This window comes from Clostridium sp. UBA1652 (assembly GCF_002320975.1).
Lineage (GTDB): Bacteria > Bacillota > Clostridia > Clostridiales > Clostridiaceae > Clostridium_T > Clostridium_T intestinale.
This window is the reverse complement of the sequence record NZ_DCLI01000020.1, coordinates 1-57,671: the sequence shown is the minus strand read 5'-3', so window position 1 is coordinate 57,671 and position 57,671 is coordinate 1. Positions and strand designations below refer to the sequence as shown.

57 protein-coding genes and 1 other annotated feature (1 of these 58 running past the window's edge) are annotated in these 57,671 nt (G+C 30.4%); of the genes, 47 read left to right on the top strand and 10 right to left on the bottom strand.

Features of this window, described 5'->3' with window-relative positions:
• Nucleotides 1-903, top strand: partial view of a [FeFe] hydrogenase, group A gene (locus B3N22_RS02780; protein WP_286904687.1) — the 3' end only. 1,032 nt of this gene lie to the left of the window's left edge; only the last 903 of its 1,935 coding nucleotides appear in the window; the start codon falls outside the window, past its left edge; the stop codon is at nucleotides 901-903.
• A 62-nt stretch (nucleotides 904-965) separates the two neighbouring features.
• Here the strand turns inward: B3N22_RS02780 and B3N22_RS02775 are convergent, their stop codons facing one another.
• A complete protein-coding gene (locus tag B3N22_RS02775) occupies nucleotides 966-1,805 on the bottom strand; it encodes a metallophosphoesterase (protein ID WP_286904685.1) in 840 nt (279 codons plus the stop codon).
• Between the two features lie 190 nt (nucleotides 1,806-1,995).
• Here B3N22_RS02775 and B3N22_RS02770 point away from each other — a divergent pair, with 190 nt between their 5' ends.
• From B3N22_RS02770 to B3N22_RS02745, 6 genes are all read left to right on the top strand, one after another.
• Nucleotides 1,996-2,814, top strand: coding sequence for a helix-turn-helix domain-containing protein (locus tag B3N22_RS02770; RefSeq protein WP_286904684.1), 819 nt, complete (start codon nucleotides 1,996-1,998; stop codon nucleotides 2,812-2,814).
• A gap of 91 nt (nucleotides 2,815-2,905) precedes the next feature.
• Nucleotides 2,906-3,856: an iron-hydroxamate ABC transporter substrate-binding protein gene (locus tag B3N22_RS02765; protein WP_073019640.1), complete on the top strand. Its 951-nt coding sequence runs from the start codon at nucleotides 2,906-2,908 to the stop codon at nucleotides 3,854-3,856.
• Nucleotides 3,857-3,875: 19 nt separating this feature from the next.
• On the top strand, nucleotides 3,876-4,877 hold the full coding sequence (locus tag B3N22_RS02760) for a FecCD family ABC transporter permease (protein WP_286904682.1): 1,002 nt from the start codon (nucleotides 3,876-3,878) through the stop codon (nucleotides 4,875-4,877).
• On the top strand, nucleotides 4,874-5,896 hold the full coding sequence (locus tag B3N22_RS02755) for a FecCD family ABC transporter permease (RefSeq protein ID WP_286904679.1): 1,023 nt from the start codon (nucleotides 4,874-4,876) through the stop codon (nucleotides 5,894-5,896). Before B3N22_RS02760 ends, B3N22_RS02755 begins: the two co-directional genes overlap by 4 nt.
• Before the next feature lie 13 nt (nucleotides 5,897-5,909).
• Nucleotides 5,910-6,707, top strand: coding sequence for an ABC transporter ATP-binding protein (locus B3N22_RS02750; protein WP_286904677.1), 798 nt, complete (start codon nucleotides 5,910-5,912; stop codon nucleotides 6,705-6,707).
• A gap of 2 nt (nucleotides 6,708-6,709) precedes the next feature.
• The gene (locus tag B3N22_RS02745) at nucleotides 6,710-7,444 is read left to right on the top strand and encodes an alpha/beta hydrolase (protein ID WP_286904675.1); all 735 of its coding nucleotides are present in this window, start codon (nucleotides 6,710-6,712) and stop codon (nucleotides 7,442-7,444) included.
• Nucleotides 7,445-7,540: 96 nt separating this feature from the next.
• Here B3N22_RS02745 and B3N22_RS02740 read toward each other — a convergent pair whose 3' ends face one another.
• The gene (locus B3N22_RS02740; RefSeq protein WP_286904673.1) at nucleotides 7,541-8,512 is read right to left on the bottom strand and encodes a serine hydrolase; all 972 of its coding nucleotides are present in this window, start codon (nucleotides 8,510-8,512) and stop codon (nucleotides 7,541-7,543) included.
• A gap of 192 nt (nucleotides 8,513-8,704) precedes the next feature.
• Here B3N22_RS02740 and B3N22_RS02735 point away from each other — a divergent pair, with 192 nt between their 5' ends.
• From B3N22_RS02735 to B3N22_RS02720, 4 genes are all read left to right on the top strand, one after another.
• On the top strand, nucleotides 8,705-9,841 hold the full coding sequence (locus B3N22_RS02735; RefSeq protein WP_286904671.1) for an NAD(P)-dependent malic enzyme: 1,137 nt from the start codon (nucleotides 8,705-8,707) through the stop codon (nucleotides 9,839-9,841).
• Between the two features lie 9 nt (nucleotides 9,842-9,850).
• A complete protein-coding gene (locus tag B3N22_RS02730; RefSeq protein ID WP_286904669.1) occupies nucleotides 9,851-10,591 on the top strand; it encodes a MurR/RpiR family transcriptional regulator in 741 nt (246 codons plus the stop codon).
• A gap of 196 nt (nucleotides 10,592-10,787) precedes the next feature.
• Complete coding sequence (locus tag B3N22_RS02725; protein WP_286904668.1) at nucleotides 10,788-12,344, top strand: PTS transporter subunit EIIC; 1,557 nt, start codon at nucleotides 10,788-10,790, stop codon at nucleotides 12,342-12,344.
• Between the two features lie 22 nt (nucleotides 12,345-12,366).
• A complete protein-coding gene (locus tag B3N22_RS02720) occupies nucleotides 12,367-13,689 on the top strand; it encodes a family 4 glycosyl hydrolase (RefSeq protein WP_286904666.1) in 1,323 nt (440 codons plus the stop codon).
• Between the two features lie 66 nt (nucleotides 13,690-13,755).
• On the opposite strand, the gene B3N22_RS02715 is transcribed toward B3N22_RS02720, so the two are convergent.
• Nucleotides 13,756-15,525 (bottom strand): tetratricopeptide repeat protein, encoded by a 1,770-nt coding sequence (locus B3N22_RS02715; protein ID WP_238907094.1) that lies wholly within the window; start codon nucleotides 15,523-15,525, stop codon nucleotides 13,756-13,758.
• A 161-nt stretch (nucleotides 15,526-15,686) separates the two neighbouring features.
• Between B3N22_RS02715 and B3N22_RS02710 the strand changes: the two genes are divergently transcribed.
• The 11 genes from B3N22_RS02710 (at nucleotide 15,687) to B3N22_RS02660 (ending at nucleotide 24,602) form a co-directional block, all read left to right on the top strand.
• The gene (locus tag B3N22_RS02710; protein ID WP_073019622.1) at nucleotides 15,687-16,067 is read left to right on the top strand and encodes a DUF6979 family protein; all 381 of its coding nucleotides are present in this window, start codon (nucleotides 15,687-15,689) and stop codon (nucleotides 16,065-16,067) included.
• A gap of 90 nt (nucleotides 16,068-16,157) precedes the next feature.
• On the top strand, nucleotides 16,158-16,559 hold the full coding sequence (locus tag B3N22_RS02705; protein WP_073019621.1) for an RrF2 family transcriptional regulator: 402 nt from the start codon (nucleotides 16,158-16,160) through the stop codon (nucleotides 16,557-16,559).
• A gap of 374 nt (nucleotides 16,560-16,933) precedes the next feature.
• Nucleotides 16,934-17,980, top strand: a complete 1,047-nt coding sequence (locus tag B3N22_RS02700; protein ID WP_414632214.1) for a sulfate ABC transporter substrate-binding protein — start codon at nucleotides 16,934-16,936, stop codon at nucleotides 17,978-17,980.
• A gap of 69 nt (nucleotides 17,981-18,049) precedes the next feature.
• Nucleotides 18,050-18,901, top strand: coding sequence for a sulfate ABC transporter permease subunit CysT (gene cysT / locus B3N22_RS02695; RefSeq protein ID WP_073019620.1), 852 nt, complete (start codon nucleotides 18,050-18,052; stop codon nucleotides 18,899-18,901).
• A gap of 9 nt (nucleotides 18,902-18,910) precedes the next feature.
• The gene (cysW, locus tag B3N22_RS02690) at nucleotides 18,911-19,816 is read left to right on the top strand and encodes a sulfate ABC transporter permease subunit CysW (protein WP_073019619.1); all 906 of its coding nucleotides are present in this window, start codon (nucleotides 18,911-18,913) and stop codon (nucleotides 19,814-19,816) included.
• Nucleotides 19,806-20,879 (top strand): sulfate/molybdate ABC transporter ATP-binding protein, encoded by a 1,074-nt coding sequence (locus B3N22_RS02685; protein WP_238907006.1) that lies wholly within the window; start codon nucleotides 19,806-19,808, stop codon nucleotides 20,877-20,879. The genes cysW and B3N22_RS02685 overlap by 11 nt, the downstream gene beginning before the upstream one ends.
• Nucleotides 20,880-21,186: 307 nt before the next feature.
• A complete protein-coding gene (locus B3N22_RS02680) occupies nucleotides 21,187-21,462 on the top strand; it encodes a CD3324 family protein (protein ID WP_286904662.1) in 276 nt (91 codons plus the stop codon).
• 23 nt (nucleotides 21,463-21,485) lie between these two features.
• Nucleotides 21,486-21,869: a lactoylglutathione lyase gene (gene gloA, locus B3N22_RS02675; protein WP_073019617.1), complete on the top strand. Its 384-nt coding sequence runs from the start codon at nucleotides 21,486-21,488 to the stop codon at nucleotides 21,867-21,869.
• A gap of 24 nt (nucleotides 21,870-21,893) precedes the next feature.
• Complete coding sequence (locus tag B3N22_RS02670; RefSeq protein ID WP_286904658.1) at nucleotides 21,894-22,511, top strand: MBL fold metallo-hydrolase; 618 nt, start codon at nucleotides 21,894-21,896, stop codon at nucleotides 22,509-22,511.
• Between the two features lie 173 nt (nucleotides 22,512-22,684).
• Nucleotides 22,685-23,575 (top strand): diguanylate cyclase, encoded by an 891-nt coding sequence (locus B3N22_RS02665; protein WP_286904656.1) that lies wholly within the window; start codon nucleotides 22,685-22,687, stop codon nucleotides 23,573-23,575.
• Nucleotides 23,576-23,663: 88 nt separating this feature from the next.
• The gene (locus tag B3N22_RS02660; protein WP_286904655.1) at nucleotides 23,664-24,602 is read left to right on the top strand and encodes a serine O-acetyltransferase; all 939 of its coding nucleotides are present in this window, start codon (nucleotides 23,664-23,666) and stop codon (nucleotides 24,600-24,602) included.
• A 51-nt stretch (nucleotides 24,603-24,653) separates the two neighbouring features.
• On the opposite strand, the gene B3N22_RS02655 is transcribed toward B3N22_RS02660, so the two are convergent.
• Complete coding sequence (locus tag B3N22_RS02655; RefSeq protein WP_175550897.1) at nucleotides 24,654-24,827, bottom strand: hypothetical protein; 174 nt, start codon at nucleotides 24,825-24,827, stop codon at nucleotides 24,654-24,656.
• 106 nt (nucleotides 24,828-24,933) lie between these two features.
• Nucleotides 24,934-25,180 (top strand) — a binding site (T-box leader).
• Nucleotides 25,181-25,289: 109 nt separating this feature from the next.
• Here B3N22_RS02655 and B3N22_RS02650 point away from each other — a divergent pair.
• The 6 genes from B3N22_RS02650 to B3N22_RS02625 all read left to right on the top strand — a co-directional run bounded on the left by B3N22_RS02650 (nucleotide 25,290) and on the right by B3N22_RS02625 (nucleotide 33,947).
• Nucleotides 25,290-26,669 (top strand): TrpB-like pyridoxal phosphate-dependent enzyme, encoded by a 1,380-nt coding sequence (locus tag B3N22_RS02650; protein ID WP_286904654.1) that lies wholly within the window; start codon nucleotides 25,290-25,292, stop codon nucleotides 26,667-26,669.
• Nucleotides 26,670-26,945: 276 nt separating this feature from the next.
• Nucleotides 26,946-29,786: a cation-translocating P-type ATPase gene (locus tag B3N22_RS02645; protein ID WP_286904652.1), complete on the top strand. Its 2,841-nt coding sequence runs from the start codon at nucleotides 26,946-26,948 to the stop codon at nucleotides 29,784-29,786.
• A complete protein-coding gene (locus tag B3N22_RS02640) occupies nucleotides 29,783-30,454 on the top strand; it encodes a potassium channel family protein (protein WP_073019605.1) in 672 nt (223 codons plus the stop codon). The genes B3N22_RS02645 and B3N22_RS02640 overlap by 4 nt, the downstream gene beginning before the upstream one ends.
• Nucleotides 30,451-31,116, top strand: a complete 666-nt coding sequence (locus B3N22_RS02635) for a potassium channel family protein (RefSeq protein WP_238907000.1) — start codon at nucleotides 30,451-30,453, stop codon at nucleotides 31,114-31,116. The genes B3N22_RS02640 and B3N22_RS02635 overlap by 4 nt, the downstream gene beginning before the upstream one ends.
• 253 nt (nucleotides 31,117-31,369) lie before the next feature.
• On the top strand, nucleotides 31,370-32,569 hold the full coding sequence (locus tag B3N22_RS02630; protein WP_238906999.1) for an FprA family A-type flavoprotein: 1,200 nt from the start codon (nucleotides 31,370-31,372) through the stop codon (nucleotides 32,567-32,569).
• Nucleotides 32,570-32,879: 310 nt separating this feature from the next.
• The gene (locus B3N22_RS02625) at nucleotides 32,880-33,947 is read left to right on the top strand and encodes an IS1/IS1595 family N-terminal zinc-binding domain-containing protein (protein ID WP_286904648.1); all 1,068 of its coding nucleotides are present in this window, start codon (nucleotides 32,880-32,882) and stop codon (nucleotides 33,945-33,947) included.
• Nucleotides 33,948-34,151: 204 nt separating this feature from the next.
• On the opposite strand, the gene B3N22_RS02620 is transcribed toward B3N22_RS02625, so the two are convergent.
• Genes B3N22_RS02620 through B3N22_RS02610 form a run of 3 tightly spaced genes read right to left on the bottom strand, consistent with a single transcriptional unit; the run spans nucleotide 34,152 to nucleotide 35,991 of the window.
• Nucleotides 34,152-34,562 (bottom strand): hypothetical protein, encoded by a 411-nt coding sequence (locus B3N22_RS02620; protein WP_286904646.1) that lies wholly within the window; start codon nucleotides 34,560-34,562, stop codon nucleotides 34,152-34,154.
• 17 nt (nucleotides 34,563-34,579) lie between these two features.
• Nucleotides 34,580-35,176, bottom strand: coding sequence for a DnaJ domain-containing protein (locus tag B3N22_RS02615; protein WP_286904644.1), 597 nt, complete (start codon nucleotides 35,174-35,176; stop codon nucleotides 34,580-34,582).
• The gene (locus B3N22_RS02610; protein WP_286904643.1) at nucleotides 35,173-35,991 is read right to left on the bottom strand and encodes a DUF5685 family protein; all 819 of its coding nucleotides are present in this window, start codon (nucleotides 35,989-35,991) and stop codon (nucleotides 35,173-35,175) included. Before B3N22_RS02610 ends, B3N22_RS02615 begins: the two co-directional genes overlap by 4 nt.
• A gap of 319 nt (nucleotides 35,992-36,310) precedes the next feature.
• Here B3N22_RS02610 and B3N22_RS02605 point away from each other — a divergent pair, with 319 nt between their 5' ends.
• The 3 genes from B3N22_RS02605 (at nucleotide 36,311) to B3N22_RS02595 (ending at nucleotide 39,386) form a co-directional block, all read left to right on the top strand.
• Nucleotides 36,311-36,766: a MarR family winged helix-turn-helix transcriptional regulator gene (locus B3N22_RS02605; RefSeq protein ID WP_286904640.1), complete on the top strand. Its 456-nt coding sequence runs from the start codon at nucleotides 36,311-36,313 to the stop codon at nucleotides 36,764-36,766.
• A 102-nt stretch (nucleotides 36,767-36,868) separates the two neighbouring features.
• Nucleotides 36,869-37,897 (top strand): epoxyqueuosine reductase, encoded by a 1,029-nt coding sequence (locus B3N22_RS02600; RefSeq protein ID WP_286904638.1) that lies wholly within the window; start codon nucleotides 36,869-36,871, stop codon nucleotides 37,895-37,897.
• Between the two features lie 70 nt (nucleotides 37,898-37,967).
• Nucleotides 37,968-39,386, top strand: coding sequence for an MFS transporter (locus B3N22_RS02595; RefSeq protein WP_286904635.1), 1,419 nt, complete (start codon nucleotides 37,968-37,970; stop codon nucleotides 39,384-39,386).
• Nucleotides 39,387-39,449: 63 nt separating this feature from the next.
• Here B3N22_RS02595 and B3N22_RS02590 read toward each other — a convergent pair whose 3' ends face one another.
• Nucleotides 39,450-41,219, bottom strand: a complete 1,770-nt coding sequence (locus B3N22_RS02590) for an oleate hydratase (RefSeq protein WP_286904633.1) — start codon at nucleotides 41,217-41,219, stop codon at nucleotides 39,450-39,452.
• Between the two features lie 120 nt (nucleotides 41,220-41,339).
• Nucleotides 41,340-41,906: a TetR-like C-terminal domain-containing protein gene (locus B3N22_RS02585; protein WP_286904631.1), complete on the bottom strand. Its 567-nt coding sequence runs from the start codon at nucleotides 41,904-41,906 to the stop codon at nucleotides 41,340-41,342.
• A 305-nt stretch (nucleotides 41,907-42,211) separates the two neighbouring features.
• On the opposite strand from B3N22_RS02585, the gene B3N22_RS02580 reads away from it, so the two are divergent.
• The 14 genes from B3N22_RS02580 (at nucleotide 42,212) to B3N22_RS02515 (ending at nucleotide 53,631) form a co-directional block, all read left to right on the top strand.
• Nucleotides 42,212-44,431, top strand: coding sequence for a sensor domain-containing diguanylate cyclase (locus B3N22_RS02580; RefSeq protein ID WP_286904629.1), 2,220 nt, complete (start codon nucleotides 42,212-42,214; stop codon nucleotides 44,429-44,431).
• A 292-nt stretch (nucleotides 44,432-44,723) separates the two neighbouring features.
• Nucleotides 44,724-46,826, top strand: coding sequence for a bifunctional diguanylate cyclase/phosphodiesterase (locus tag B3N22_RS02575; protein ID WP_286904627.1), 2,103 nt, complete (start codon nucleotides 44,724-44,726; stop codon nucleotides 46,824-46,826).
• A 20-nt stretch (nucleotides 46,827-46,846) separates the two neighbouring features.
• Complete coding sequence (locus tag B3N22_RS02570) at nucleotides 46,847-47,746, top strand: GGDEF domain-containing protein (protein WP_286904625.1); 900 nt, start codon at nucleotides 46,847-46,849, stop codon at nucleotides 47,744-47,746.
• A 159-nt stretch (nucleotides 47,747-47,905) separates the two neighbouring features.
• Entirely contained in the window at nucleotides 47,906-48,646 is a 741-nt protein-coding gene (locus B3N22_RS02565; protein ID WP_286904623.1) for a DUF3784 domain-containing protein, read from the top strand.
• 52 nt (nucleotides 48,647-48,698) lie between these two features.
• Nucleotides 48,699-48,818: an alpha/beta fold hydrolase gene (locus tag B3N22_RS23680; RefSeq protein ID WP_414632213.1), complete on the top strand. Its 120-nt coding sequence runs from the start codon at nucleotides 48,699-48,701 to the stop codon at nucleotides 48,816-48,818.
• A gap of 259 nt (nucleotides 48,819-49,077) precedes the next feature.
• Nucleotides 49,078-49,401: a PadR family transcriptional regulator gene (locus tag B3N22_RS02555; RefSeq protein ID WP_238907009.1), complete on the top strand. Its 324-nt coding sequence runs from the start codon at nucleotides 49,078-49,080 to the stop codon at nucleotides 49,399-49,401.
• Entirely contained in the window at nucleotides 49,401-49,748 is a 348-nt protein-coding gene (locus tag B3N22_RS02550; RefSeq protein ID WP_238906986.1) for a DUF1048 domain-containing protein, read from the top strand. The genes B3N22_RS02555 and B3N22_RS02550 overlap by 1 nt, the downstream gene beginning before the upstream one ends.
• Before the next feature lie 55 nt (nucleotides 49,749-49,803).
• Nucleotides 49,804-50,154 (top strand): DUF1048 domain-containing protein, encoded by a 351-nt coding sequence (locus B3N22_RS02545; protein ID WP_286904619.1) that lies wholly within the window; start codon nucleotides 49,804-49,806, stop codon nucleotides 50,152-50,154.
• Between the two features lie 15 nt (nucleotides 50,155-50,169).
• On the top strand, nucleotides 50,170-50,349 hold the full coding sequence (locus B3N22_RS02540) for a cysteine-rich KTR domain-containing protein (RefSeq protein ID WP_286904617.1): 180 nt from the start codon (nucleotides 50,170-50,172) through the stop codon (nucleotides 50,347-50,349).
• 73 nt (nucleotides 50,350-50,422) lie between these two features.
• Entirely contained in the window at nucleotides 50,423-51,184 is a 762-nt protein-coding gene (locus B3N22_RS02535; protein WP_286904615.1) for an ABC transporter ATP-binding protein, read from the top strand.
• The gene (locus B3N22_RS02530; protein WP_286904613.1) at nucleotides 51,185-51,949 is read left to right on the top strand and encodes an ABC transporter permease; all 765 of its coding nucleotides are present in this window, start codon (nucleotides 51,185-51,187) and stop codon (nucleotides 51,947-51,949) included.
• A gap of 145 nt (nucleotides 51,950-52,094) precedes the next feature.
• Nucleotides 52,095-52,316, top strand: a complete 222-nt coding sequence (locus B3N22_RS02525) for a hypothetical protein (RefSeq protein WP_286904611.1) — start codon at nucleotides 52,095-52,097, stop codon at nucleotides 52,314-52,316.
• 59 nt (nucleotides 52,317-52,375) lie between these two features.
• The gene (locus B3N22_RS02520) at nucleotides 52,376-52,702 is read left to right on the top strand and encodes a hypothetical protein (RefSeq protein ID WP_286904609.1); all 327 of its coding nucleotides are present in this window, start codon (nucleotides 52,376-52,378) and stop codon (nucleotides 52,700-52,702) included.
• Between the two features lie 587 nt (nucleotides 52,703-53,289).
• Nucleotides 53,290-53,631, top strand: coding sequence for a hypothetical protein (locus B3N22_RS02515; protein WP_286904608.1), 342 nt, complete (start codon nucleotides 53,290-53,292; stop codon nucleotides 53,629-53,631).
• A 121-nt stretch (nucleotides 53,632-53,752) separates the two neighbouring features.
• Here B3N22_RS02515 and B3N22_RS02510 read toward each other — a convergent pair whose 3' ends face one another.
• On the bottom strand, nucleotides 53,753-54,529 hold the full coding sequence (locus B3N22_RS02510) for a sensor histidine kinase (RefSeq protein ID WP_286904606.1): 777 nt from the start codon (nucleotides 54,527-54,529) through the stop codon (nucleotides 53,753-53,755).
• A 160-nt stretch (nucleotides 54,530-54,689) separates the two neighbouring features.
• Here B3N22_RS02510 and B3N22_RS02505 point away from each other — a divergent pair, with 160 nt between their 5' ends.
• Both B3N22_RS02505 and B3N22_RS02500 read left to right on the top strand, forming a co-directional pair.
• Entirely contained in the window at nucleotides 54,690-55,844 is a 1,155-nt protein-coding gene (locus B3N22_RS02505) for a hypothetical protein (protein WP_286904604.1), read from the top strand.
• A 12-nt stretch (nucleotides 55,845-55,856) separates the two neighbouring features.
• Complete coding sequence (locus B3N22_RS02500) at nucleotides 55,857-57,635, top strand: helicase HerA domain-containing protein (protein WP_286904602.1); 1,779 nt, start codon at nucleotides 55,857-55,859, stop codon at nucleotides 57,633-57,635.
• Nucleotides 57,636-57,671 lie beyond the last annotated feature (36 nt).

Below are 57,671 nucleotides of genomic sequence, written 5' to 3'. Positions count from 1 at the left end.
GAGTTCCAAGAAAGATTAGAAGGACATTTAGCTGGGGATACTAATGTCAAACTTCCTATACTTACTTCATGTTGCCCTTCATGGATTAAATTTATAGAGGAAAACTATGCAGATATGCTTGAAGTACCATCATCGGCTAAGTCTCCAATGCAGATGTTTGCTACAATTGCAAAAGAGGTTTGGGCAAAAGAAAAGGGTCTTTCAAGAGAAGAAGTAACATCGGTTGCAATTATGCCATGTATTGCAAAAAAATATGAAGCATCAAGAGCAGAATTTTCTGTAGATGGTAATTATGACGTTGATTATGTTATAACTACTAGAGAGCTTATAAGAATATTTGAGAACTCAGGAATAAACTTAAAGGAACTTGAGGATGAAGAAATAGACTCAGTTATGGGAGAATATACAGGTGGTGGAATAATCTTCGGTAGAACAGGTGGAGTTATTGAGTCAACTGTAAGAACTGCTGTTGAGAATATAACTGGAAATAAACTTGAGAATGTAGAGTTTGAAAAGCTTAGAGGCTGGGATGGATTTAGAATATGTGAGTTAGATGTTGAGGGTATAAAACTAAGAATTGGTGTTGCCCATGGACTTAGAGAAGCCGCTAAGATGTTAGATAAAATAAGATCAGGTGAAGAATTCTTCCATGCCATAGAGATAATGGCTTGCATAGGTGGATGTGTAGGCGGAGGCGGTCAGCCTAAGATAAAGAAAAATAGACAACAAGGATTAGAGTTAAGAGCTGAAGGATTAAATAATATAGATAGACAAAAAACTCTAAGAGTATCAAAAGAGAATCCAGAAGTAAAAGCACTTTATGAAAAATATCTAGATCACCCATTAAGTGCAAAAGCTCATGAATTACTTCACACTACTTATTTCCCAAAAATAAAAAGATAAAATGACTAATCATTAAAATTTAAGCTATTATTTCAAGTGTTAATTTGAAATAATAGCTTCTTTTATTTTTCTAAAGTTACTACCACTAATTCAGGAGAATTATTAATTCTAAAGGGGAAAATACTATTTCCAAGCCCTCTACTCACAATCATAGAAGTATTATCCTCTTTATAAATACCACTTGTATATTTAGGAAAAAATCCTTGGTTTGGAGCAAGTAATCCACCTACAAAAGGAATTCTAAACTGTCCACCATGAGCATGACCGGAGAAAACTAAATCCACTTTTGCATCTTTATAATCTACTAATTTTTCTGGACGATGAGATAATAGCATCTTAAAATCTGAATCCATATCCTTTGATAAGTCAACTAATAATTTTTTAAATAATTCATCTTGATTTGATGTTTGAATAAATGCGGGATCATCAAGCCCAATCAGACCAATAGAAGAACTATCTTTTTGAATAAAAACATTTTTGTTATTTGATATTTTAACTCCAGATGAAGTAAGTCTATCACATAACTCATTGTAAGACTCAATACGGCTCTCATGGTTACCTGGAATAAAATATATTGGAGCTATGTCTGTTATGCCATCAATGTATTTCATTGAAATATCTATGTTAGTATTATAGGAATCTATTAAATCACCTGTAATAAATATTATATCAGGATCAATTTCTTTTGTTTTTTCTATTAAAGTTTTTTGATTTTTACCAAACTCTGCGTTGTGTAAATCAGAGATTTGAAGTATTTTATATCCATCAAAGGATGAAGGGACTTTACTGTTTTTGTAAGTAATATTAGATATAACAATTTTTTTATTGTAAACAATAACTAGAAGTACTATTAAAACTAAAATTATTATAGAAAAGAGTAATTTATTTTGTGCAAATTTCACCGATTACCTCCTAAGTATTATTAAATTTGAACTTCATAATAGAAGTAAGTATTAAGAAATAATACTTTTATAGATATATTTTATACTAAAGCTGTTGATTTTAGAAACTATAAAATTTATATTTTATAGGTGAATTGAAAATGAGAACTATTTTCTCTATAATATATTAGAGGTAATGGAGGTAGATTTAATGGATTTTAAAAAACTAGTTGAAAGATTTACTGAGGTGTCTTTTTCTATAACCGATGTTCATTGGTTTGTAAGGGAACCAGGAAGTTGCGCTAGAGGCATATATACAGATTGGTGTTCTTTTGTATTTCCAATAACAGGCAAGGCTAATTTTGCTATAGGAGGAGTGGAATATGAATTAAAAGCAGGAAAAGTGATGCATTGTGGATCAAATGAAGTTTTAGATAAATGTGTTCTTGGGAATTTGCCCTGGGGGTATTATGAGATATATTATAAACTTAATAATCCAACTCAAGAAGATTCGAAAACAATAGATAAAACTTATATTCTTGATATAGGGGATATTTCACAAATAAAAGAGCTATTACATGAGATGCTAAAAACTTATAGAACTCCGGGAATAATACCAGAATTTAAGGTGAAAAAACTTTTTTATTCTATTATATATGAAGTTCTAGTAAGTAACAGGGATGTCCTTAATTCAGAAAATCAATGGGTAGTAGAGGATGCTGTTGATTATATACATAATAACTATATGTATAGTATTACTTTAGAGGATCTGTCTAACAGATATAAGTTAAAGGAAGATAAATTTTCATATATTTTTAATAAATATACAGGTATTAGACCGATTAATTATTTGATTGAACACAGAATGAAAATTGCAGAAAAATTATTAGCTACAAACAAATATAGTGTTAATGCTGTTTCTGAGAAAGTTGGATATTCAGATCCATATTATTTTAGCCGATTATTTAAAAAACATAAGAATATTTCTCCAAGTGAATTAAAGAAGAGGTTTAAGAATAATCCATTATAATTTTAATATTTATCTATTTTTTATATTCTGGCCTGCTGATATAATTTACACAGAATGATAATTATTATCAATTGCAGAGGGGAGAAATAAAATGAAAAAGAAATTACTAGCATTAACTTTAGCAACATTAACAGTTTTGGGGGTGACAGGTTGTAGTAACAAGGGAGCAGCTCAAGAAACTCCCAAAGAATCTGAAAATAAAGAGATAAAGTTAACATATAAAGACAAGGAATATACAGTTCCAGGATCTGATGCGAAATTAGTTATAACAGGAAGTTTAGAATCTCTTGAAGATGCACTTTTGCTTGGGGTTAAGCCTATGGGGGCAATGACTGTAGGAGGAAGTTTCCCAGATATGTTTAAAACAATCACTGGAGATTCCAAAGCTATAGGAGAGAAAACTCAACCTAATGTTGAAACTATATTATCATTAAAACCTGATTTAATATTAGGTTCAAGTAAGTTCCCAGAAGAAACATTAGAAAAACTTAATAAAATTGCTCCAACTGTACCAGTATCACATATAGCTACTGATTGGGAAGCAAATCTTATTTTAATGGGACAACTAAGTGGAAAAGAAGATAAAGCGAAGGAAATTATAGCTAACTATAAAAAAGATGCAAGCGAATCAAAGGAAAAGTTGGCTAATAGTTTAAAAGGAAAAAAGGTATTAGCAGCTAGAATAAGAGCGGGCAACATAGCTATTTATCCAGCAAACATATTCTTTAATACAGTACTTTATAGTGATTTAGGATTAGAAGTACCAGAACCAGTTGCAGCAGCAAAAGCTCAAGAAAATATTTCTTTAGAAAAGCTTTCAGAACTTAACCCAGATTATATTTTCCTTCAATTTTCTGAAGATGAAAATGCAGACAAACCTAAAGCTTTAGAAGAATTAGAAAGTAATCCTATTTGGAAAAATCTTAACGCTGTAAAAAATGGTAAGGTATTTGTAAATGTAGTTGATCCTTTAGCACAAGGAGGAACTGCTTGGAGTAAAACTGAGTTCCTAAAGGCAGCAGTTTCAAAGTTATCTAAATAAACAGGAGTGAGAGCACATTATGGCAAAAAATAGGCCGATTCCAATTATAATTTTGTTATTATCACCACTAGTAATAATATTGGCTATAGTATTATCAGTTATTTATGGAGCAAAAGATATTAATATAAATGTAATAAGAGATGCTTTTTTAAACTTTGATGGGGAGAATGTAAATCATCAAATCATAATGTACTCTCGAATACCTAGGGTTATAGGTGCACTACTAATTGGAGCTTTTTTAGCTATATCAGGTGCAATAATGCAGGGGATGACAAGGAATTATCTTGCATCCCCTTCTATTATGGGAGTATCAGATGGGTCAGTTTTTGCAATTACAATATGTATGATATTTTTTCCAGATACATCATCTCTTAATATGATTTTTTACTCTTTTGTAGGATCTGCAATAGGAGCAGGTTTAGTATTTGGACTAGCATCTTTAACACCAAATGGAATGTCTCCTGTTAGGCTAGCTATAATAGGAACAATAACAGGAAGTTTTTTAAGTAGTATTTCTGCTGCTTTATCTACATACTTTCAGGTATCACAAAACATAAGCTTTTGGTATAATGCTAAGCTTCATCAAATAACCCCAGATAAAATAAAAATAATAATTCCCTTTGCTATTATAGGAATAATAACCTCATTAATTATTTCAAAATCAATAACTATTTTATCTTTAGGAGAAGAAATATCTATAAGTCTTGGACAAAATACAAAACTGATCAAAATAGTAGCAATGGGGACAGTAGTTATATTAACTGGAATATCTGTAGCATTAGCTGGTAAGATTGCTTTTGTGGGGCTTATTATTCCTCATATCGTAAGATTTTTTGTTGGCAGTGATTATAGATGGATAGTACCTTGTTCAGGTGTAATGGGAGCTATATTATTAGCTTTTTCAGACATAATAAGTAGATTTGTAAATTATCCTTTTGAAACGCCAATAGGCGTTGTTACATCATTTATAGGAGTGCCTTTCTTTTTATACTTGGCTAGGACAAAAGGAGGCAAAAAATGAACAAGGATTCGTTAAGAAGATATAGTACAGTTTTAATAGTAAGTATTATTTTAATTTTATTAGCAGTATATGTAAGTCTTACTAATGGAACGTATGATCTTTCTGTGAGAGATATATTAGAAACTTTATTTAGGATAAATCCAACTCCAGATAAAGATTTAGTAATATTTGAATTTAGGTTACCAAGAATAATAGTTGCGGCTCTAGTGGGATTTGGGCTAGGTATTGCAGGAACTGTAATTCAAGGAATTACTAAAAATGGACTTGCTGATCCTGGAATATTAGGTATTAACTCAGGAGCCAGTTTAACAATAGTATTATTTATATTCTTATTTAATGGAAAACTTAAGGGAGCGGGATTGATTTCTATATTATCTATGCCCTTATTTGGACTTATAGGTGGATTAGGCTCTGCACTATTAATTTATCTTTTTGCATGGAAAAATGGAAGGTTAGATACTCAAAGATTAATTTTAGTAGGGATAGCAATAAGTTCAGGGTTGGGAGCATTATCGTTGTTTATATCTTTAAAAATGGATGCAGCAGATTTTGAAATGGCCGCAGTGTGGATTAACGGAAGTATATGGGGAGCTAACTGGAAATACATAATATCAATAATTCCTTGGCTTTTAGTTCTTGTACCTATTATTATAAGTAAATCTTTTGTATTAGATCTTTTTCAATTAGAAGAGGACTCTGTTAAAAGTTTAGGAGTTTCAACTGAAAAAGAAAAAGGGGTTCTTCTATTAGCAGCTATAGGTATAGTAAGTGCTTGCGTATCTGTATCTGGAAGCATTGGATTTGTTGGGCTTTTGGCACCTCATATAGCTAAAACCTTAGTTGGAATTCATCATAATAGAGTAATTTTTGTATCGGGATTGGTAGGAATGCTTTTACTTATTGTTTCAGACTTTATAGGTAAAACAATATTTTCTCCAGTTGAATTACCTGTAGGGATTGTCATTTCTATAATCGGGATTCCTTATTTTGTATATCTATTAATAAAGTCAAAAGCTTAATGGAGGGTGTTATATGAGTATATTAAAAGTTAAAGATCTAGAATCCTGCTATGAGAATTTTAGGGTATTTAAAGATATTGATTTAGAAATAGAGGAAGGTAAGATAACTACTATAATAGGTCCTAATGGTTGCGGAAAATCAACGTTACTGAAAACAATGGGACGTATCATAAAACCAAGTTCAGGGAATGTATATTTAAAGAATGAAAATATATCTAAAATGCGCACAAAGCAGATTGCAAAAAGTTTAGCACTTCTTCCACAGAATCCTATAGCACCATCAGAACTAAAAGTTGAGGAATTAGTTTCTTATGGGAGATTTCCTCATTGTAAAAAGATGAGTAAGTTAACGAATAAAGATAGGGAAGTTATTGATTGGGCAATTAATATAACTAAAATTAGTGAGTTTAGGGAACGTGAAATAGGAGCATTATCAGGTGGTCAAAGACAGAAGGTGTGGCTTGCAATGGCTCTAGCTCAAGAAACAGAAATTTTATTGTTAGATGAACCTACAACTTATTTAGACATGTCGCATCAACTTGAAGTACTAAAAATTGTAGAAGAGTTAAATAGAGAAAAGAAATGCACTATAGTTATGGTTTTACATGATATTAACCATGCATCTAGATTTTCTCATAATATTGTTGCTATGAAAAAAGGGGAGATTATTGCTACAGGTGAACCTAAAGAAATAATAACCAAGCATATTCTAAAAAATGTATTTAATATTGATGCTAGGGTTATGATAGATGAGGAAATAAATTCCCCAGTTTGCTTTGGTTATGATAGTATAGACTTAGAAGGAGCATAGATATGAATGGAGAAATAATTGAAGAATTTTTTAAAGAAAGAAAATTATTTATATACCTACCACCATCTTATTCTAATGGAGAGCAGAAGTTTCCAGTAGTTTACATTCAAGATGGAGATTATTTATTCGGCCCTAAAAAAGCAATAGAAGAGCTTGAAGTCATGTTTAAAAATGGAGAACTTAAAGAGATTATACTTGTTGGAGTTACTAGCAATAAAAGAAATGACGAGTATACACCATGGTATGGTAAGCCACTTGCTGAAAAATTTGATGATTTTGGTGGGAAAGGAAAAGAGTATCTAGATTTTCTTGTTAATGAATTGAAGGTTTATATTGATAACAAGTATAGTACTTTAATAGAAAATACAGCAATAGCAGGAGCTTCTTTAGGAGCATTAATTTCTCTATATGGGGCGTATATATATCCAGAGGGTTTTAATAAATTTGGATGTATATCTCCATCTTTATGGTATGAGGGGTTTTTGGAATTTATGAGTAGAGAAAACTTAGAAGTTTCCACTCAAAGAATATATATGGATGTGGGAAGTAAAGAAGGAAGCGGTAAAAAAAGTATACAATTATTTATGCCAGAAAATGTTGAGGAAGGATATAGACTGATATCCTCCAAGGCTTTAAATCCTCAAAATGTAAAGTTTATAAAAGAAGAAGGTGCAAGTCATACTGAAGAAGCTTTTGTTAGGAGATTTCCTAATGCAATAAAATGGCTTTTTTCTTAAATGAAATGCAACTTTAAACTTTCAGATTAATAATAAAAATTAAAACCATGAATTTAGCCTTAAGTTAAATTCATGGTCTTTTGCTATTGGGGAGGTTTATTTTTGAAGTTGAGCATTATATATGATATTGGATAGGGTAGCTATTTTTTCAGTTGCGTTAGTTAATTCATTTGTATAAATTACTAATATGTAGGGTTTATCTGTAAAAATAATTCCAACATCGTTTATATAAGAATCATAGCTGCCAATTTTATGGGCTACTAAGTTGTAGGGTAAATATTTATCAATCCTATCATGAAATTCTGTGGTTTTCATAACTTCAATTAAGTGAGCATAGTATTCATCAAATCTATTTGAATATAAGTTTTTTAGTAATCTAAATTCTGTTTCGGGAGTTATTACGTTGCCTGAGACAGTAGGTTCACTAACTCCAGTAAAGTAGCTTACTGCCTGTCTAACTGAATTGAATCCACCAAGCTTTTCATTAACCATATTTGTAGCGATATTATCTGAATATATTATGGAGTAGTCTAATAACTTTTGAATTGAAATGGGAGAGTTAAGAGTAGTATCTATTTGACTTTGAAGTATGCCAGTTCCTTCCTCATAGTATCCACTAGAATATTTTATACTATCATTTAATGATAAAGATCCTTCTTTAACCATGTTATAAGCAACAATATTCATTCCAACCTTATATGTACTTGCAGCAGTAAAAAGTTCATCTCCATTTATAGATATTTTTTTGTTAGTAGTTAAATCATAGTATATAAGTCCAACATTATTAAGTTCATTTCCTAGATAGTCTTTAATTTTGTTCTCTAAATTTTCTAATGACGAAGTTTCTTCTTGTACACTTACTTTTTTTATGTAAGACATTTCTTCTTGTATATTAATATTGTTCGCATTTTTTCTAGAAGATAGTAAATTTTCTTCATTTTCTTCAGATATTTGTAGGGATTCAATGGCTTGTACATTTTCATCAAAATAACTATAGGAATTAAAAATTCCCAGTGAGATAAAAATGATTGCAGTTAATGAAAACCCAATAAAAGCTCTTCTTTCCATCCATAAAACTCCTTAAAATACTATTTTAAATAGATTATAATAAATAGTATTTTATTTGAGTATAATTATGGGTAAAGTCACATTATTATGTGAGAAATCACATAATTACAAAATTACCTAGGTCTTAAATACTATAAGAGTATTGAATAGAATAGGGAAAAACTCTATTATACTTTAAGAGGAGGGGATAAAATGAAAGATAAAAGTTTAAAAGTACATAGTGATTGGGGTGGGAAAATAGAAGTTATAAGTAGATGTACTATTAATAATAATGAAGATTTAGCCTTAGCGTATACTCCAGGGGTATCCTATCCATGCTTAGAGATAGAAAAAGATGAAAATAACTCTTATAAATATACACGAAGAGGAAATTTAGTGGGAGTAATTACTGATGGAAGTGCTGTATTAGGTTTGGGAGATATAGGCTCTTTGGCAGCTATGCCTGTTATGGAGGGGAAATGTATTTTATTTAAAGAATTTGCTGGTGTAGATGCCTTCCCAATATGTATACAAAATAAAGATGTTGATGTTTTGGTAAATACAATAAAATTAATAGAAGGAAGCTTTGGTGCTATTAACTTGGAAGATATTAGTGCACCAAGATGTTTTGAAATAGAAGAGAGACTAAATGATATATGTGACATTCCAGTTTTTCATGATGATCAGCATGGAACAGCAATTGCAGTTTTAGCTGCACTTCTAAATGCTATGAAAGTTGTCAAAAAAGATTTTAGTATGAAAATTGTTATAAATGGAGCTGGTGCAGCAGGAATAGCCATTGCAAATCTAATATGGGAGTCTGGTTTTCATAACATTGTAATTTGTGATAAATATGGTATAATCACTAGTGATAATGCAACTAATAAGTATCAAAAGAGGTGTGCAATCAAATTTAATGATAATAAAAAAGGTTCTCTAAAAGAAGCTTTAATTAAGGGGGATGTATTTATAGGAGTTAGTGCTGGTAATATATTAACAGAGGAAATGATTTTCTCGATGAGAAATGACCCTATAATATTTGCTTTAGCGAATCCTACTCCAGAAATAATGCCTGAAATAGCTAAAAAGCTTAATGTTAAAGTTATGGCAACGGGTAGAAGTGATTATCCTAACCAGATAAATAACTTACTAGTTTTTCCTGGCATAATTAAAGGAGCCTTAAAAGCACGAATAAATAAGATTAATACAGAAATTCAAATAGCTGTTGCTAAAGGAATTTCTAATTGTATAGATGAGAGCAGTTTAAATAATGAAAATATAATTCCAAGCGTATTTGACAAACAAATTGTAGATTTAGTTTGCGATATAGTTTGTAGTTTTAAAAAGTAAGGAGTTTTTATGGAGAGTTTGGCCAAGTTATTTAATAAATTAACTAATAGTGAACAAAAAGTGTTTACATATATTTATGCAAATCAACAAAGGGTTATGAAAATGAAAATAAGTGATTTGGCTAAGGAAACCTTTACCTCTAAAACAGTAATAATTAATTTAGCTCAAAAGTTAGGATTTGATGGTTTTTCAGATTTAAAATATTTTCTTAAATCCTCAATGAATTTAGAAGAGGATAACAAGGTTTTAGAAGATTTACAATATAACTTAAAGCAGAACATAGAAAAAACTTTTGTAGTCATAGAGCCAGAACTATACAGAAAGATTACGAAAGAAATAATAAATGCAAAGACAATATATGTTTTTGCACGAGGAACAAGTAAATCAGCAGGATATTATTTAAATCATATTCTCCTTACTTTAGGAATTAAATGTATATTTGTTAAGGATTATAATCTTTTGACTTTAGTGGGAAATACTTTAGAGCCAGATGAGCTAGTAATATTAATTTCTTTATCTGGTAATACCCAAAAGATATTAGAAGTTGCTAATATTGCAAAAGTCAAAGGCTGTAGAACAATTGGTATAACCTCATTTGGGACGAATGAGTTATCTAAAATTAGTGATTATACGCTACACTGTGTATCAAGTGATACAGAAACTAAATTTAATGACAGTATATCTAGAATAGGAATGTTTATAGTAATTGAAATGCTGGTAAATTCAATTAAAGAATTCAATAAAAAATAGTACCTTTAATCAAGGGTACTATTTTTTTATGACCTAGTTCATTTCTTGTGACCTAAGATTTTATAAAGGAAAAGAGTATCATCAGGAAACATTGTAATGGATTTTAAAACCGTATACAATGAGGATAAAGAAGAGCGCTCTTTTATTTAAAAGTATTTATTAATATGTTTTAAAATAATTAATGGGGGAAGACGAAATGTTTAAAAATTTTAGCCAAAAGATACAACAATTTGGTAGAACCTTATTATTACCAATTGCAGTTATGGCTCCTGTTGGAATGATATTAGGTATAACAGGAGCACTTGTACAATCATACATGATAGCAAGATTTCCTTTCTTAGGAAACCCTGTAGTTAACACGATTTTAGTAAATTTAAGGACAATAGCAGGAGCTGTTTTTGATAATATACCATTAATGTTTGCAATGGGTGTTGCATATGGAATGTCTAAAAAGGATAAAGGAATATCTGTATTTGCATCAGTTATAGGATATATTATTTTAATAATTTCTATGAATGTGTGGTTAGTAGTAAGCGGAAAGTTAGCGGCGCCAGAAGTTATGAGTCAATTTGGACAAATAAAGGTGTTAGGAATACAAACAATGAATGTAAACGCTTTGGGAGGTATTATAACAGGATTAATTGCAGCTTGGGCAACCGATAGATTCTATAAATTAGAACTACCAATTGCATTTGCATTCTTCTCTGGTAAAAAATCAGTACCTATTATAACTATGGGAATAATGATGATAATTGGTTTAACAATACCATTTATATGGGAAGTATTTGTAGCTATATTAACTAAATTATCTTTAGTTTTCTTGAGCCCAGTAGGACCATTTTTTACAGCAGCAGGTGAAAGGTTGTTTATTCCGTTTGGATTACACCATGTTTGGAATGCATTGTTTAGATTTACAGAAGCTGGAGGATCCTATGTTATAAATGGAGAAACTTATGTTGGAGTAGTACCAACATTAAATGAGATATTATTTAATCAAGGACCTAATAGTGAATATTGGAGTATGATGCCTAAACTTACTAGATTTATGGCTCAACAACAAATGTTATGTACATTATTTGCTTTTCCTGCTATAGGACTTGCAATGTATAACACAGCTTATAAAGAAAATAAAAAATTAGTTAAATCCTTGATGGTTACTTGTATATTAACGGCACTTTTAGGTAATGTAACTGAGCCACTTGAATTTTCATTTGTATTTATTGCACCTCTATTATATGTGATTTATGCATGCATCATAGGAGTAGGAGCAGTAGCACTATCATTTGCAAGCGTAGGAATAGGCTATATAAGAGGAACTATTTTTGATTTCGCAATCTTTGGTTTGCTTTATGAAAATACTAATTGGATAAGCTTTGTAATTATAGGTTTAATATTATCTGTAGTAACCTACTTTGTATTTAAGTGGACAATATTAAAGTTTAATCTTAAAACCCCAGGTAGAGAAGATTCCCCATCTGTAGATAACGTTCTTATAAGAGAAAAAAGATATGATGAAATAGCAAAAATAGTAATACAAGCATTAGGGGGAAAATCCAATATTAAATCTGTAGATAATTGTATAACTCGTTTAAGAATAGATTTGGGAGAAGTTAATCTAGTCGATCATAAGCTCTTAGAGACATCAGGTTGTACAGGAATATTTATACCAGCAGCTAAACATATTCATATAGTTTATGGGCCTTTAGTAGAGTTTGTTAGAAATGCAGTGGACGAAAAGTTAGAAAATATGTAGATAAAATTAATGGAGGACAGATATGAGAAGTAGTAATATAATAACAATAACAGGAGCAGGAAGTGCTAGAACTCCAGCATTAGTAGGAAGTTTAGTTAAATTAAGAGATAGATTTCCACTTAAGAAGATAATTTTCTATGATATAGATAATGAAAGAACATCAAAAATGGAAGATTATATAAGACTAGTACTTAAGAGCTATTCTAGCAACACAGAGGTAGTCTTTACTACAGATTCAGATACAGCTTATGAAAACACTGATTTTGTATTTTGTCAAATGCGTGCAGGAAAAAATGAAATGAGAAGCCTAGATGAAAAAATTCCTTTAAAATATGGTTTGGTGGGACAAGAAACTTGTGGTTCTGGAGGGTTTGCCTATGGTATGAGATCTATTGATGCCATGATAGAAATGGTTAATCAAGTGCGTAAACATTCAAAGGAGACTTGGATACTTAATTATACAAATCCAGCGGCAATAGTTGCCCTTGCTTTGGATAAAGTATTCCCAAACGATAAAAGAATATTGAATCTATGTGATCAACCTTATTCACTTATGAGATCTTATGCCAAGATACTAGGAGTTGAACAGAAAAATTTAAGAGCAACTTATTTTGGACTAAATCATTTTGGGTGGTTTACAGAACTTAAAGATGTAGATGGAAAAGACTATTTTGACTATCTGAGAAGTTATTTAAGAGACTATGATTTTAAACCATATAATGCAGAACAACGTTCTAAGTCTTGGTTAGATACCTATCTTAGGGTAAATAAATATATGAATTTTTTTGATGAGTATATTCCAACTACTTATTTACAATATTACTTTTTCCCAGAAGAAATAGTTAAAGAAAGCGATCCAAATTATACAAGGGCAGATGAAGCAAAAGATTCTAGAGAAAAGGAAGTATGGGAAATATGTTCTAAAGCAATTGGAGCAGAATCAATAGAAGAGGTAGAAATTATAACTAACAGTGTTTTTGGGGACTTAATGGTTGAATTAGCAGAATCAATAGCTTATGATTTGCACAATGAGTTTATACTTATGAGCAGAAACCATGATATTATTACAAATTTCAGTAAAGACGCCATAGTGGAAGTTGCTGGAACTGTTGGAAAAGAGGGAGCGAATCCTTATAAGTATGGAGAAATAAAGCCATTTTATAAGGGCCTAATGGAAGGACAACATGCCTACGAACTTTTGACAGTAGAGTCATGTTTAGAAAAAAATTATACCAAAGCTCTTCAAGCTTTAACTTTAAACAGAACTGTTGTAGATCCTCAAAAAGCAAAATCTGTTTTAGATGATTTAATGGAACACAATAGAGAATATTGGTATTTAGGTTAGATTAAAAAAAGCATTCTAAAAATTAAGTTTTTAGAATGCTTTTTATATATCTATAAGAGCAATAATTTAAATTATATTTAAGTTATTTATTTTTTCAAGAACAATCTCTTCTCCAGATTCAAATTCTATCAGATTATAAATTTTTAGAGCATTTTCATAGTATTTGCTGGCTTCTAAACAATTAGATTTATTATAAAGAAGATCTCCTATACTTATAAGAATATTGGCCTTTAACTTTTGGCTTCCAGTACTTTCTTGAAGATTAAGTGCTTCATTATAATAATTTAAAGCTGTATCTAAATCGTTTGTGCTTTGATATAGTTGTCCTATGTTATAAAGAGTATCTGCTTCAACTTGCTTATAGTCACTATCTCTACAAACATATAGAGCTTCGTTATAATAGTTTAATGCTTCACTTACATTATTTTGATTCTTAAATACAGATGCAATATTATTAAGTTGAACAGCTATACCACGTTTATATTCTGTTTCTTTGTATATTTCAAGTGCATCGTTGTAATATTTTAAAGCATCGCTAAAATTATTATATGAACATAGTATGTTTCCTATATTTCCAAGAGCATTAGCTTGACCTTGTTTATAAGAAATTTGTATATGTATTTTTAAAGATTCATTTGAAAATTTAAGTGCTTTTTCTAAATCTCCTTTTAGCTTATAAGTTGCTCCTAAGTTTAGAAGCTGATTAGCTTCCCCCTGCCTACTACCAATTTCATTATTAAGCTGAACAGCTTGAGTAAAGTAATTGATAGCTTCATCATAGTTTTCTTTTGAGCTATATATATAGCCTATATTAGCTAAAGTGTTAGCTTCTCCTTGACTATTGCCATTTTCACGATTCATTTGAAGGGTATCCATCTGATATTTTAGTTCTTCATTTTGTTTAACATTTAAATAACTTTCATACAAACTAGGGTTAAGTTCTCTAATTCTGTCCATAATCTGATCAACGATTGAGCGAGTTTTGGTATTTGAATTAATTCCAACAAGAAACTCTTTTAGATATTCTGGTTTGTTAAAATTAGAAGATTTTAAGCAATTAAATAATAAATCTACGCGTCCTAAAACAATTTCTCTTTGAGTTTCTTCACTGACAGATCCTAATTGGTTGTAAAGAAACATAGCAAGTTCATAATGATTATTAAATTCCTTCCCAGCTTCACTTACTCTTGTTCTTACTGCTTTTTGAAGACGTTCAAGAGCAATTTCACCAGCTAGAACAAGGCCATTAAGTTCATCTAGAATTTGATATTCTTCATAAGATAATTTCCCGCTAAAAGGCTTATAGATTAAATCATGTTCAACTTCAGCCCAAGCAAGCATAAGTGCAGAAGCGATTTGAATTTCTATAAGAGCATTGGAATACTTTTTTAAATCACCAGTTAAATCTTTGCTTTTTAAATAAACTCTGTAGTGAGTAGCCCAATAACCAGAGAAACGCTTTTTATAGTCACGTTTTTGAGGATCTGGATTTTCAATATCTTCAGGAAAAGATTTGAATTCCTTAATTTCAAAGTTTGATTCTATAAATTGTTGAACTTTATTTAAGTCTCCAGGGAAGTAAAGCGCAATACGAACCCCAGAAAAATCTACAATATCTTCATTAATATCTTCGAAGGAAGAATAGTTTTTATGAAAGTTTCTCTTTTCTAGTTTATCTCTAAGTCTTTCTATTTTTTTTGCACGATTAGTAACAATAGCCCTGATACCCATCTGCTCCATATTAGTTTCACATATTTGAGAGCAAAGTCTAGATGCTTCTCTATAAAAATCAAACTCTTCTGTGTAATGCTTCATAAAATTCTCAACTATGTTCATAATATTGCCCCCTATTTTAGCCTTTGATTAGCCCTGCATAATTTACCTTTAATATATCATATGAAATATAATACATGCAATGTAAGGTTTATATAAATCCTTTTATTTAGACAAGGTTACTGTTAAAATTATAGTAATATTACTATTGGAGGTATTTGCATTTGGGTAAGTATGGTCAAACAGCTATTAAGGCCGTAAATTTAATACAAAAAAATCCTGAAATTTCTCCTGATGATGCTTGGGAAAAAGCAGTTGTTGAAATCTTTGGCAATAAAACAGTAAATCAAACTAAAAAATGTCCAAAAGGAATTTTTTTAGGGTTATGTGAAGAAGGTTTAATTAAAGGAATAAAAAAGGGTAAATATACAAAGTCCAAAATGAATAAGCAGTATGCTATTAAAGGACTAAAATTAATTAATGAGGATCCAGTTCTTTGTGAAAATGAAAGTTTATTATGGATAAAGGTTATGGGGGGATATGGAAAAAAGTATAACTTCCAAATGGATGTAATTATTTCTTTAAGGGAAGAAAAGCTAATATAATAAAGAGCTCTTGATTCTATCTAAAGAATAAGTATATAATTATTGTAAACAAACTAAGTTTACAATAATTTATGATAAGAGGTAATAAATTTGAAGCTATCTAGAAAAGGTGAATATGCGTGTTTGGCATTAATTCACTTAGGAAGAAACTACAATATTAAACTTGTAAATGCATCTGAAATATCAGAAGAAAATGATATACCTAAAAGATATTTGGAACAGATATTGTCTTTACTTAAAGGTACTGGGTACGTAAGAGCAGTTAGAGGAATAAGTGGAGGATATAAACTTTCAAAAGCACCAGAAGAAATAACATTAGCTGAAATTATAAGACTTATGGATGGGGCCTTAGCTCCAGTAGAATCAGTAAGTGAATATTTTTATGAAAATTCACCAATTGAGCAAAATCAAAATCTAATTAAGGTTTTTAGAGATATTAGAGATTACATATCTGAAAAGTTAGAAAATACAACAATTAAAGATTTAATTTAACAAATGAGTATCCGTAAAGGGTACTCATTTTATTTTTTAAAAGTTTTAGGAATTACTTGACAACTTGACCATTTTGATGAATAATATTATTCATATATTAAAAGTAGGAATAATATGAATTGATAATATGAGGAGTAATATTATGGTTAAAAAAGTATATTTAATTAGTTATTCTATGTATTGCTGTTGATAGTAAAAATCAAATAAATTTTACAATCTAGGTACAAGTAAAGTGTACTATTAATTTTACCTAATACTCTATTAATTATATAGGGATTATAGAAAAAGGGTGAAATAGATACGTTGCTTTTTTATTTATAGCAATTCATAGAAAATCAATAGGGAAAATATAAAATAATAAAAAGGGGCGATTAATGATGTTAAGAAAAAAAATAGGTGTTGTATTTTTAGCTGGAATTTTGACTTTGGGGGTTTTATCAGGTTGCAGTAGTAAAAATAATTCAGCTGGAGAGAGTTCAAATGGAAGAGTAGAATTATTAAATGTGTCCTATGATCCAACAAGAGAATTGTATACACAATTTAATGAAGCTTTTGCGAAGTATTGGAAAGAAAAGAAAGGGCAAGAAGTAACTATAAAGCAATCACATGGAGGATCTGGAGCTCAGGCTAAATCTGTATTAGACGGATTAGATGCTGATGTAGTAACTTTAGCACTAGCAGCAGATATTGACTCTATTAATGGAAAAGGAGAACAAATAGATCCAAAGTGGCAAACAAAATTGCCAAATAATTCTACTCCATATACATCAACAATAGTTTTTTTAGTTAGAAAAGGAAATCCTAAAAATATTAAGGATTGGGATGATTTAATTAAACCTGGTGTAGAAGTAATAACTCCAAATCCTAAAACTTCAGGTGGAGCTCGTTGGAATTACCTTGCAGCTTGGGGATATGCTTTAGAGAAAAATGGCGGAAGTCAAGAGAAAGCTAAAGATTTTGTAAAACAGTTATTTGCAAATGTTCCTGTTTTAGACTCAGGGGCTAGAGGAGCAACAACTACATTTGTTGAACGTGGAATAGGTGATGTATTAGTAGCCTGGGAGAATGAAGCTTTTTTATCTGTTGAAGAACTTGGTGAAGGAAAATTCGATATAGTAGTTCCTTCAGTAAGTATATTAGCTGAACCACCAGTTGCTGTAGTTGATAAAAATGTTGATAAAAAAGGAACTAGAGAAGTTGCTGAAGCTTATTTAGAATATCTATATTCTGATGAAGGACAAGAAATTGCAGCAAAAAACTTCTATCGTCCAAGAAATGAAGCTGTAGCAAAAAAATATGCTCAGAAGTTTCCAACTATAAATTTATTTACTATAGACGATGTTTTTGGTGGATGGAATAAGGCACAAAAAGAGCATTTTGATGATGGTGGAACTTTTGATCAAATATATACTAAAAAATAGAGGTTAGATAAATAAGAAGTAGTGAAAATCACTACTTCTTGAATTAATAATAGCAAAGAGGTGCTTTTTATGAGTCTAAAAGCAAAATCAATAAAATTGAAGCAACAAAGTATTTTACCAGGATTTAATTTAACATTAGGATTTACAGTTTTGTATATAAGTTTGTTGGTTTTAATTCCAGTCTCAATGATTTTTTTTGATTCTTCATCTTTAGGATTAAAAGGTTTCATAGAATCTGCCACTTCCGAAAGAGTATTGGCTGCGTATAAACTTTCTTTTGGAACATCCTTAGCAGCTGGGATTATTAATACAATTTTTGGTGTCATAATAGCCTGGGTTCTTGTAAGATATGATTTTCCAGGTAGAAAGCTTATAGATGGGATTGTAGATCTTCCATTTGCACTTCCAACTGCAGTTGCAGGTATTGCATTAACTACTTTATATGCTGAAAATGGATGGATAGGAAAATTCTTAACTCCATTAGGAATAAAAGTTTCATTTACACCTTTAGGAATAATAGTTGCATTAACCTTCATAGGGTTACCTTTTGTTGTTCGTACTGTACAACCTGTATTAATAAATCTGGAAAGAGAAGTTGAAGAAGCTGCTGCTAGTTTAGGTGCAAATAGATTAATAACATTTATAAAGATAATACTTCCAGAGATAACACCAGCCTTAATTACAGGATTTTCTCTAGCATTCTCAAGAGCCTTAGGAGAGTATGGATCAGTAGTATTTATATCAGGGAATATGCCTATGAGAACTGAAATAGCTCCTCTACTTATAAGGACTAAGCTAGAGCAATATGATTATGCTGGAGGAAGTGCAATTGCGGCAGTTCTTCTGATAACTTCTTTTTTTATTCTACTATTAATTAATATATTTCAATGGTGGAATTCAAAGAGATATTCAAGAGTATAGGAGGTTAACATGGCAGGGAATGTATCATTAAGAATTAATAATAAATCCAAGCAAAAAAACAACTCATCTACAGATGAAAGTAAATTAACAAAAATAATTCTTATTTCAATAGCACTTATATATTTAACGCTACTACTCATAATACCTTTAATTGCTGTATTTGCAAAAGCCTTCGAGAAAGGTTTCGATTTATATATCAAAGCTATAACAGATCCAGTGGCATTAGATGCATTAAGACTAACTTTATTAACTGTGTTAGTTGCTGTACCAATAAACACAATATTTGGCTTAGCAGCATCTTGGGCATTAGGTAAATTTGAATTTAAGGGAAAAAGTATTTTGCTTACTCTTTTAGATATTCCTTTTGCTATTTCTCCAGTTATAGCTGGATTAATATTTGTATTACTTTTTAGTACTAACCATGGTCTTTTTGCAGATTTTCTAAATGCCAATAATATAAAGATTATATTTGCACCACCAGGAATAATTATAGCAACTACATTTGTAACCATGCCGTTTGTTGCTAGGGAGTTAATACCTCTTATGCAATCTTTAGGAACGGCAGAAGAAGAAGCTGCTTTAACTTTAGGAGCAAATGGGTGGCAAACATTTTTTAAAGTGACATTACCCAATATAAAATGGGCATTATTTTATGGAGTAATTTTAACAACAGCACGAGCAGCAGGAGAATTTGGAGCAGTTTCTGTTGTTTCAGGACATATACGTGGTCTTACAAACACACTCCCTCTGCATGTAGAGATTTTATATAATGAATATCAATATTCAGCATCCTTTGCTGTAGCATCTCTACTTACAATAATTGCTTTGATTAATTTAATAATAAAGAATATATCAGAGTGGAAGGTTAGTCAGTTAAACATTAATGAAGAAGGGGTTGTAAAAAGTGAGCATTGATGTAAAAGGTATATCAAAAGAATTTGGTTCTTATAAGGCACTTAATAATATAGATTTAAAGATTAATACAGGAGAACTTATAGCACTTCTTGGACCATCAGGCTCAGGAAAAACTACACTTTTAAGGATTATAGCTGGTTTAGAAACGGCAGATATTGGACAAATATATTTTGATGGAGAAGATAATACAAATAAAGACACCCAAGATAGGAATATAGGTTTTGTATTTCAACATTATGCGTTATTTAGAAATATGACGGTATTTGAAAATATAGCGTTTGGCCTTAGAATTAAGCCAAGAAAAGAAAGATTAAGTAAAAAAGAAATTAATGACAAAGTACTTGAGTTACTATCTTTGGTTAAGATGGAAGGTATGGCAAATAGATACCCAAGTCAATTATCTGGGGGGCAAAGGCAAAGAATTGCCTTAGCAAGAGCATTAGCTGTTGAGCCTAAGGTATTATTATTAGATGAACCGTTTGGAGCGCTAGATGCTAAAGTCAGAAAAGATTTAAGACGATGGCTTAGAAGACTTCATGATGAATATCATATAACTAGTGTGTTTGTAACTCATGATCAAGAAGAAGCTTTAGATGTAGCTGATAGGATTGTGGTTCTAAATGAAGGAAAAATTGAACAGATAGGAACTCCAGAAGAAGTATACGATAATCCAGTTAATCCATTTGTGTACAACTTCTTAGGAAACGTTAATCTGTTTCATGGCAGGGTAAACAATGGTAAGGTTAAAATAGGAGATATAGAATTGGAAACTCCAGAATATGAGGATAAAAAAGATGGAAAGGCATTAAGTTACGCTAGACCTCACAATATAGAAATAATAAAAGATGGTGGGCGAGAAGGGTTTATAAAGGCAAAAGTATTGTTTGTAAGAGCCGTTGGACCTATAGTAAATGTAGAGTTAAAGAGTGAAGAAAGTGAGGAATACTTAGAGGCTGAATTAAGTAAGGAAGTATATACACAACTGAAGATACAGATTGGCGAAGAGGTATATATAAGACCTAAAGAAATCAAAGTATTTATTCAAGAGGATTATGTTATATAATGTATCAAAAGAGTATTGCTGAAAAGTGATACTTTTTTGATTTTATAGAAAACCTATGAGAATAGTTGAATTGTAATTAAAAAGCAGTTAAAATTAAAGAGAAAATATAAAGATATAAGGGGTGATAGAAATATGAAGGTTGTTAAAAAACTAAATGTTTCTAGCCAAGGCTCTGAGCAAAGTCCTACAGAGATATAAAGAACATACTCTATGTTCAGGGCCTTTCTAGAATTTACAGGCTGTAATATTTTTGTGTGAACTTTGCTCTATTATTTACAACTAAAAATGTAGATAGGAGCAAAAGGTTATGAAATATGAAAAAGCACAAAATATATTACCAGAAGAATTAGTTGGAATCATTCAACAATATATTGATGGTAGTTATTTATATATACCTAGAAAAGTTGAAAATAAAAAAGCTTGGGGAGAAAATAGTGGAGTTAAAAGAGATTTAAGAGACAGAAATAAAGAAATATTTAGTTTCTATAATAGAGGCATGTCCGTAAGATCTTTAACAGAAAAGTATTATCTATCTGAGCAGACTATAAGAAGAATAATAAGAGAAGAAAAAAGTACTATATAACTTAAGTATAAGGAGTGATATATATGGCAGTAAAAATGCTTCATACATGTATAAGAGTAATGGACTTAGAAAAGTCATTAGATTTTTATAAAAATGCTTTTGGTCTAGTTGAGACTAAAAGAAAGGATCATCCAGATCACAAATTTACAATAGTATATTTAGGAAATGGTGAAGAGGATTATGAAATAGAGTTAACTTATAATTACAATCCAGAAAAACCATATGTAATAGGTAATGGATTTAGTCATATTGCACTTGGAATGAAAGACATAGAAGGTGAAAGAGAAAGACATATAGCTTTAGGGTATGAGGTTACTCCATTAAAGGGGCTTCCAGGAAATCCTCCTAACTACTATTTTGTAACTGATCCAGATGGATATAAGATAGAAGTTATAAGACAAAAATAGCGACTATTAAATGAGGTGTAATGGATGAAGAAGTTGACCTTATTTGGAGATATGGATATAAATTGTTATATAATTGAGTATGATAACAAATGTTATATAGTTGATCCAGGATATGAAAAAGATAAAATAAGAAAATATATACAAGAACACAATTTAAATGTATTAGGAATACTACTAACGCATGGACATATAGACCATATAAGTGCAATGGATTGTTTTGATGTACCAGTGTATGTACATCAAAATGAATATGATAATTTAGTGCAAAACTATAATAACGTATTTAATCGCTATGGAAGAGATATGGAATATTTTTTAGAAGATATTAATCTTATTAAAATCGATGAATCTAATAAGTTTTCTATTGGTGACAAAGAAATAACGGTTATTTATACACCAGGACACACTATTGGTGGAGTTTGTTATAAGTTTGAAGAAGATTTATTTACAGGAGATACTCTCTTTAAGGGCGTAGTGGGGAAATGGGTATTTCCAACAGGAGATTTAGAGGACATGAAGAAATCTGTTGTAAATTTGATAGAAACTCAAATAGAGGATGTGAGAGTTCATCCAGGACATGGAGAAAGTAGTACTATTGGAGAAGAAAAACACAGTAACAAATTTTATTTGGAATGGAAGTAGAGGTAAGGATGTCTATTATTTTATTATAGTAGGCATCTTTATTTTAATTATTAATATTTATTAAATAGAATAATTAAATAAAACATCTTAATTTTATAGAAAAATAATGGTAAAATGAGATATGAAATTTAATAGGTCATTTTATAGAAAAAATTTTGGGGAGATTGATTACTATGAATGAAAAAATACTTATCGTAGATGATACTCTGCTTAATGTAAGAATTTTAACGGATATATTAGAAGCTGAAAATTACAAAGTGTTTTCTGTGGATAATGGATTCCCGGTATTAAATATGGCTAGAAGTATAAGGCCAGATGTTATTTTACTTGATATAATGATGCCAGGAATGGATGGATTTGAAGTTTGCAATATATTAAAGAGTAATCATGATGTAAAAGATATCCCTGTGATTATGGTGACAGCAAGAACTCAGGGAAATGACTTGAAAAAGGCATTAGAGATGGGAGCCTTCGACTATATTAAAAAGCCTATTGATGAGGTTGAGGTAATAGCTAGAATTCAATCTGCACTAAGGCTTAAAGATGTTCAAGACAAACTTAAAGAACTTGCTATGAAAGATAGTTTAACAGGTCTATATAATCATGCTGTACTCATAGAATTACTTGAAAAGGAATTATCTAAACAGAAGAGAAATAAGGGTCATATATCCTTCATAATGTTAGATATAGATTATTTTAAAAGGATAAATGATACATATGGACATATGTCTGGGGATATGATATTGAAGGAACTTTCAAATATCTTGATGAGTTCTTTACGTAAAGGAGATATTGTAGGAAGATATGGTGGAGAAGAATTTGGTATAGTTTTAGTTGGAACTAATAAACATGATGCTTTTCATCTATGTGAGAGAATAAGAAAAAAAATAGAAGATTATAATTTCTTTTTTGACAATAGAGTAATAAAAATTACAGTAAGTATGGGAATTTTCTCTAACGATTATAATAGTAGTATTACTGGAAATGAAATAATACAAAAAGCAGATGAACAGCTTTATAAGGTGAAAACTGGTGGTAGAAACCAAGTTGGCTATGTTGAATAAATTATATTGCAATTACTTGTTTAGATTAAAAACATCACGTATAATATAAAAAACAGCTAATTAAGTATATAGAAAAGGGATGAAGATAATGAATAGAGAATGTGAAGAAAATATAGTTCAACTAGTTTCAGAAATAGCAAATAATTATAAACAAAACTCTGTTTTTTCAGTATATGAATCTTCTAATTTGCCAGACAAGTATGAGGTTATAGAAATATTGCAAGAGTTGAGACAACTTATTTTTCCAGGGTATTTTCAAACCAAGAAGTTATCAAATAGCGTAATGGAATATTATATAGGCGATCTTTTAATGAGTATACAAGAAAAACTTCATAGACAAATAAAATTAGCGCTTAAATATAAACATCAAATAAGTGATATTAAAATAATAGAAGAAAAAACCTGCAAAACATGCAGAACCTTCTTAAAAACATTACCTAAAATACAAGAATATGTTTCTACAGATGTACAAGCAGCCTACGACGGAGATCCAGCTGCTGGCGATGTAGAGCAAGTAATTTTCTCGTATCCAGGAGTATTTGCAGTAAGCATTTATAGAATAGCACATGAATTAGATATTTTAAATGTACCATATATACCAAGAATTATGACTGAGTATGCTCATAGTTTAACTGGAATTGATATAAATGCTGGAGCGGAGATTGGAAAATACTTTTTTATAGATCATGGTACAGGAGTTGTTATAGGACAAACTTGTGTTATAGGTGAATATGTAAAGATTTATCAAGGAGTAACCTTAGGGGCATTATCAACAAGAGGAGGGCAAGGGCTTAAAGGAGTAAGAAGACATCCAACAATTGAAGATAATGTAACTATTTATTCTGGTGCATCTATATTAGGTGGGGATACTGTAATAGGGAAAAACTCAGTTATAGGAGGTAATGCATTTATTACTCAGTCAGTTCCAGCTGACACTAGAGTAAGTGTTAAAAATCCTGAACTTAGTTTTAAAAATAGTAAACCAGAAGAATTAAAACAAGAATTTATTTTTGATTGGGTTATATAAGTTCTAGGGCTGTTATTAATTAAAAATTAGTGACAGCCCTAGAAATTTTAGCTATTTTGTTATATCTTCTTTTATTCTTTGCTCAGCATAACGTTCTATTTTAGGGTTATTTAAACCTAAATTTACAGGTCCTAAAGCTAACATGGCATCTATCATATTAGATACTTGATCATGTTGTTCATGTATACCAAGTTCTCTATTTAGTTCTTTTTCTTTATTTCTCATATTAACACCTCCATAACTAGACTTCCCGTAAAAGTGAGATTTTAAACTTTAAAGCATCAAAAATGTTTGACAGAAAATATCAAAATTATTATAATCAAATTATAAAATAAAACCTATGATTAAGATAAGTAGACCTAGTACAAGACTTAAAGAGAGTTGTAGGCGGTGAGATTACAACAGTACAAGCTAAGTTGAATGGACTTATAAGGGCGGGAGGAAAAGCAGAATTGCTTAGTAATACCCGACGAGATTTCCACTCGTTATAAAGGAAGATGTATGAATGTACATTAGTGAGTGGGTTATTTTGACCAATTTAGGTGGTACCGCAGAAGTTATAGACTTTTGTCCTAGTTATTTAGGATGGAGGTCTTTTTTATTTTCTAAAATACATTTATATAGGGGAATAAGTTTTAAATATTTTATAAAATAAAATATTAATATAAATCAAAGGGGGCTATTAAAATGAAAAAAATACCACATAGAATTTATTTAACTGAAGATCAAATGCCTAAACAATGGTATAACTTAAGAGCAGATATGAAGGAAATTCCAGATCCGATGTTGAATCCACAAACCTTCAAACCGGCTACAGCAGAGGAACTATATCCAGTATTTTGTGAAGAGTTAGCTAAACAAGAAATGGATGACTCAACTAGGTATATAGATATTCCAGAAGAGATACAGGAATTTTATAAGATGTTTAGACCATCTCCTTTAATAAGAGCTTATAACCTTGAAAAAGCTTTGGGAACTCCTGCAAAAATCTATTATAAATTTGAGGGAAACAATACATCTGGAAGTCACAAATTAAATTCAGCTGTTGCTCAAGCTTATTATGCTAAAGAGCAGGGGCTAAAGAGTTTAACTACTGAAACTGGAGCTGGTCAATGGGGAACTGCACTAGCTGAAGCATGTAGTTATTATAATATTCCACTTACAGTTTATATGGTTAAATGCTCATATGAACAAAAACCATTTCGTAAAGCAATCATAGAAACTTTTGATGGAAACATAATCCCAAGTCCAAGTACTACTACTAATGCTGGTAGAGCTATCTTAGAGAAAGATCCAGATACTACTGGAAGTCTTGGATGCGCTATTTCAGAGGCAGTAGAAAAAGCAGTTACTACAGAAGGGTGTAAATATGTACTTGGTTCCGTACTAAATCAGGTACTTCTGCATCAATCAATTATAGGCTTAGAATCTAAAATTGCCATGGAAAGTATTGATGAATATCCAGATATAGTAATAGGTTGTGCAGGAGGCGGATCAAATCTTGGAGGGCTAATTGCTCCTTTTATGCAAGATAAATTAACAGGAAAAGCTAATCCAAGGATAATAGCTGTAGAACCAGCTTCATGTCCATCATTAACAAGAGGTCGTTATGCTTATGACTTCTGTGATGTTGGAAAGATTACTCCATTAGCAAGGATGTACACTCTTGGTTCAAATTTTGTACCATCAGCAAACCATGCTGGAGGGCTTAGATATCATGGTATGTCTCCTATAATATCAAAACTTTATCATGATGGATATATGGAAGCTATATCGGTAGAACAAACTAAGGTTTTTGAAGCAGCAACTTTATTTGCAAAACATGAAACCATACTTCCAGCACCAGAATCAGCACATGCTATATATGGAGCTATTGAAGAGGCTCTTAAATGTAAGGAATCTGGAGAAGAAAAAACAATTTTATTTGGATTAACAGGAACGGGTTATTTTGATATGATGGCATATGAATCCTATTTGAAGGGAACAATGACAGATTATATTCCAACAGATGAAGATTTAGAAAAAGGATTTTCTGAACTACCTAAAGTTCCTGGAATACAAGAATAAATAATAAAAATAAGCTATGGATTTTTAGAAATCTGTGGCTTATTTTTATTATTTATATCCCTACAATATTTCTATTTTTGCAAGATATAAATATACCGTATTATAAGCATATCTAACATACTATAGATAAATAAAATGAAACTATATGGTTAAATCTTCAAATATCTAATGGATATTCCTAAAAGATACCACAGCCAATAATTGTAAATTAAGCCTTTGAGGAGTAATATCATAATATTATTTTAATACTATAATTATTGATGGGGTAAAATTGAAATGGAAGAGAAAGTACAGATTGCCAAAGAGAACATGGATGAAAAGATATTTAAATTGACGACAAAAGATGTTTACAAAAAACTTAACACTAGAGAAGAAGGGTTAACAATACAAGAAGTACAAGCAAATCGAGAGAAGTATGGAAAAAATGCTATTACTGAAAAGAAGGGTAAACCTGCCATACTAGTTTTAATGTCCAATTTTGTTAGTTTAATGGCTCTTCTATTATGGGCTGGAGGTATTATTGCCATAATTGCAGATATGGTTGAACTTGGGGTTGCTATATTTTTGGTTAATATTATAAATGGAGTTTTTAGCTTTTGGCAGGAGCATAGAGCAGGCAAAGCTACTGAAGCTTTAAAAAAGATGCTTCCTTCTTACGCTAGGGTTATTAGGGATAATAAAGAGCAGCAGATATTAGCAGAGGATTTAGTTCCTGGAGATATTATGTTAGTAGAAGAAGGGGATAAAATATCAGCCGATGCTCGTGTAATTGAAAGTAGCGATCTTCAAGTAAACCAATCAACTTTAACAGGAGAATCTAATCCAGTAAGAAAAACACATGATCCAATAATGAGAGATGGACTATCGAAGTCAGAAACACCAAATCTTATTTTTACAGGTTCTAGTGTAGCAAGTGGAACAGCAAAAGCTGTAGTTGTTTCAATTGGTATGGAAACTGAATTTGGGAAAATTGCTAATCTAACTCAAACTATGAAAGAAGAACTGAGTCCACTGCAAAAAGAGTTGAATTTATTGACTAAACAAATCTCGATGATTGCGTTAAGCATGGGGGTAGTATTTTTTATAACGGCTATATTTTTTGTAAAAGAACCTATAGCAGAAGCATTTATATTCTCGTTAGGAATGGTGGTAGCATTTATTCCAGAAGGATTACTTCCTACGGTTACTTTGTCTTTAGCAATGGCGGTACAGAGGATGGCAAAAGAAAATGCTTTAGTAAAGAGATTGTCGGCAGTTGAAACTTTAGGATGCACTACTGTTATTTGTTCTGATAAAACTGGAACTTTGACTCAAAATGAAATGACAGTTAATAATCTATGGCTCCCAGGAAAAGAATTGAAGGTTACAGGATTAGGTTATGCTCCGTTAGGTAAGATTCTTTATGAAAATAAAGAACTTTATGCTGAGAATGACGAAGATTTAAAAATACTTTTAACTGCAGCTTCACTATGCAGTAATGCACGTATAGTACCTCCAAATGATGAATCAGATAGATATACTGTGCTAGGAGATCCAACAGAAGCATGTTTAGGAGTAGTTGCACAAAAGGCTGGAATAGATACAATTAACCAGATTAATTTTATGCCAAGAATAAGAGAGTTGCCTTTTGATTCAAGAAGAAAAAGGATGAGCACTATTCATAATTTGAATACTCCGATAGGAGACTGTGAAAAAATAGCATATATCAAAGGAGCTCCAAAAGAAGTGTTGGAACTTTGTACAAGCATAAATAAAAATGGTGATAAACAAGAGTTAAGTGATTCGCAACGTAATGAAATTATGGAAGCAAATGATAAATATGCACGTAATGGATTGAGAGTTTTAGCAGTTGCATATAGACATTTAACTAAAGAATGTAATCTCCCAAAATCTTTAAGTTCTTATACACCAGAACTTATTGAACAAGACATGACGTTTGTTGGACTAGTTGTTATGGCAGATCCTCCAAGACCAGAGGTTAAAGATGCTGTAGAGTTATGTCATAGGGCTAAAATAAGAATTATTATGATAACAGGGGACTATGGATTGACAGCAGAGAGCATAGCAAAGAGGATTGGTATTGTAGAGAGTAACCATCCTAGGATTGTATCTGGAGTTGATCTTGAAAAGATGAGTGACGATGATCTTAAAAAAGTTTTAAAAGATGAAGTTATTTTTGCTAGGGTAGCACCAGAACAAAAATATAGAATAGTATGTAATTTACAAGAACTAGGTCATATAGTAGCTGTGACAGGAGATGGAGTTAATGACTCGCCAGCTCTAAAAAAAGCTGATATTGGTGTAGCTATGGGGATATCTGGTACAGATGTTGCAAAAGAAGCGGCAGATATGATATTAACCGATGATAATTTTGCATCTATTGTAAAAGCTATAGAAGAAGGTAGAGCAGTTTATAGTAATATAAGAAAGTTTCTACTCTATATTCTTAACAGCAATACACCTGAGGCAGTACCATCAGGAGCATTTTTGCTATCTAAGGGAAACATTCCGCTTCCTCTTACTGTAATGCAGATACTAGCTATTGATTTAGGAACAGATATGTTGCCTGCTCTTGGACTAGGTGCAGAACTACCTGAGAAAGGCGTAATGGAAAAACCTCCACGTTCAAGAACAGAGATATTAATGAACAAGAAAACAGTCATTAAAGCATTTTTATGGTATGGATTATTAGAATCAGTTGTAGCTATGGGTGCATATTTCTTTGTAAATATACTAAATGGATGGCCAAATGTTCCATTAGCTAGTTCGGGTGTAGTTTATAAACAAGCTACTACGATGACTTTAGCATCTATAGTATTTTGTCAAATTGGTGCAGTATTGAATTGTAGAACGGAAAATGAATCGGTATTTAAGATCGGAATATTTGCTAATAAAAAAATAGTAACTGGTATTATTTTTGAAGTCTTATTGATTTCAGCAATAATTTATATACCATTCTTGCAGAATATATTTAATACAGTAGCGATAGGCTTCAAAGAGTGGATATATTTGATTGTATTACCTTTCCCTATATTACTACTAGAAGAAGGTAGAAAGGCAATTTCAAGAAAACTTAGTAGAGTTAAAAAAGTTAATGATAAGAGGTTAGTGATATGAAAGATATTATAATAGGTTGTGGGGTTATGGGCTCAGGATTAGCTCAAAACCTAATAAAAAAGGGTCATAGTGTAACAATCATTGACAATAACCCAGATTCATTTAAACTACTTGGTGAAAACTTTAAAGGAAAAATGATTGTGGGAATAGGATTTGACAAAGATGTATTAACTGAAGCAGGTATTTCATTTGTAGATGCAGTCATTGCCTGTAGCAATAGTGATGAGGCTAATGCACTTATAGGAAGAATATCTAAAAATATTTATAAAGTACCTCGTGTTATAGCAAGGTTGCATGATCCTAGAAAGGCAGAAATATATCGTACTCTTGGTATTCAAACTATATCATCTGCAGCATGGGGAATACAAAGAGCAACTGATTTATTAAGTTACAATCAATTAGATAGCGTATTAACAATAGGTAATTCAAGTGTTGAATTAGTAAGAATTGAGACTCCAGCACTTTTGGTTGGTAGAACTGTTAGCGAGGTAACTTCAATAGGAGAGTTCCAAGTTGTTGCTATAAGTCGTGCAAATAAAACTTTTTTGCCAACTTGGGGAACAGTATTTGAGAAACATGATGTAATATTTATATCGGTTGTAGCAAGTTCTGCAAGCAGGTTAAAAACATTGCTTGGTCTAGATCAAAAATGGAGGAAAAATATATGAAAGTTGTTATTATAGGTGGAGGTCAAGTAGGTGAGCATATTGCAAGTTTACTTTTAAATAATGACTACTCTGTAAAAGTAATAGATAATAGAGAACACATAGTAGATAAGCTAAAAAAGGAACTTCCTTCAGAGACAGTAATATTAGGAAATGGTACAGATCCTAATATATTGGAAGCTGCAGGTATAAACTCAGCGGATGTTGTGGTTTCAGTAACTGGAGCTGATGAGGTGAATTTAGTAGCTTCAACTATAGCTAAGTTTGAGTTTGGGGTTTCACGGGTTGTTGCTCGTGTAAATAATCCTAAAAATTCTTGGTTATATAATATAGGCATGGGGGTAGATGTTGCTGTTAATCAGGCCGATTTAATGGCTCATATTGTTATAGAGGAAATGGACTTAAAAAATATGTTTACACTTATGAAACTATCTTTAGGTGGATACTCCATAGTTCAAATAAAAGTTGATGAAGCTTCTAAAGCTGTTCAAAAGGAAGTAAAGGCACTAAATATACCTTCTAACTCAAAACTTATTACAATCTATAGAGGAGAGGAAGTTATACTTCCAGGTGGAGATACTGTTATAAATGCAGGAGACTCCATACTAGCTTTAGCTAATTCAGAAACTCAAGCAGAGGTAAATAAAATTTTTTCACCTAGGTAAATGATAAAACTATATATAATAATTTAGAGGAATTGCTATTTCATTAATTGATTATAGCAATTCCTTAATACTATAAATGCTTAATGTTATTGTTGAAATTATTTCAAATAAACATTATAATATTGGGAGTTTGAAAAATATAAAAATTAGATAAATACTACTATAAAGAATAAAAAATATCCTCATACGAGTTTATTTATATTATAATAATATGTGAGAATGTTTGTTAACTGAAAAAAAGGAGGAACAATTAGTGTATTGTGTTAGAGAAATAACTGAAGATATTTATTGGGTTGGAGGAAATGATCGTAGACTTGCTTTATTTGAAAATATTCATCCAATTCCAAGAGGGGTTTCCTACAATTCTTACTTACTTTTAGATGAAAAGACTGTACTTTTTGACACTGTTGATTGGTCGATTTGCAGACAATTCCTTGATAACATTGAAGGTGTTTTAGGAGATAGAACTTTAGATTACTTAGTAATAAATCATGTGGAACCAGATCATGCAGCTTCCATTGAAGAAATACTTCTTCGTCATCCTGAAGTTAAGATTATATGTACGGGAAAAGCTGTTACATTTATGCGTCAATTTGGATTCCATGTGGATGGTAAGGTGATAGAAGTTAAAGATAAAGACACAATGTCTTTTGGAAAACATACTTTAATGTTCATAACTGCACCAATGGTACATTGGCCAGAAGTTATGGTTACATATGATACAAGCAATGGAGTATTATTTTCAGCTGATGCCTTTGGAACATTTGGGGCTTTAGATGGAAAAATGTTTAATGATGAAGTTAATTTTGATAGAGATTGGCTTGAAGATGCAAGAAGATACTACACAAATATTGTAGGGAAATATGGACAAAACGTTCAAAATCTTCTTAAGAAAACAAATTCTTTAGATATAAAAATGATATGCCCACTTCACGGTCCAGTATGGCGTAGCAATTTAGAATATTTTATAGACAAGCATGATAAGTGGAGTAAGTATGAGCCAGAAGAAAAAGGTGTACTTATAGTTTACGGAACAATGTATGGAAATACAGAAGCTGCTGCTAATGAATTAGCAACAACATTAGTAAAAAAAGGCATGACAAATGTTGTTATGTATGATGTTTCAAAAACTCATGTTTCCTATTTGATATCAGAGACATTTAAATATAGCCATGTGGTACTAGCTTGCGTAACTTATAACTTAAATATTTATCCGCCAATGCTTAATTACTTGCATGATATGAAGGCCTTAAACCTTCAAAAACGTACTGTAGGAATCATAGAAAATGGTTCATGGGCTATTCAATCTGGAAAATTAATGACTGAATTTTTACAAGGAATGAAAGACATGACTATATTAGAAAATAAAATGACTTTAACTTCTGCAATGAAAAAAGAAGACATAAATTCTATGGATTCACTAGCAGACAATATTATAGAATCAATGAAATAAAAATGTAGATAAGGACTTTCTTATAAATAATATTTATGAGGAGGTCCTTATAATTTTATACTGAAGAGAGTATGTAGGGAGATTTACTTGTAGAGGTAGGTATATGTTTATTAAATGCATATAAGATTGTTGGAATAAAGTGTTGATAAAAACAAATAACTTAAGGACAAGCATGCTCTAAGTTGGCTAAGAACCATCCAAATAAGGGAATAAAATAGTTCGATAACCGAAAAAAATACTTATTATAAAAAACCGTATTTAAATTTATATAATATGTCAATAATTTAGAAAAAGAGAGGAGGAGAATCCTTTGAATGAAGAATTATTGACGCTAATTCATAAGATGAATGATACTTTTAAAAGAGAAAATAAAAGTTGCGAGATATTTGATTCTGAAAATATAATGGTGGAAAAAAAGAGTCTTTGCCATTGTGATAGAAAAGAGTGCCATTATTGTGGTGGAGATAATATAAATAAAAATGGTAAAACAAAACAAGGAAGGCAAAGATATATTTGCAAGGAGTGTGGAAAAAGTTTTTCAGATATGACAGGATCACCATTAAGTTATACGAAAAAACCTGTAGATAAGTGGATTAAATATACATTATGTATAAAAGCGGGGTTCTCTCTTAGAAAAATAGCAGAAATATTAGAGATTAATTTAACCACAAGTTTTCATTGGAGGCATAAAATATTAAGTGTAGCAGGTACAAAAATAATGAATAAAAAACTTAGTGGAACTATAGAGATAGATGAAGTAGGAATTAAAGAATCATTTAAGGGAAATCACAGTTTAAATAAGAAATTTTCTATTGTTAAATCCGATAAAGATAAATATATTCAAAATAATGAGGTTTTTAAAAGAGAAAAAATAATGATATTAAATTGTAAAGATACTAGTGATAATAAATTTATAAAGCCAGTAGCTAAAAGAAATATTAATTTAGAGAGTTTGGAAAAATTTTTAAAACCAATTCTTAAAGAGGATTGTAATTGCCTAGCAACACCAAGTAATTATAAGTACTATTACTTCACAAAAGCTTATGGACTAAAGTTAAGTATGCATGGAGCAATAAATTTATTTAAAGGAATAACGACCAATATATCAGGAATTGATAATAAAATTGCTGCTCAAAGGGGAAAAGCTTTTAAGTTATTTCTTAGAAGTTTTCATAATGTTGCGAGTAAGTATTTAGGCTTTTATATAAATTGGTTTGTAATGTTTATAGTGGAAGATAATCAAGGGTTAAGCTTATTTAGAAAATTTGTTACAGGTAAAAAACAGCTGAGAGTAGAGGATTTTAAGAAAGTGAATTTTAGAGGAGAAATATTAAGAAACAAAAGAGCAGATGAGAGGCTTGTCTTTAAAATATCATAGTCTTAAGTCTCCATCAACACTTATTTCAAACAAAGTCGTATGCAGTTGAAAAAGTTAATTATACTTATTATTAAAAGTCGACAAAAATTTTATTATAGCTAGATAGATATTTTTTAGTCTAAGCAAAATATGCTATTTAAAAAGGATCTCTGAATAAATAAAAGGTTACTACTATCATAAAAATAGCAATAACCTCCAGTAGTATTAAAACATAATTTTAACTTTAAAATCTTTACGACATGCAGGACAATTTACAGTATGGTTTCCTGTTTTTCTTGGCAGACGAAGTACCTTTTTGCAATTAGGGCAAGTGCGATAACGATGAGTTTTTATGTCCTTTAGTCTACGAAATGTTAAAGAAAACTTTGATTTAATAGGATTCCAAAATTTCAAAAACATTTGATTTTCTCTTTGCCTTTTATATATGTTTTTAGAAAAACTTCTATAAAAGGTCAATATAAGAACAATCCATGATAGACCTCTTATTATAGGTGAAGGAATAAAAGAGTTAGCAATAAACAAAATAAAATATAACACAATTGATGCAATATACAATTGGTCGCTACCATATCTTCCATACATAAAACTTACTAACTTATTTTTAAAATTTTTCATATTTAATCACTCCTTTATTAATATGGACCAAAGAAAAAACTACAGAAAAATCTGAACAAGTAATATCCTAAACATATTTTCCAAAAACTGAATACGGGTATACCAAAACCTCTACTTTGATTTTGATAAAAAGCACCACTACCTTGTATTCTGTTTAATAGTAGATGGTATTCGAAATTATTTGGGTCCATTCTTACAGCTGTTCTAGCGTGTTCAAGTGCAGTAATCTGATTATGTATACCTAAGTTTGCAACTGCACTATAGTAATACCATTTAGCACTTCTACTAGGTATATTATTTAGAACATTTAAAGCTTCATTATAATAACCAGAATTCATATAATGAATTGCAGAATTATAATCATTAACATAAGAAGCATCATTACCATATGTATTTTGCCCACCATAACCAGCATTATAACTTCCTTGAGAAGTATAACCTTGCTTAATTTGATTATAAGCACTATTAATTTCGCTCATTTTTCTTGCAGCTGCTTCATTTCCTTGATTTAGATCAGGATGATATTTTTTAGCTAATTTTCTATAGGACTTTGCAATTTCTTCGTCACTAGAATCTGGAGAAACCCCCAGTACTTTATAAGGGTCCGATATCATATTTGGGCACTTCCTTTCTTATTAGTAGCAGCTACATATCTTGTCCACACTCCGGAATAAAGAATATTATCAATAATATTTTTATCTCTTTCAATTGGCAGAGTTTTATACTTTTCGGTACAATCAGCCATAAGTATATTTAGTATAGAAGAAAAGTTGTCAGAGGAAGTGGTAACTAATGGATTATAGCGTTCCTTTTTTATATCTTCTTTCAAATCAAGACATGCATCCATAATATAAATAAATTTTCCAAGAGACTTTCCAAATGCATATAATCTTTCTGAATATTCATCTTCATTTACAACAAAAATTTCACCCATAAGTTCTCCAAAATAATTTGAAGGAATGTCAGGGTTAAGCTCTCCAGATTTCTCAATAAAAGAAAGCTCCTTTAAATACTGAGAAATTTTAGATGATTTATTTGGATATCTTTTTTCAATAAGCTTACACTTTTTCTCAAATAATTTGGCCTCAAATAAAGAGAAAATCTTTTTATCATCCTGCCAATCATCAAGAAATTTATAATATGTAAGAAGAATATTCATATCTGATGCATATTCTGTGATTTTATTTCTCCAAAATTCATGTTCCTTAAAAGGGTGAGAAATACATTTTTCAGTTTCAACAGAAGTATTTTCATTATATAATGAAGTCAGAAAAAGAACAAGAAAAGTCATATCATAAGTTAGGGTTAATCGGCTTATTGGGCCATGTCTATCATTAAGAGTAGAACACAAACCACAATAGCAAGATCTATACTGTTGTTTTTCAGAAACATTTAATTTATCTACATTGGCAATTACATAGCCAAACATTTACCCACCTGCCTTATATATTAAAATTACATTTAATTATACAATATTTTTATGTCTATTTAGTGACAAAATGTAAAAATTAAAACAATTTAATAAGGTATAAATTACTCTAAAACTTTAAATGAAAAAATATTGACAAATAAACTACAATCTCATAATATATGTATATGCATATAAAATAGATCTAATAAAAGTGGAGTTAAATAACAAAAAGATATGAAATGTACATGTTTATAGAAATTTAGAATGCCTTGACAATAAGAAATATTATGGATTAAGATAGGTTTATTCAAGGATTTGGAGGTCAATAAAACTATCTATGGAAAAATCAAATGAAACTAAAAGATTAAAAAATTGTGTTTGTAGAAATTTACGCATGACAACAAGAGTTACTACTCAATATTATGATCAAATGTTTCAATCTGTTGAACTGCCAGCAGCTCAGTTTTCATTATTAGTAGATATATCCTATCGTGAAAATGCTACTATAAGTGAACTTGCAGAAGCTTTGTTAATGGATCAAACCACAGTAACTAGAAATGTTGAAATTTTAAGAAAAAAGGGATATGTTAAGGTGAATCCTGATGGCAATGATTCAAGAAGAAAATGTGTTTCTATAAGTGAAGAGGGAGCAAAAAAACTAAATGAAGCTGTTCCGTTATGGAATGAAGTTCAATCCATGATTGAAAATGAAATTGGTGATGAAAGATTTGAAGAGTTTTTAAAAACCTTGGGGCAGATACAAAGTTTTATTAGTAAAGTTTCTAAAACTTGATTCAAAACTTACTTATTTTTAAGTAAGTTTTTTTATAAAGTGAAACATGTATATACATATTTCTTTTGTAAGTAAAACATTTATGAAAGGAATGTTAAGGGGATGGATGATTTAGCAATAAAAATAAGAGATGAGGCTTTGAAATTAGGTTATGAAAAGTGTGGAATTATAAAAGTTGATGAAATGTATGATTATGAGGATAGATTAAATGAGAGAATAGAAAAAGTGCCAATAACAAAGGGCTTTTATAGTAGATATTATAATTTTGCTCATTTACAGGATACCTATCCATGGGCAAAATCTATAGTTGTTTGCATAAAAAGATATGATAACTATCACGTTCCAGAGCATTTACAAGGTGTGATTGGAAAGACATATATGTTTGATAGCAGGGTAGATGAAAAATCTAAAGAATTTCAAGATGGACTAAAGTTTGAGAAGTATATGCAGGGGTTAGGAATTAAGACTCATACAGAAAGAAAATTTGGAGTTACAGGTATGAGATGGGCGGCACTTAAAGCTGGACTTGGAATAATACGTAGAAACAATTTTTTCTATACAGAAAAAGGATCCTGGCTTACTATTGAAGCTTGGGTTATAGATGAAGAACTAGAATGTAAGGAAACTCCAAATATTAGGGCATGCTCTGAAAAATGTAATTTATGCATTAAAGCGTGTCCTTCTAAATCTCTATCTGAACCATATACAATGAATCCTTTAGCGTGTGTATCTTGCCTTACAACTTTTGCTGGAAGAGATATGCCGAGTGAAATATTTAAAGAAGCCATGGGTGATTGGGTATATGGATGTGATGTTTGTCAGGATTCATGTCCTATGAATAAAAATAAATGGATAGGAAATGAAGAGTTCCCAAACTTAGAAGAGTTAAGTAAAAAGATATCTTTAGAGAAGATAATCAAAATGGATTATGATTTTTTAGAAAATGTGTTGCAGAAGAAGTTTTGGTATATACCTAAAGATGATGTGTGGAAATGGAAGGTTAATGCAATAAATGCCATGATAAATACCTATAAAGAGGAATATAAAACAAGTATATATGAAGCATTAGAAGATTCGAATCAAAAGGTCAGAGAAATGGCAGACTTTGCAATTAAAAAACTAAACATTTAACTATTATCATTATGAGTTTATCTTTAATATTATAATTTAAGAGAACTTAGTAAAGAAGATGATGTTATAAATGAATATTGAAAGAAAGTATGAATACAAAAACAGAGGGTTAATATTAGCAATAGTAGTGCTTCTACCCTTTATGGGCACTCTAGACAGCACAATAATAAATGTTGCATTACCTGTAATGGTAAAAATATTTAATGTAAATATGACATCTGTTCAATTAGTGGTGATTTCTTATTTAGTTACAATAGTTAGTACAATTTTGTTTTTTGGACGCTTAGGAGATATAAAAGGGAAATCAAAAATATTTAATTTAGGATTGCTGGTTTTTACTATAGGATCATTGTTATGCGGATTATCAAAAAGCTTCAGTACCTTAGTTGTTTTTAGAATAATTCAAGCGTTAGGAGCCTCAGCAGCTATGGCAAACAATCAAGGGATAATAACTCAGGTATTTCCAGCAAGTGAAAGAGGGAAGGCACTTGGGATAAATGCAACCTTTTTAGCTCTTGGAACAATGCTTGGTCCTGCACTTGGAGGATTTATAATTTCCTACTTAAGTTGGCACTATATATTTTTTATAAATATACCAATAGGAATAATTGCAGTGATAATGGGATTTAAAATTCTACCTAAAAAACTAGAAAATAAAAAAGAAAAAATTGACTTCTTGGGAGCTGGAATATTTGGAGCAAGTGTTATATGTTTATTCTGTTCATTATTAGTAGGACAAAGAGTAGGATATGATAACTATTTGATAATTTTAGGTTTTATAGTAGCAATATGCTTATTCTGTGTATTTATATATATAGAAAAAAAGCTTAAATATCCTCTTATAGACCTTTCGTTGTTTAAAAATTCACTTTTTTCAGTGGGGATATTGTGTACATTTATATGTTATGTTGCATTTAACAGCAATAATATGGTTCAACCCTTTTATCTTCAAGATGTATTAAAAATGAGTCCAAGTTATGCTGGAATGGTTATGATGATTTCACCAATAATAATTACAGTACTTGCACCTTTTAGTGGACATTTATCCGATAAAATTGGTTCAGAATTCTTAACTTTGGTAGGTTTAGCTTTAATGGGAGCAGGGCTTGGATTAATGGCAACTTTAAATGAAAATTCAAGCCTGTATTCTTTAGTAATATTTATAGCTTTATTAGCAGTTGGAAATGCGCTATTTTTATCTCCGAATAACTCTCTTGTTATGTCTTCAGCTCCGAGCAATAAACTAGGAATTGCAGGAAGCATAAATGCTTTTGTGAGAAACTTAGCTCAAACCTCAGGAGTTGTCATGGCTACATTGCTTTTATACTCTTTTATGAGTATTAAGATGGGGGAAAAAGTTTATGGATATGTTGAGGGTAGAAGTGATGTATTTATATATGGAATGAGATATGTATATATAGTAGCAGCAATTATCTGCTTAGTTGGGGTTTTAATTACTGGTATTAGATTAAAAAGAAATAAAAGTTAAAAGATTTATATAGTGGAATATTAAGAAAGCACTCTATTTTGGATTGATAGAGTGCTTTTAGGTTTAAATTACATTATAGCGTTTTAACAAATCTTCTATTACAGTTCCAGAGATTTTTTTAAGTCCTATTTTTTCTACAATACCTACAAAAAACGGAACCTTCATATCAGTAAGTTTCTTACCATCCATCATTTTTGAAGTAGCATCTAGTAATGCTCTTACATCATAACAAGAATTAAATACTTCAGGTACTCCACGGTCAACATCAAGAAGTGTATAAACGGCTTCCATAGCTGTTCTTACAGAGTATTCTGTAGTAAATACTGTGTCACGAACAGTGTCTGAGAATTGTCCAATAAATGCAAAGTTTACACTTCCTTCTGGAACAACTTTAGGTCTATCTCCTTCTGTTCTTGGCATAAAGAAAGCAGTTATATATGGCATCATACATGGAATACAGCGAGCTGAATTTAGAGCCATGTCATGAATTTGAGCTTCTGGAACGCCTAAGTGATATAACCATTCCTCAGTGATTTCAAGACCTGTACATTCTCTCATAGGTTTTTTAATATAGTTTCCAGGAACATCTAAAAATAATCCATATATCCAAACTACAAGCTGATTTTTAGGTTGTTCTTTAAAATGTGGCTGACGGTTTAAAGTATAACTCATAAGCCAGTTTGAGTCCTTTACTGATATTATTCCACCTGTTACAACCTTTCCGCTAAAAGGATCTCTTTTGCAGACTTTTTCTATATATGGAGGTATTTTATCATCAAGAGTAGTTACTGTTGCAGATTCCCAAGAAGTTGCCTTAGTATCAGTACAGAACTTATCAGGATGACCAAATGACGGATCTTGTTTAGATATGTTTCTCCAAAGTTCCCAACAGCCACCAGGAGAATCATTAAATGTAGGAGCATGATCATTATCTCCTAAGGTTGAATTTTCTGTACAGCTACCATTTGTAACAAATACTAAATCATCCTCTATTAAATCAATAGATTCTTCCTTTCCTCCTCTTAAACATACAATTTTGGTAGCAACCTTTTTACCTTTATTTATATCAAAAACAACATTAGTTACTTTAGTATCATATTGAAAATTAACACCATGAGCTTCAAGGTATTTTATCATTGGAAGTATTAAAGATTCATATTGATTGTATTTAGTGAACTTTAATGCAGAGAAATCAGGAAGTCCTCCAATATGATGAATAAACCTTTGAAGATATAACTTCATTTCTAAAGCACTATGCCAATCTTCAAAAGCGAACATGGTTCTCCAATATAACCAAAAGTTAGAAGCAAAAAAATCTTCAGTAAATACATCAGTAATTTTTTTGTCATATAAAGCTTCATCAGTAGTCATAAATAGTTTCATTATTTCCATTGAAGCTTTTTCAGATAAAGTAAACTTATTATCTGTATGAGCATCTTCACCTCTATTTATAGTTGCTCTCATAAGAGAATAGTTAGGATCTTTTTTATTAAGCCAATAAAATTCATCTAAAACAGAAGCGTCTTCAGTTTCAAGTGAAGGGATAGATCTAAATAAGTCCCATAAACACTCAAAATGATTTTCCATTTCACGTCCGCCTCTTATAACGAAGCCTTTTTGCACATCATTTATACCATCGCAGGCACCACCTGCAATATTTAGTTCTTCCAAGATATGAATATGTTCACCTTTCATTTGACCATCACGAACTAAAAAACAAGCAGCAGCTAAAGAGGCTAAACCTGACCCTACAAGATAAGCTGATTTTCTATCAACATCTTTAGGTTTTTGAGGACGAGCAAATGCCTCATAATTTCCATTACTATAATACATTTTAAATACCTCCCAAATAATTATCTTTACCTTACAAGTAAATGATAGAAAAATTAGGGGAAGGTAACAATAGACAATAAGGATGGGATGACTAAAATTTATACATTTACACAGGATTGTCTAAATATGTTTATCAGTTCTAAACTTTTCAAGGGCCTTAACGATATCACCGTGAATTAAAGTGTTAACTTTTTCTATAATTGAAGCTGGATTTTCTCTCATACCTTTAGAAATCCATTCAAGCATAAGCCCTACAAAAGCATATTTATAGAAATTTGCAATAAAAGCTTTATCATCCTCCCTTACAGGTATACCAGAAGCTTTTTCTTCAATGACACCAATTAAAAGTGTGTATGTTTCATTATAAAGAAAATTTTCTAGATGTTCTCTGTTTAAAGAATGATAAGTATTTATAACAAAGTTATTATTTTCATATACATATTTAAAAATTTCATTAAAACCTTGCTGCCAGGTATCATAGGTTTTTTTGTTGCCTAAAGCTCTTGAAGCTTCACTAGTATAAATCCATTCAACAAGATCATATATGTCTTTAAAATGATAATAGAAGGTTTGTCTATTAACTTCACAATCGTTTGTGATATCTATAACAGTAATCTTATCTAAAGTTTTTTCAGCCAAAAGTTTTTTAAGAGATGAGGCAAGAGCCTTTTTAGTGGTTTGTGCCATAAATCTTCCTCCAAATACAAATTTCCTAATATAATAATAACCTAAGATTTTAAACTTAGGGCATAATAATGTTAGTATAAGTTTAAAATTAACAAAAATTTGAAAAGTATAGTTTTTATCTAACTGAGTATTTAACATAAATGAGTGAATAGAAATACTACAATGATATTATTGTAAATAAATTGCTATAGGAACTATTAAATTAGATGTTATTTTTATATAGATATGTTAAAATACAATATATTATAGAAATTCTAGAATATCACATAGAAGGATTCAATAAAACTTGGAGGCGAACCAATTCAATGGGGGCAAATAATAAAAATCTTAATGAAATGTTAGAAAATTTAAAAAAGAATAAATATAAATTTGAGGAAGCTACTATTGAGTTCGCCCATGAAGTATATTCCTTATGTGTAAAGGAAAAACATGAAAGGGGCATGGCTTTTGTACTAAATTTTTTAGGAAGAGCTTACTCTGATATGAGTAAATATGAAAAAGCAATGGAATACTTATTTACTTCTATTAGAATTGCACGAAAACATGGGATAAATGATATACAAATAAGATCGTATATAAACATAGGCAATGTTTATTTTGATATGGGAGAATATGAAAAAAGCTTTGAACACTATAATTCAGCGAAGAATCTTACACCAAATCTTAAAGAAGGAAACAATTATTATGAAGATTCTAGTTTTGAGTTATACGCAGCAAAAATTTATAACAATATGGGGGAAGTATACAGAGAAGTTAAATGTTATGAAGAAGCTTTAATGAACTATAATAAAGCATTAGATTTTTATAATAATATGGAGTATAAGGATACATTAGGAATAGGAATAGTGTATACCAATTTAGGAAATATAGAATATCAGCTTGGTAACTATAACAAAGCACTTGAGTATTTAAATAAATCCTACAAGTATTTAACTAATAATGAATATAAAATTTCTATAGTTGAAGCTTGTGGCTTATTGGCATTAGTTTATGAAAAGCTTGGAGATTACGAGAAGTGTGAGAGATATTTTTCAGAAGCTTTTTCTATAGCAGATGAAATTGACTATGCCTATATTAAAATAGAAGTTCTTATGGATTACAGTAATTTTCTTGAAAATATAGGTAAATGTGATTTAGCAATTGAGACACTTGTTGAATTATATAAAATCTCCATAGAAAATAAACTTTATGCAAAAACCATGGAAATATGCAAAAGAGTTATAAGTCTATATGAAAAAATAGAAGATATTCATAATGCAAATAAATATTATAAACTATACTTTGAAAATGAAAAAATGCTTGAACCCATAGAATTAGAAAATAGAGCAAAAAATTTAAGAATAAAGATTAAGGTAGATAATCTTGAAAATGAAAATAAGAACATAACAGAAAAAAATGAAAACTTTAAAAGAAGAGCTGATGAACTAGTAGAAATTATAAAAAATATTTCAATAATAAGTGAATTAGGAGAAAAGATTACAACAACATTAGATTTAGATAAAATATTCGAAATGATTTATGATACAATTAAGGTTTTTATGAAAGCTAATACCTTTGGGATTGGTATATATAATGAGGAAAAAAGAAAAATCAAATATCACTATTATATAGAAAATAAAGCTAAAATAAAAGTTAGTGAAACTGATTTTAATAATAGTTCAAGCATGGCTGTAAAATGTTTAAAAGAAAATAAAATTATAGTAATTAACGACATGGTAAATGAGTATTTAAACTATATAGAAGATGTAAATTATATTAATAATAAAGATAATGAAGAACTTAATTCAGCTATATTTTGTCCATTAATAATAGATAATGACATAATAGGAGTACTTACAGTACAGGCAAATGAAAAAGACTCCTTTACAATGCTTAAAGTTGAGATGATAAAAGCACTTTCTTCATATGCAGCAATAGCAATAAATAATGCAATTAAATCAAAAAGTTTATTCATTGAAGTTGAAGAAAGAAGAAAGGTTCAAAAGCAGCTAGAAGCTACAAATAATAAACTAAAGTACTTATCGGAATATGATGGATTAAGCAATATACCCAATAGACGTAAGTTTGACTTTGTAATTGGTGATGAATGGGAGAGAGCTAAAAAGAAGGGGAATAGTATATCTATAATAGTTTTTGATATAGACTGTTTTAAGCAGTACAATGACAATTATGGACATACAGAAGGGGATAAGTGTATTATAACCATAAGCAATGAACTTAGAAAGTCTTTAATTAAGGATTATTTTGCTGCAAGATATGGTGGAGATGAGTTTGTTATTATACTTCCAAACACAGAATTAGAAGAAGCAATAAACTTTGCTGAAGGTTTTAGAAAAAATGTAGAGAATTTAGGACTAGTTCACGAATTTTCTAGGGCATCTAACTTTGTAACTGTGACCTTAGGGGTATCCTCTGTAGTACCAAATGACTATTTAGCGTATATTGAGCTTATAAAAAAATCAGATGAAGCCCTATATGAAGCAAAGGAAAAAGGAAGGAATCAGGTAGTTGGATTATTTTTGTAAAAACAAATGATTTTATGTATAAACATACAAATATTAAAAAACACGTCTTAGGGCGTGTTTTTTACATTTATTAATCTATATAGTTAAATTCAAAAAAACTATGTAGATTGATAAATAATAATAGAAAAAATTATTACATATTATTACACAATTCTACCAATTATTGTTGTTTTTTACCTTCAACTTTGATAGAATTTTATTTAGTCAATAATTTAACTTAATTTTTTATAAAAAGGCCTGCGTTATGTAGGTCTATTTTTAAGAGATAAAATAATATATTAGAGGTGATTTTTTGTTAAAATTATTTGATAGATTTGTCAAATATTTAAGGAAAAATACAGAGGATAAAATTAATAAATATCTAGATAAACACATGATAAACCCTATTAGTGAGTCATTAAAAATAGCACTTCTTTATGGAGCTATTAGCATTTTATGGATTTTGACTTCTGATGAGATTTTACTTAGAATTTCAGGAAGTATTGAGAGATATAAAATTCTACAAACCTATAAAGGTTTGATGTTTATATTTATTACTATGCTAGTGATATTTCATTTAGTATTTATTAGAATGAAGGTATTAGGTAAGGTTTTAAATAAAATTGGAACAAGTTACGATGAATTAAGTACTGCACATGAAGAACTAATAGCCTTAGAAGAAGAACTTAGAGAACAATTTATTAAGTTACAAGAGAATAAAGATGCCCTTTATAAAAGTGAGCAAAGATATGGACTTGCCGTTGAAGGGGCTGATTGCGGTATATGGGATTGGGATTTAATAGAAAACCAAGTGTATTTTTCACCTTTGTGGAAAAGTTATCTTGGATATGAGGATTATGAAATAAAAAACACATATGCTGAATGGGAAAACCTTCTTCACCCTGAGGAAAGAGATGAAGTAACACTTAAAATTACTAGCTATACTTTATCAAAAGAAGGCTCCTATGAAAGTACATACAGAATGAGGTGTAAAAATGGTGAGTATAAATGGATATATAGTAAAGGGAAAGCCATAAGAAATGAAGAAGGAAAAGTAATAAGAATTGCTGGATCTCATACAGATATTACTGAAAAGAAGTTATTAGAGGACAAAATTAGCTCTATGGCATATATTGATAAGCTGACAGAACTTCCTAATAGACTTTTATTTGAAGAAAAAGTAAGTGAGTTAATTGAAGTAAAAAAACTTACAGATGAAGGTTTTGCATTAATATATATGGATATAGATAACTTTAAACATATAAACGACATGTTAGGACATGAATTTGGAGACTTACTTTTAAAATCTATAGCTAATATTTTAAAAGATTTTATTAAATACCCTAACTTTGTAGCAAGATCTGGTGGAGATGAATTTGCTATAATTTTTGATAACATTAAAGATAGAAGAAGTGTAGTAAGTGAAGTTGAGAGGTTATTAAAAGAGCTTAGAAGAAGCTGGAGTATAAATAGTCAAGATTTTTATGTTTCTTACAGCGTAGGTATATCTGTTTATCCAGAGCACGGAATAAATCTCTCTTCGCTATTTAAAAGTGCAGATATTGCAATGTATTATGTTAAAAAAGGAATGAAAGATAACTACTGCTTCTATTCATTAGAAATAGAAAATAAAAACTTGAACTTGATTAAAAAAGTCAACTATTTAAGACAGGCTATAAAGAAAAAAGAGTTTTATCTTCTGTATCAGCCAATAATAGATTTAAATAGTGGGGAAGTAATTGGGGGAGAGGCATTAATAAGGTGGAATCATCCGATTATTGGGAATATACCACCTATGGAATTTATACCTTTAGCTGAGGAAAGTGGCTTAATAAATGATATTGATAAATGGGTATTAGAAACTGTTTTAATACATAAAAAAGAATGGAAAGAAAAATTAAATTCTAATATAAAAATATCTATAAATATGTCAGGAAAAAAGGTTACAAGTGATAAGGTAATAAACGAAATAAGAAATTTACTAAATGAAAGGAATATAAATCCTAAAGAGATACAATTTGAAGTTACAGAAACCTCTATAATGAAGGATTTAGAGCATTCAACTTATATTTTAAGGAAAATAAAAGAGCTTGGAATAGGCATAGCCCTTGATGATTTTGGCACAGGATACTCTTCATTAACCTATCTAAAAAAACTACCTATAGATATAGTGAAACTAGATAGAGAGTTTATAAAAAACGTTATAAATAAAGAAAGTGATTTAGTAATAGTTGAGCATATTATTAATCTTATACATGATTTAAATTTAGAGATTGTGGCAGAAGGAATTGAAATAGAGGAACAACGTTTGATCTTAAGAGAGAGAAAATGTAACTATGGTCAAGGTTATCTATTTAGCAGACCAATAGCCAAGGAAGAATTTGAGAAGCTGATAGCTTCAAAAGAAAATAACTAGAATGTTCGGAGGAGGACTCTATGCTCCAAATAGATAAGCGTAATATGGATTTTATAAAAGATAATCCTAATATTGTAGAAAACTTATATGATACTTTAAGAATAGTTGATCCTATTAGGAAAAAAGTTCTACAATATAACGAAGGGATTTTTATAGAAAAAGGAGAATCTTGTTTTAGTGAACGAAATAAAAAAACGGTATGCGATAATTGTATTTCTATGAGAGCATTGATTAGCAATAGCACTTGTATGAAGATAGAAAATATTGAAGATAAAACTTACTTAATTTCTGCAATTCCTACTAATATGAATGGGAAAAAGGTTGTAGTTGAACTTATTAAGGATGTAACTAATAGCCTTTTTTATTCAAGTTGTGTTAAAGAAGAGGATTGTACAGTTACTAATATACTTGAAGATATGAAAAAAATAGCTATAGAAGATAAACTAACAGGATTACATAACAGAAGATTTATAGATGAAAGACTTCCTAATGATTTAAATTATTGTATTAGTAGTGGAAAACCTATATCTATGATGATGATTGACTTAGATTATTTTAAAAATATAAATGATAACTTTGGTCATATTAATGGAGATATTGTACTAAAGAAAATCTCAAAAATATTAAAAGGATGCTTAAGGAATGATACAGATTGGATAGCAAGATATGGTGGAGAAGAATTCCTAGTATGTTTTCCAGGGGTGGAAAATTATGCAGCTATAAAAATAGCTCAGAGAATGAGAGGGAAAATAAACAAAACAAAAATTAAACTTAGTGATAATGAAATCATAAAAATTACTGCATCCATAGGGATATGTACAGTTAAGAATGAAAACACTACAGTAGAGGAAATCTTAAAATGTGCTGATAATAAGTTATATGAAGCCAAAAATAGTGGAAGAGATAAAATTGTTTATTAAGGTTAATAAATTTAAATTTTAAGAAAGGGATGAATTAGATAAGGATTCATCCCTTTTAATTTATTTGTTTTTTTTAATCAGCTTGAATATTAAATATCATAGTGGTATAATATGGTTAAAGACTACTATTATATTAATACAATATAGGAGATGAATAAAATGTGGATTGTGGTAGCTTTATTTTCTCTTCTTACAATAGTTCTTTTTTCTGGTAAAGGAGGATTTTTAATAGCTGGTTATAATACAGCAAGTAAAGAAGAGAGAGCAAAATATAATGAAAAGAAATTAGGATATGTTATGGGATCTGGTATGGGTGTTATTACTATTATATTAGCTATTCCTGCAATTTTTAAAGAAAATACTCCAAGGATTTTATATTGGCTTATGCCAATTGCCATTATTGCAGTAACTGTAGTTATAATGATACTCTCTAACACCATTTGTAAAGAAAAAACCCCAAGACCTATTGAGGAAGTTAAAGATATAAATACAGGTAAAACCATAAAATACACCTTGATTTTTCTTGTTGTCTTATTTGCCTCTATAGGATTTCTTTTAACTACTGGCGATATAAAGTTCCATTTAAATGAGGAAAATATCCAGATTGAAGCCTCAGGTTGGGCAGATAAGTCTGTTGATTATAAAGAAATTAAATCTATAAAGATAATGGATAATATTGATATAGGGCGAAGAACAAACGGGATGGGAAGCATTAAACTAAACGAAGGACATTTTAGGAACTATCAGTTTGGGGATTATATTCTTTATTCATACACTAAATGTAAAACTTATATAGTAATGGAAACAGATTCAGGTACTTTAGTAATAAATACTGAAAATAAAAGTGATACTGAGAAGCTCTATGAGGATATTATTGAGAGAACTGAAATTAATAAATAGGAAGTATTTCAATTATCGTTAATCATAAATATTAGATATATGGAGGGTAAATATGATATTTAAGGAGTTTGGAAATAAAGATAATCCAGTTATCATTTTTCTTCATGGTGGTGGATTGTCATGGTGGTCATTGAAACCACAAATTGAAGCACTACAAAATGAATATCTTTAAAAGTTATTAAGAAAAGTGGTCATGGGGAAATTAGTTTAATTCATACAGATAGATACATTGACTTAATAAAATGTTTTTTTGAGAATACTACAAATTAATGGAACTCCTTTGGGGTTCCATTAAAATTATATAATTATTTTGAATCTCTTTGAGAAAAATAATTATACTATATTGACATCATTACTACTGAGTGATACTATATAGTGGTAGTAAGTAATACTTAATAAAAGTGATACTATATAGTGAAGAGGTGATTTATCTGGATAACATTACGGAAATGTTAAAAGGTGTACTGGAAGGCTGTGTTCTTGAAATTATCAGCCATGAGGAGACATATGGGTATGAGATTACTAGAAGTCTCAATGCTCTTGGATTTTCAGATGTTGTAGACGGTACAGTTTATACAATATTAGTGCGACTTGAGAAAAATAAATTAGTGGAAATCACAAAAAAACCATCAGATATGGGACCACCTAGAAAGTTTTTCACCCTAAATGATGCAGGACGTGAGGAGTTAAAGAAGTTCTGGGAAAAATGGGAGTTCGTATCATCAAGAATTAATGAGTTAAAGGAGAGAAGGTAATGAATTTTTGGGATAAAATCACAGGAAATGATATGACCAAAGAAATGAAAACTTTTGAAGCACGAGTAAAAAAGATGCCAAATGATTATCAAGAGGTTTGGGAAAAAATTAATGAAAATCTTTGGGAGTATTCAGATTTCACAGGTCGTAACTTAATGCCAATTCTTGATGGGGTGATTGGTATGCTTGAAGAAGCTGCAGCAGAGGGGCAGAGTGTAGAGGAAGTTTTGGGTGACGATATTAAAGGTTTCTGTTCAGCGTTAGTTGGAGAAGAAGGGGCAAAGTCTTTTCGTGATAAATGGCGCAAGCAACTCAATAATAATATAGCCAAAAAGTTAGGTAAATAGGAGCATGAGGATTAATAATCTTCATGTACAGAATAAGGAATACAAGGAGGGTAAAATGAGAATACAAGATATTATAGAAGGCAAAAAAGAATGGCGCGCGCATGTAGCTCGTGTCAAAGGGCTACCCAAAGATTATCAGATTGTTTATAAAGAAATTGAAAAATATTTATTTAAAGTAGGTCCTGTTGAACTAACTGATGGGATAAGTTTACTCTCTGGAATTGTAGATCTTTTTGAAGAGGGAGCAGCTCTAGGAAAAGGTGTATTAGAAGTGACTGGAAGTGATGTAGCGGCTTTCTGTGACGATCTAATTAAAGATTCAAAAACTTATGCTGATATATATCAAGAATCTACTAACCAACAAGTTAACAAGGCCATAAAAAAGGCTACTGATAAAGCAAAATAAAAGGATGATATTAGATTGAATAAATATGAATGGATATTATGTCCAGTATGTAGAAGTAAAACACGGGTCAAGATAAGTGTTGATACGATACTTGAAAACTTCCCCCTATTTTGTCCAAGGTGTAAACAGGAAACAATAATCAATGCAAAACTATTGAATATATCAGTTATCAAAGAGCCAGACGCTAAGACGTAGAGCCGATAACAGTGAGTGAAATCACCGTTATTGGTTCTTTTTTATTACACAGACTAAAAGGAGGAAAAAGAAAATGAAGAGAAATATAATACAAATTAAAGGGTTAAAGAAATCTTACAAAGATGTAGAAGTACTCAAAGGAGTAGATTTTGAAGTAGAGCAGGGAGGTATATTTGCATTATTAGGTTCCAATGGAGCTGGAAAAACAACAATGATTAGAATCATGGCTACTTTACTTAAAGCTGATGAAGGAAGTATTGTGATAAATGGTTTTGATATTGAAAAAAATCCAGCAGAGATTAGAGCGTCTATCAGTCTTACTGGCCAGTTTGCTGCTATTGATGAAATTTTGACTGGACGTGAAAATCTTCAAATGATAGCAAAGCTTAGACATCTTAAAAATCCAAATCAAGTAGCAGATGAGTTAATTAATCGATTTGGTATGAAAGAGGCAGCAGACAGAAGAGTAGGAACTTACTCTGGAGGTATGAAAAGAAGAATTGATATCTCAATGAGTTTAGTTGGAAATCCAAAGATTATTTTTCTAGATGAACCAACCACAGGGCTTGATCCAGAAGCACGTTTAGAAGTTTGGAAGATAATAAAAGAATTATCAGCTGGAGGAACTACGGTATTCTTAACTACTCAATATTTAGAGGAAGCAGAACAACTTGCAGATAAAATTGCTATTCTTCATGGGGGGAAAATCATAGCTCTAGATACACTAGATGGATTGAAAAAATTATTTCCACCTGCAAAAGTTGAATATGTTGAAAAACAACCTACATTGGAAGAAATATTTTTAACAATCATTGGCAAAAAGGAGGAGGAATAAATGGAATCTGCAAATAAATATTTTTTAAAAGATATGGGTGTTATGTTTGGACGTTCTATGCGTCACATTTTAAGAAGTATGGATACAATTATTACAGTTTGTATCACACCAATCGCCATGATGCTATTATTCGTTTATGTATTTGGTGGTGCAATCCAAAAAGGTACAGAAAAATATGTTAATTACTTATTACCAGGTATAATGTTAATGACTATTGGAAGCGGAATTGCATATGTAGCTTATCGCTTATTTATGGATAAACAACATGGCATTTTTGAACGCTTTCACTCTATGCCCATCTCTCGTTCTACAGTACTATGGGGACATGTATTGACCTCATTAATTTCTAATGGAATATCTGTAGTAGTAATTATACTTGTTGCATTATTAATGGGGTTCCGTTCCTCAGCAGGAATCTTAGAATGGTTATCTGTATTTGGAATACTTGGGGTCTTTACACTTGCTTTAACTTGGATAGCTGTAATTGCAGGACTTGCTGCTAAAACCCCAGATGGCGCAGGAGCATTCTCTTACCCAATTATATTTTTACCATTTATAAGTTCTGCATTTGTACCAACAGAGACTATGCCGAAAGTAGTGCGTACCTTTGCAGAAAATCAGCCTATAACACCTATAGTAGAAGCTATTCGTGATTTGTTAGCAAACCAACCAGTAGAAAATGATATCTGGATTGCCCTTACTTGGTGTGTAGCAATAATAGTTGTTGGTTATATGTTTGCAATGAGGCGTTACTCTGAGCTGTAGAAGCTTCAGTTTCATTAAAATCATTATGTCCTATTCAATTATAATGTGATAAAAAGGTAAAAAAGGAGTATAATTGACATATGGTAAAAATAGTTTAATAAACCTTTTGGGAATATAGTAAAAGCGGGTGATTATTATAGAGAAAATGAGAAAAATAGTAAAATCAAAAATGTTTTCTGCCATATATTTTGTGTGTGCTGCAGGTACTCTTATTTATTTTAGAGACTATGATTCTAAATTCACATCTAAATTACTTTTATATTGGGTTATGTTTTCTTTAGCAATTAGATTAATTGTAGATAAGAAGTGGGTTCAACTAGGTATTTTAGCATTAATATTAGTTCTACTAAATGTTTATTTATTCTAAAGTAGTACAAGGTATGAAAAATATCTATTCTAATATTGTTTTTTGTACAGGAGAATATAATGAAAAAGAATTTGAAACAAAGAGCTTTAGAAATAGCAGAATTTATTTTTTATAACATCATACTTGGAGTAGCTGGTTGGCTAGTTATCAGTTGTTCAATTAAATATCAACAGGAATTTACTATCTCAAATGGAGGCAATAGATTATATTATTTATTATTAAGTGTAGCTCCATTTATGATATATGTTTGGTTCTTATTTACAACTGATAAAAGAAATAAGTGGAATATTTCTTATGAAAACATAAACTTCATTTCTCGTGTAATTGTAGCTTTAACAATAATAGTATTGAGCGGTATTTTTGGCATTGCAGAAATTTTTGTTTAAGGTTTATCCATTAAAACAGGGAGATAATTAAAATTATTAAAACTATCTAAAAATCATAAAAGCAAACATTACTGTAATTATAATTAGGGCTATAATTCCAGCAGTACGATTATATTTAATAATATCCTCACTTGGTTCAAGATTGTCTTGCTTAAATTGCCATCGAGAAATATAGAACTCTATTAGTAGAAATACTAGGAAGAATCTCCAAACACTATAAAAATACTGGCGGCTCATACTTGAGACGCCGTATTTTTATAGAGAAAGCCGTAGAGAAGTAGGGAAGGAAAGCCGTGGAGAAGTAGGGAAGGAAAGCCGTGGAGAAGTAGAGAAGGAAAGCTGTGCACCGCTATTCGGTAGACGCGATTCTCAGCGTCAGTCTAATCCTTTTAACCTATGCCCTGTGGATGTTCGAAGAAATTCATCAAAGCATTTTAGCTTATGAAGGGGCAAGAGTGATTTAAAACAGATAAGATAACATTATTTGAAAATTAAACCGCATATAGATATATAGATAACTATATATAGTGTTTATGCTGTTTAGAGGGAATTGGTGTAGTATTTAGATTTATTTTTGAGAGGAAATTATGGGGAAGTTTAAGGAGAGATATATAGAAAAAAGCAATCAAGAGTTTAAAGAAAACAAAAATAAAATAGATTTTGATGTTAAAAAGATAACTGTAGATCTCAATGGTGAAGAAGTATTATTAGAAGATTACTTAAAAGTTGCTAAAGGAAATATCTATGTAGTCGCTCCAAAAGATAGATTACATCTTTGGGGATGGAATGATTTTAGAGAGCATACTAGTTCAAGATTGTTAGGATATGATGTTGATGGAAATAAAGTTCTGTATCAAATACTTGAGAGCAAGAATGAAATAACATATAAAGAGTTGGAGGAGTTTGGATTATATATTTCAGCTTTTTAAAGGACTTACTATTAAAAGTAAGTCCTTGATGCGTCTGCGTATCTTGTTATGAATTACATGTTATTCAAAAAATAAATAAGAGTAAAATTTCGCCCGCTTTACTATATAATTTTCATAAGTTTTAAAAATAAATATCAGAAAATTCAACATTGGTAATCTCTACAAGACGGTTATCAAGCAGTTCTACCATAGGTTTATCGGAAACCTTTTCTACTAATTTATCGGAAGGAAGAAGTATGGTGAAGGTACTGCCTTTTCCTAATTTACTTTTAAGAGATATACTTCCTCCTAAAGCTTCTACAAACCTTTTTACAAGGGATAAACCGATTCCTGCACCCTCTGCATATCTTGATATAGAACTATCAACTTGTCCAAATTTTTCGAAAATTAAATCTATCTTTTCCTCAGGTATTCCAATTCCTCTATCCCTAACTTCAATGCATATACTACCTCTTAAAGAACGCATCTTCACAGTAATTATTTTTTCTTTTGCTGAAAACTTAATAGCATTAGAGATAAGATTTAATAGTATTCTCTCATATTTCTCATCATCAATCCCAACTATTTTTTTAACAATTGAAGATATAAATGTTACAGAAACACCTTTTTCTAAAGCATAGGTATTAACAGATTCAGTAATGGATTTAGTAAGGTGTACGATGTCTATATTTTTCTTGTTTATTTTAATATTACCAGAATTGGCACGAGTAATATCAAGAAGGTTATTAACAAGCCTCATTTGTATTAAGACATTTTGTTTTATCATTTTTACATAGTTTTTGGCTCTATCTGATAATTCATCTTTACAGATAGAGTTTATAGCCTGAATAGCAGAGTTAATAACGTTCAAAGGAGTCCTAAACTCATGGGATATGATTGATAAGAACTCATCTTTCATTTCTAATGATACTTAGAGATGATGGGGGCTCTCCCTCTTTTATTTAGTTTACAATAAGTATATAAGTTTTATCAAAGAATACTTTATTCCAATATTGGAAATATATTCTCGAGTGGTGTATAATATCTATATTAAGTGTCGGAATGGGGGATATCGTTAAATGGATGGAGGATATTATGCCATAAAAGGATTTTGTTTTCAATATGATAGAACAATATTCAACATACTCAGTAATACTAATTTGGATGATGTAGTTGAGATAGAACAGAAAGAGGATATTAGCGATAAGAGGACAATCTATCAGATAAAATATAAGGAAGCATCTGATTTTTCACCTTCAACTATTAAAAAGCCAGTATGTCAACTTATTGACATATTCAAAACTGATAAAAGAGATATTGTACTATATTCTTATTTTAAGGACAAAGGGAAAGAAGTTAAAAAGCTAAGCATAGAAGAGTTAAATGAAATAATTGGTAATTGCAAAATAAAAACAAAGCAGTATGTATTCGATGAAACATTAAAGCAAGAGTTTATAGGCAAATTTACACTGGAATTCTCCGAAAATTACATTAATCAATTTGAGAATGTTATTAATAAGATAAAAGAAGTGTTTAGTTGTGATGAAGATACTGCTCTAATAATATATCCGCAAATATATAAATATATAGAAGGTAAGGTTATTCATAACAATCCAGAAAATGTAGATAAAAGAACATGCTCAAAGAGGGAACTAATAAAGCGTATTAAAGAAAATAAGGAAATAATGTTTCTTTCAGCCTATAGCGAGTTTATTGGTAAGGAGCGGTATTTGAGTTTAATTAAGAAAAGGTACTTTGTAGAAAGTAATATAAGTCCAATAGAGAGGATATTTATCATTGAAGTTGAAACGGATATGACGGTTCATGAATTGAAAGATATTACTTTAGCTTTGAGAAATAGATTCTATAAGCCATATAAGCAGATGATAAAGTCACCAGCTCCGTATATTCTATTTAGAGGTGTTGATTCAGATAAGTTAATAGAATTGAAGAGTGAACTTGCCGGAGAAGGAATAAACTTTAGGGATGGACATGGTTTTTATGGTAGTGAATTCGCTGTAAAAAATATAACAGAAAAATGTACAATACACAATAACATATCTGTGAAATTTGTAAATGATGAAACACTTCTTGAAGTTGTTGTGAATAGTATAGGGACAACAAAGAAGATGTTCCACTTTAGTAATAAAGAATCAGAGGCAATAGAATCAAAGATTAATCATGTGAAAATTAATGTTGAATCAGCAACTGATATTATACAGATACTAAAATAGGGGGGGATTATTGTGAGTGATGAAAGAATTAGGGCAGAGGTTATAAGTGTAAAACCAGATAAAGTGAAAATCTCAATCGATAATATTGAGGACTTTAAAATTGCAGAACAGGAGCTAAAAGTAGGTTCGTACCTACAAGTTTCTGATAATGAGGATGTTATACTAATTGCTATTATTGAGAGTTTTTCAATAGACTTAGTAGACGTAAAGAAAATGGACGAAAATGGAATAGTTGAAATTGTTACTGAAAGAAAGTACATAATTGAAGCTAGCCCACTTGGTACTATTAAAGATGGTAAATTTTCAAGAGGCGGAGACACACTTTCAATACCACCTAAAAATGTAGAACCAGCAGACTTAAAATATATAAAAAAGATATTTGAAGATAGCATAGAAGAAGAAAAAAGATTCTGTTTTTCAAAATTAGCTAGTAATCGTGAAATTTGTGTACCAGTAGATGGTAATACGTTTTTTAATAAGCACTTAGCAATAGTTGGAGCAAGTGGTTCTGGCAAATCTCATACAACAGCTAAGATAATTCAAAGCGCTTGTAATGTTAAAAACGATGGAGTAGATGGTTTAAATAACTCCCATATTATCATATTTGATATACATGGAGAATTTTGTACAGCATTCCCTGACGCTAATATATTAAATGTAGATAACCTAAAACTTCCATACTGGCTGCTGAATGGGGAAGAATTAGAAGAATTACTATTAGATTCAGGAGATAATAATAACTATAACCAGGCTTCGGTGTTAAGAAAAGTGATAACGGCTAATAAACAGTTTAATAATAGTCAGATACCAAAAGAAAAGGTATATTTTGATTCTCCCGTAAAGTTTGATATTACTCAAGTAGAAAATTGTCTCATTAATTTTATAAATGAAACAACTAATAGCGAAAACGATATGGTTGTTAAGGTCAAAGGTGATACTAAAGTATTTAGTAGTGATGAAGAGAAACTTAACTTTTTCTTTGAGAAAGTTTACGAATATGATAAGGTACAAAGGGCAAATGCAACTAAAGGACTAGAGGGAGTAAGCAAAGGTACTTACAACGACGGCAAGCTAGATAAATTTGTATTTAGATTTAAAGAAAAAGTAAATAACAATAGATTAAAATTTCTCTTTGACAATGCCCTAAAGAATGTTAGTTTTGAAGAAGTAATAAGACAATTTATTAGTTATAATGAAGACAAAAATTCCAATGTAACCCTTATTGATTTAAGTGGCATACCATTTGATGTATTAAGTATAACAGTATCTTTAATATCAAGAGTTCTATTTGAGTATGGATATTATATGAAGAGAAGGTATGGAAAAGTTGAAACACCGCTTTTGCTAGTTTATGAAGAAGCGCATAAATATGCTCCTAAATCTAGTTTAGTAAAGTATCGTGCTTCAACAACATCCATAGAGAGAATAGCTAAGGAAGGTAGAAAGTATGGAGTTACGCTAGCTATTGTTAGTCAGAGACCTTCAGAGGTATCAGAAACGATATTTTCTCAGTGCAATAGTTTCGTTGCAATGAGATTAACAAATCCTGATGACCAGAATTATGTGAAGAAACTTTTGCCAGATACACTAGGTAATATAACAGAAGTGCTACCATCATTACAATGTGGTGAAGGATTGTTGATAGGGGAATCAGTGATAATACCGTGTATTGTTAAGATTGATGAATGTATTAACCCACCATCATCAAGTAACATTAATTACCTAGAAGAATGGAAAAAAGAATGGCATAAGGTTAAATTTAATGAACTTATTGAAGAGTGGATTAAGTAAATAAATAATAAATGTAGGGGCTGTTGCAAAACTAAA

Excerpts from the sequence above, each read along its gene's own strand:
- B3N22_RS02570 (WP_286904625.1), top strand. The coding sequence starts at position 46,847 with ATGCTCCAAATAGATAAGCGTAATATGGATTTTATAAAAGATAATCCT.
- B3N22_RS23680 (WP_414632213.1), top strand. The coding sequence starts at position 48,699 with ATGATATTTAAGGAGTTTGGAAATAAAGATAATCCAGTTATCATTTTT.
- B3N22_RS02755 (WP_286904679.1), top strand. The coding sequence starts at position 4,874 with ATGAACAAGGATTCGTTAAGAAGATATAGTACAGTTTTAATAGTAAGT.
- B3N22_RS02590 (WP_286904633.1), bottom strand. The coding sequence starts at position 41,219 with ATGTATTATAGTAATGGAAATTATGAGGCATTTGCTCGTCCTCAAAAA.
- B3N22_RS02565 (WP_286904623.1), top strand. The coding sequence starts at position 47,906 with ATGTGGATTGTGGTAGCTTTATTTTCTCTTCTTACAATAGTTCTTTTT.
- B3N22_RS02655 (WP_175550897.1), bottom strand. The coding sequence starts at position 24,827 with ATGAGAAATAAAGAAAAAGAACTAAATAGAGAACTTGGTATACATGAA.
- B3N22_RS02580 (WP_286904629.1), top strand. The coding sequence starts at position 42,212 with ATGGGGGCAAATAATAAAAATCTTAATGAAATGTTAGAAAATTTAAAA.
- cysW (WP_073019619.1), top strand. The coding sequence starts at position 18,911 with ATGGCAGGGAATGTATCATTAAGAATTAATAATAAATCCAAGCAAAAA.
- B3N22_RS02735 (WP_286904671.1), top strand. The coding sequence starts at position 8,705 with ATGAAAGATAAAAGTTTAAAAGTACATAGTGATTGGGGTGGGAAAATA.
- B3N22_RS02550 (WP_238906986.1), top strand. The coding sequence starts at position 49,401 with ATGAATTTTTGGGATAAAATCACAGGAAATGATATGACCAAAGAAATG.
- B3N22_RS02585 (WP_286904631.1), bottom strand. The coding sequence starts at position 41,906 with ATGGCACAAACCACTAAAAAGGCTCTTGCCTCATCTCTTAAAAAACTT.
- B3N22_RS02610 (WP_286904643.1), bottom strand. The coding sequence starts at position 35,991 with ATGTTTGGCTATGTAATTGCCAATGTAGATAAATTAAATGTTTCTGAA.
- B3N22_RS02515 (WP_286904608.1), top strand. The coding sequence starts at position 53,290 with ATGGGGAAGTTTAAGGAGAGATATATAGAAAAAAGCAATCAAGAGTTT.
- B3N22_RS02670 (WP_286904658.1), top strand. The coding sequence starts at position 21,894 with ATGAAGAAGTTGACCTTATTTGGAGATATGGATATAAATTGTTATATA.
- B3N22_RS02645 (WP_286904652.1), top strand. The coding sequence starts at position 26,946 with ATGGAAGAGAAAGTACAGATTGCCAAAGAGAACATGGATGAAAAGATA.
- B3N22_RS02545 (WP_286904619.1), top strand. The coding sequence starts at position 49,804 with ATGAGAATACAAGATATTATAGAAGGCAAAAAAGAATGGCGCGCGCAT.
- B3N22_RS02615 (WP_286904644.1), bottom strand. The coding sequence starts at position 35,176 with ATGATATCGGACCCTTATAAAGTACTGGGGGTTTCTCCAGATTCTAGT.
- B3N22_RS02600 (WP_286904638.1), top strand. The coding sequence starts at position 36,869 with ATGGATGATTTAGCAATAAAAATAAGAGATGAGGCTTTGAAATTAGGT.
- B3N22_RS02725 (WP_286904668.1), top strand. The coding sequence starts at position 10,788 with ATGTTTAAAAATTTTAGCCAAAAGATACAACAATTTGGTAGAACCTTA.
- B3N22_RS02635 (WP_238907000.1), top strand. The coding sequence starts at position 30,451 with ATGAAAGTTGTTATTATAGGTGGAGGTCAAGTAGGTGAGCATATTGCA.
- B3N22_RS02520 (WP_286904609.1), top strand. The coding sequence starts at position 52,376 with ATGAAAAAGAATTTGAAACAAAGAGCTTTAGAAATAGCAGAATTTATT.
- B3N22_RS02765 (WP_073019640.1), top strand. The coding sequence starts at position 2,906 with ATGAAAAAGAAATTACTAGCATTAACTTTAGCAACATTAACAGTTTTG.
- B3N22_RS02510 (WP_286904606.1), bottom strand. The coding sequence starts at position 54,529 with ATGAAAGATGAGTTCTTATCAATCATATCCCATGAGTTTAGGACTCCT.
- B3N22_RS02535 (WP_286904615.1), top strand. The coding sequence starts at position 50,423 with ATGAAGAGAAATATAATACAAATTAAAGGGTTAAAGAAATCTTACAAA.
- B3N22_RS02770 (WP_286904684.1), top strand. The coding sequence starts at position 1,996 with ATGGATTTTAAAAAACTAGTTGAAAGATTTACTGAGGTGTCTTTTTCT.
- B3N22_RS02595 (WP_286904635.1), top strand. The coding sequence starts at position 37,968 with ATGAATATTGAAAGAAAGTATGAATACAAAAACAGAGGGTTAATATTA.
- B3N22_RS02660 (WP_286904655.1), top strand. The coding sequence starts at position 23,664 with ATGAATAGAGAATGTGAAGAAAATATAGTTCAACTAGTTTCAGAAATA.
- B3N22_RS02505 (WP_286904604.1), top strand. The coding sequence starts at position 54,690 with ATGGATGGAGGATATTATGCCATAAAAGGATTTTGTTTTCAATATGAT.
- B3N22_RS02620 (WP_286904646.1), bottom strand. The coding sequence starts at position 34,562 with ATGAAAAATTTTAAAAATAAGTTAGTAAGTTTTATGTATGGAAGATAT.
- cysT (WP_073019620.1), top strand. The coding sequence starts at position 18,050 with ATGAGTCTAAAAGCAAAATCAATAAAATTGAAGCAACAAAGTATTTTA.
- B3N22_RS02730 (WP_286904669.1), top strand. The coding sequence starts at position 9,851 with ATGGAGAGTTTGGCCAAGTTATTTAATAAATTAACTAATAGTGAACAA.
- B3N22_RS02530 (WP_286904613.1), top strand. The coding sequence starts at position 51,185 with ATGGAATCTGCAAATAAATATTTTTTAAAAGATATGGGTGTTATGTTT.
- B3N22_RS02740 (WP_286904673.1), bottom strand. The coding sequence starts at position 8,512 with ATGGAAAGAAGAGCTTTTATTGGGTTTTCATTAACTGCAATCATTTTT.
- gloA (WP_073019617.1), top strand. The coding sequence starts at position 21,486 with ATGGCAGTAAAAATGCTTCATACATGTATAAGAGTAATGGACTTAGAA.
- B3N22_RS02750 (WP_286904677.1), top strand. The coding sequence starts at position 5,910 with ATGAGTATATTAAAAGTTAAAGATCTAGAATCCTGCTATGAGAATTTT.
- B3N22_RS02605 (WP_286904640.1), top strand. The coding sequence starts at position 36,311 with ATGGAAAAATCAAATGAAACTAAAAGATTAAAAAATTGTGTTTGTAGA.
- B3N22_RS02745 (WP_286904675.1), top strand. The coding sequence starts at position 6,710 with ATGAATGGAGAAATAATTGAAGAATTTTTTAAAGAAAGAAAATTATTT.
- B3N22_RS02715 (WP_238907094.1), bottom strand. The coding sequence starts at position 15,525 with ATGAACATAGTTGAGAATTTTATGAAGCATTACACAGAAGAGTTTGAT.
- B3N22_RS02640 (WP_073019605.1), top strand. The coding sequence starts at position 29,783 with ATGAAAGATATTATAATAGGTTGTGGGGTTATGGGCTCAGGATTAGCT.
- B3N22_RS02760 (WP_286904682.1), top strand. The coding sequence starts at position 3,876 with ATGGCAAAAAATAGGCCGATTCCAATTATAATTTTGTTATTATCACCA.
- B3N22_RS02680 (WP_286904662.1), top strand. The coding sequence starts at position 21,187 with ATGAAATATGAAAAAGCACAAAATATATTACCAGAAGAATTAGTTGGA.
- B3N22_RS02700 (WP_414632214.1), top strand. The coding sequence starts at position 16,934 with ATGATGTTAAGAAAAAAAATAGGTGTTGTATTTTTAGCTGGAATTTTG.
- B3N22_RS02650 (WP_286904654.1), top strand. The coding sequence starts at position 25,290 with ATGAAAAAAATACCACATAGAATTTATTTAACTGAAGATCAAATGCCT.
- B3N22_RS02665 (WP_286904656.1), top strand. The coding sequence starts at position 22,685 with ATGAATGAAAAAATACTTATCGTAGATGATACTCTGCTTAATGTAAGA.
- B3N22_RS02720 (WP_286904666.1), top strand. The coding sequence starts at position 12,367 with ATGAGAAGTAGTAATATAATAACAATAACAGGAGCAGGAAGTGCTAGA.
- B3N22_RS02525 (WP_286904611.1), top strand. The coding sequence starts at position 52,095 with ATGAGAAAAATAGTAAAATCAAAAATGTTTTCTGCCATATATTTTGTG.